The organism is Celeribacter sp. (genome assembly GCF_048270365.1).
GTDB lineage: Bacteria > Pseudomonadota > Alphaproteobacteria > Rhodobacterales > Rhodobacteraceae > Celeribacter.
In genome coordinates this window covers 1-57,671 of sequence record NZ_JBLWTA010000001.1, presented here as the reverse complement: position 1 = coordinate 57,671, position 57,671 = coordinate 1, and the positions used below count along the sequence as shown (strand labels likewise).

39 protein-coding genes and 4 pseudogenes (1 of these 43 running past the window's edge) are annotated in these 57,671 nt (G+C 56.0%); 25 read left to right on the top strand and 18 right to left on the bottom strand.

Annotated elements, in window-relative coordinates; all coding sequences use genetic code 11:
* The 3 genes from ACN0X0_RS00215 to ACN0X0_RS00205 form a co-directional block, all read left to right on the top strand.
* Nucleotides 1-736, top strand: the 3' portion of a protein-coding gene (locus tag ACN0X0_RS00215; RefSeq protein ID WP_417277517.1) for a hypothetical protein. Its footprint begins 86 nt before the window's first position; the window shows 736 of its 822 coding nt (coding positions 87-822); its start codon lies beyond the left edge, outside the window; it ends in the stop codon at nucleotides 734-736.
* 1,034 nt (nucleotides 737-1,770) lie between these two features.
* Nucleotides 1,771-2,163: a hypothetical protein gene (locus tag ACN0X0_RS00210; RefSeq protein WP_066701751.1), complete on the top strand. Its 393-nt coding sequence runs from the start codon at nucleotides 1,771-1,773 to the stop codon at nucleotides 2,161-2,163.
* Between the two features lie 112 nt (nucleotides 2,164-2,275).
* Nucleotides 2,276-3,010 carry a hypothetical protein gene (locus ACN0X0_RS00205; RefSeq protein WP_155846047.1) on the top strand — a complete coding sequence of 245 codons (735 nt, stop codon included), beginning with the start codon at nucleotides 2,276-2,278 and terminating at the stop codon, nucleotides 3,008-3,010.
* A 222-nt stretch (nucleotides 3,011-3,232) separates the two neighbouring features.
* Here ACN0X0_RS00205 and ACN0X0_RS00200 read toward each other — a convergent pair whose 3' ends face one another.
* On the bottom strand, nucleotides 3,233-4,219 hold the full coding sequence (locus tag ACN0X0_RS00200; RefSeq protein ID WP_417277516.1) for a LysR family transcriptional regulator: 987 nt from the start codon (nucleotides 4,217-4,219) through the stop codon (nucleotides 3,233-3,235).
* Between the two features lie 116 nt (nucleotides 4,220-4,335).
* Nucleotides 4,336-5,052 (bottom strand): response regulator transcription factor, encoded by a 717-nt coding sequence (locus tag ACN0X0_RS00195; protein ID WP_417277515.1) that lies wholly within the window; start codon nucleotides 5,050-5,052, stop codon nucleotides 4,336-4,338.
* Between the two features lie 1,114 nt (nucleotides 5,053-6,166).
* On the opposite strand from ACN0X0_RS00195, the gene ACN0X0_RS00190 reads away from it, so the two are divergent.
* From ACN0X0_RS00190 to ACN0X0_RS00170, 5 genes are read left to right on the top strand one after another with little or no spacing between them, the layout of a single operon-like run.
* Nucleotides 6,167-6,337, top strand: coding sequence for a hypothetical protein (locus ACN0X0_RS00190; RefSeq protein ID WP_417277514.1), 171 nt, complete (start codon nucleotides 6,167-6,169; stop codon nucleotides 6,335-6,337).
* A 34-nt stretch (nucleotides 6,338-6,371) separates the two neighbouring features.
* Nucleotides 6,372-8,393: a type I restriction-modification system subunit M gene (locus tag ACN0X0_RS00185; protein ID WP_417277513.1), complete on the top strand. Its 2,022-nt coding sequence runs from the start codon at nucleotides 6,372-6,374 to the stop codon at nucleotides 8,391-8,393.
* Complete coding sequence (locus tag ACN0X0_RS00180; RefSeq protein WP_417277512.1) at nucleotides 8,390-9,631, top strand: restriction endonuclease subunit S; 1,242 nt, start codon at nucleotides 8,390-8,392, stop codon at nucleotides 9,629-9,631. The genes ACN0X0_RS00185 and ACN0X0_RS00180 overlap by 4 nt, the downstream gene beginning before the upstream one ends.
* Complete coding sequence (locus ACN0X0_RS00175; protein ID WP_417277511.1) at nucleotides 9,628-12,867, top strand: type I restriction endonuclease subunit R; 3,240 nt, start codon at nucleotides 9,628-9,630, stop codon at nucleotides 12,865-12,867. The genes ACN0X0_RS00180 and ACN0X0_RS00175 overlap by 4 nt, the downstream gene beginning before the upstream one ends.
* A complete protein-coding gene (locus ACN0X0_RS00170) occupies nucleotides 12,864-13,682 on the top strand; it encodes a hypothetical protein (RefSeq protein WP_417277510.1) in 819 nt (272 codons plus the stop codon). The genes ACN0X0_RS00175 and ACN0X0_RS00170 overlap by 4 nt, the downstream gene beginning before the upstream one ends.
* A gap of 21 nt (nucleotides 13,683-13,703) precedes the next feature.
* Here the strand turns inward: ACN0X0_RS00170 and ACN0X0_RS00165 are convergent, their stop codons facing one another.
* The 6 genes and pseudogenes from ACN0X0_RS00165 to ACN0X0_RS00140 form a co-directional block, all read right to left on the bottom strand.
* On the bottom strand, nucleotides 13,704-14,087 hold the full coding sequence (locus ACN0X0_RS00165; protein ID WP_417277509.1) for a hypothetical protein: 384 nt from the start codon (nucleotides 14,085-14,087) through the stop codon (nucleotides 13,704-13,706).
* Between the two features lie 74 nt (nucleotides 14,088-14,161).
* Nucleotides 14,162-15,250, bottom strand: a pseudogene (locus tag ACN0X0_RS00160) (IS3 family transposase).
* Between the two features lie 175 nt (nucleotides 15,251-15,425).
* On the bottom strand, nucleotides 15,426-17,390 hold the full coding sequence (locus ACN0X0_RS00155; protein WP_417277508.1) for a hypothetical protein: 1,965 nt from the start codon (nucleotides 17,388-17,390) through the stop codon (nucleotides 15,426-15,428).
* The gene (locus ACN0X0_RS00150; protein WP_417277507.1) at nucleotides 17,377-18,858 is read right to left on the bottom strand and encodes a hypothetical protein; all 1,482 of its coding nucleotides are present in this window, start codon (nucleotides 18,856-18,858) and stop codon (nucleotides 17,377-17,379) included. Before ACN0X0_RS00150 ends, ACN0X0_RS00155 begins: the two co-directional genes overlap by 14 nt.
* A complete protein-coding gene (locus ACN0X0_RS00145) occupies nucleotides 18,855-20,756 on the bottom strand; it encodes a hypothetical protein (RefSeq protein WP_417277506.1) in 1,902 nt (633 codons plus the stop codon). Before ACN0X0_RS00145 ends, ACN0X0_RS00150 begins: the two co-directional genes overlap by 4 nt.
* A 106-nt stretch (nucleotides 20,757-20,862) precedes the next feature.
* Nucleotides 20,863-21,423, bottom strand: coding sequence for a hypothetical protein (locus ACN0X0_RS00140; RefSeq protein WP_417277505.1), 561 nt, complete (start codon nucleotides 21,421-21,423; stop codon nucleotides 20,863-20,865).
* Nucleotides 21,424-21,620: 197 nt separating this feature from the next.
* Between ACN0X0_RS00140 and ACN0X0_RS00135 the strand changes: the two genes are divergently transcribed.
* Entirely contained in the window at nucleotides 21,621-22,094 is a 474-nt protein-coding gene (locus ACN0X0_RS00135) for a MarR family winged helix-turn-helix transcriptional regulator (RefSeq protein WP_417277504.1), read from the top strand.
* Between the two features lie 403 nt (nucleotides 22,095-22,497).
* Nucleotides 22,498-23,649: an HPP family protein gene (locus ACN0X0_RS00130; RefSeq protein WP_417277503.1), complete on the top strand. Its 1,152-nt coding sequence runs from the start codon at nucleotides 22,498-22,500 to the stop codon at nucleotides 23,647-23,649.
* A 521-nt stretch (nucleotides 23,650-24,170) separates the two neighbouring features.
* Here the strand turns inward: ACN0X0_RS00130 and ACN0X0_RS00125 are convergent.
* Complete coding sequence (locus tag ACN0X0_RS00125) at nucleotides 24,171-25,652, bottom strand: hypothetical protein (RefSeq protein ID WP_417277502.1); 1,482 nt, start codon at nucleotides 25,650-25,652, stop codon at nucleotides 24,171-24,173.
* A 1,029-nt stretch (nucleotides 25,653-26,681) separates the two neighbouring features.
* On the opposite strand from ACN0X0_RS00125, the gene ACN0X0_RS00120 reads away from it, so the two are divergent.
* The 3 genes from ACN0X0_RS00120 (at nucleotide 26,682) to ACN0X0_RS00110 (ending at nucleotide 34,337) form a co-directional block, all read left to right on the top strand.
* Nucleotides 26,682-32,267, top strand: coding sequence for a RecQ family ATP-dependent DNA helicase (locus ACN0X0_RS00120; protein WP_417277501.1), 5,586 nt, complete (start codon nucleotides 26,682-26,684; stop codon nucleotides 32,265-32,267).
* A gap of 1,046 nt (nucleotides 32,268-33,313) precedes the next feature.
* Complete coding sequence (locus tag ACN0X0_RS00115) at nucleotides 33,314-33,457, top strand: hypothetical protein (protein WP_417277500.1); 144 nt, start codon at nucleotides 33,314-33,316, stop codon at nucleotides 33,455-33,457.
* Nucleotides 33,458-33,578: 121 nt separating this feature from the next.
* Nucleotides 33,579-34,337, top strand: coding sequence for a hypothetical protein (locus ACN0X0_RS00110; protein ID WP_417277499.1), 759 nt, complete (start codon nucleotides 33,579-33,581; stop codon nucleotides 34,335-34,337).
* 125 nt (nucleotides 34,338-34,462) lie between these two features.
* Here ACN0X0_RS00110 and ACN0X0_RS00105 read toward each other — a convergent pair.
* The 3 genes and pseudogenes from ACN0X0_RS00105 to ACN0X0_RS00095 all read right to left on the bottom strand — a co-directional run bounded on the left by ACN0X0_RS00105 (nucleotide 34,463) and on the right by ACN0X0_RS00095 (nucleotide 38,110).
* Nucleotides 34,463-35,847, bottom strand: a pseudogene (locus tag ACN0X0_RS00105) (IS1182 family transposase).
* Between the two features lie 219 nt (nucleotides 35,848-36,066).
* Nucleotides 36,067-37,227 carry a YbfB/YjiJ family MFS transporter gene (locus ACN0X0_RS00100; RefSeq protein ID WP_417277498.1) on the bottom strand — a complete coding sequence of 387 codons (1,161 nt, stop codon included), beginning with the start codon at nucleotides 37,225-37,227 and terminating at the stop codon, nucleotides 36,067-36,069.
* Nucleotides 37,217-38,110, bottom strand: coding sequence for a LysR family transcriptional regulator (locus ACN0X0_RS00095; protein ID WP_417277497.1), 894 nt, complete (start codon nucleotides 38,108-38,110; stop codon nucleotides 37,217-37,219). Before ACN0X0_RS00095 ends, ACN0X0_RS00100 begins: the two co-directional genes overlap by 11 nt.
* A gap of 118 nt (nucleotides 38,111-38,228) precedes the next feature.
* Here ACN0X0_RS00095 and ACN0X0_RS00090 point away from each other — a divergent pair, with 118 nt between their 5' ends.
* Together ACN0X0_RS00090 and ACN0X0_RS00085 are read left to right on the top strand one after the other, a co-directional pair.
* Complete coding sequence (locus tag ACN0X0_RS00090) at nucleotides 38,229-39,326, top strand: NAD(P)H-dependent flavin oxidoreductase (protein WP_417277496.1); 1,098 nt, start codon at nucleotides 38,229-38,231, stop codon at nucleotides 39,324-39,326.
* Between the two features lie 333 nt (nucleotides 39,327-39,659).
* On the top strand, nucleotides 39,660-39,860 hold the full coding sequence (locus tag ACN0X0_RS00085; protein WP_417277495.1) for a hypothetical protein: 201 nt from the start codon (nucleotides 39,660-39,662) through the stop codon (nucleotides 39,858-39,860).
* Between the two features lie 105 nt (nucleotides 39,861-39,965).
* On the opposite strand, the gene ACN0X0_RS00080 is transcribed toward ACN0X0_RS00085, so the two are convergent.
* The 3 genes from ACN0X0_RS00080 to ACN0X0_RS00070 are packed head-to-tail and all read right to left on the bottom strand — an operon-like array spanning nucleotide 39,966 to nucleotide 42,550.
* Nucleotides 39,966-40,703 carry a GntR family transcriptional regulator gene (locus ACN0X0_RS00080; RefSeq protein ID WP_417277494.1) on the bottom strand — a complete coding sequence of 246 codons (738 nt, stop codon included), beginning with the start codon at nucleotides 40,701-40,703 and terminating at the stop codon, nucleotides 39,966-39,968.
* Nucleotides 40,700-41,707 carry an asparaginase gene (locus ACN0X0_RS00075; RefSeq protein WP_417277493.1) on the bottom strand — a complete coding sequence of 336 codons (1,008 nt, stop codon included), beginning with the start codon at nucleotides 41,705-41,707 and terminating at the stop codon, nucleotides 40,700-40,702. Before ACN0X0_RS00075 ends, ACN0X0_RS00080 begins: the two co-directional genes overlap by 4 nt.
* A gap of 12 nt (nucleotides 41,708-41,719) precedes the next feature.
* On the bottom strand, nucleotides 41,720-42,550 hold the full coding sequence (locus ACN0X0_RS00070; protein WP_417277492.1) for a sugar phosphate isomerase/epimerase family protein: 831 nt from the start codon (nucleotides 42,548-42,550) through the stop codon (nucleotides 41,720-41,722).
* A gap of 200 nt (nucleotides 42,551-42,750) precedes the next feature.
* On the opposite strand from ACN0X0_RS00070, the gene ACN0X0_RS00065 reads away from it, so the two are divergent.
* The 8 genes from ACN0X0_RS00065 (at nucleotide 42,751) to ACN0X0_RS00030 (ending at nucleotide 50,837) form a co-directional block, all read left to right on the top strand.
* A complete protein-coding gene (locus tag ACN0X0_RS00065; RefSeq protein ID WP_417277491.1) occupies nucleotides 42,751-43,503 on the top strand; it encodes an amino acid ABC transporter ATP-binding protein in 753 nt (250 codons plus the stop codon).
* Nucleotides 43,504-43,585: 82 nt separating this feature from the next.
* Nucleotides 43,586-44,428: a transporter substrate-binding domain-containing protein gene (locus tag ACN0X0_RS00060; RefSeq protein ID WP_417277490.1), complete on the top strand. Its 843-nt coding sequence runs from the start codon at nucleotides 43,586-43,588 to the stop codon at nucleotides 44,426-44,428.
* 80 nt (nucleotides 44,429-44,508) lie between these two features.
* Nucleotides 44,509-45,171, top strand: a complete 663-nt coding sequence (locus ACN0X0_RS00055) for an amino acid ABC transporter permease (protein WP_417277489.1) — start codon at nucleotides 44,509-44,511, stop codon at nucleotides 45,169-45,171.
* A gap of 2 nt (nucleotides 45,172-45,173) precedes the next feature.
* On the top strand, nucleotides 45,174-45,905 hold the full coding sequence (locus ACN0X0_RS00050; protein WP_417277488.1) for an amino acid ABC transporter permease: 732 nt from the start codon (nucleotides 45,174-45,176) through the stop codon (nucleotides 45,903-45,905).
* Entirely contained in the window at nucleotides 45,902-47,383 is a 1,482-nt protein-coding gene (locus ACN0X0_RS00045; protein ID WP_417277487.1) for an MmgE/PrpD family protein, read from the top strand. The genes ACN0X0_RS00050 and ACN0X0_RS00045 overlap by 4 nt, the downstream gene beginning before the upstream one ends.
* Entirely contained in the window at nucleotides 47,368-48,867 is a 1,500-nt protein-coding gene (argH, locus tag ACN0X0_RS00040; RefSeq protein ID WP_417277486.1) for an argininosuccinate lyase, read from the top strand. Before ACN0X0_RS00045 ends, argH begins: the two co-directional genes overlap by 16 nt.
* A gap of 104 nt (nucleotides 48,868-48,971) precedes the next feature.
* Nucleotides 48,972-49,985, top strand: coding sequence for an SIS domain-containing protein (locus ACN0X0_RS00035; RefSeq protein ID WP_417277485.1), 1,014 nt, complete (start codon nucleotides 48,972-48,974; stop codon nucleotides 49,983-49,985).
* A 51-nt stretch (nucleotides 49,986-50,036) separates the two neighbouring features.
* Nucleotides 50,037-50,837, top strand: coding sequence for a PfkB family carbohydrate kinase (locus ACN0X0_RS00030; protein WP_417277484.1), 801 nt, complete (start codon nucleotides 50,037-50,039; stop codon nucleotides 50,835-50,837).
* Nucleotides 50,838-50,938: 101 nt separating this feature from the next.
* Here the strand turns inward: ACN0X0_RS00030 and ACN0X0_RS00025 are convergent.
* Nucleotides 50,939-51,463: pseudogene (locus ACN0X0_RS00025) on the bottom strand (integrase core domain-containing protein); the annotation flags it as partial.
* 373 nt (nucleotides 51,464-51,836) lie between these two features.
* Here ACN0X0_RS00025 and ACN0X0_RS00020 point away from each other — a divergent pair.
* Nucleotides 51,837-53,221: pseudogene (locus tag ACN0X0_RS00020) on the top strand (transposase).
* Nucleotides 53,222-53,479: 258 nt separating this feature from the next.
* Here the strand turns inward: ACN0X0_RS00020 and ACN0X0_RS00015 are convergent.
* The gene (locus ACN0X0_RS00015; protein WP_417277483.1) at nucleotides 53,480-55,669 is read right to left on the bottom strand and encodes an AAA family ATPase; all 2,190 of its coding nucleotides are present in this window, start codon (nucleotides 55,667-55,669) and stop codon (nucleotides 53,480-53,482) included.
* Between the two features lie 317 nt (nucleotides 55,670-55,986).
* A complete protein-coding gene (locus tag ACN0X0_RS00010; RefSeq protein ID WP_417277482.1) occupies nucleotides 55,987-56,490 on the bottom strand; it encodes a hypothetical protein in 504 nt (167 codons plus the stop codon).
* Between the two features lie 772 nt (nucleotides 56,491-57,262).
* Here ACN0X0_RS00010 and ACN0X0_RS00005 point away from each other — a divergent pair.
* On the top strand, nucleotides 57,263-57,671 hold a 409-nt coding region (locus tag ACN0X0_RS00005; protein ID WP_417277481.1), incomplete at its 3' end, for a DUF6634 family protein.

Here is a 57,671-nt window from a genome sequence, read left to right as displayed (position 1 = left end):
CACTTTGGACCCGTCCCTCGCAACCAACCTCGTGGGAGACACCCTGTCGTCCGTGACAGGCGCGCTGGATCTCGGAGTGTTGGATACGTCCATTCTGGATAGCACAGTCGATACGGTGACCGGTGTGCTCGATACGACCGCTCTCGAAGGCACCCTCGGCACCGTGACGGGCCTTCTGGACGCGTCTCTGCTCGAGGGCACAGTGGAAACTGTTACCGGCGCGCTGGATTTGGGTCTCGTCGATGATCTGACAGGTGGCCTCAACACCGGGCTCCTGGATGGTGTGCTCGGAACAGTGACAGATGCACTCGATACCTCCCTCGTGGACGATGTCCTCTCTCTCGTCACCGACAGTCTCGATACGGGTCTGTTGGACGGCGTTCTGGAAACTGCGACAGGTGCGCTCGACACGGGGCTGCTCGACGGTGTGCTGGACAGCGTCACCGGCGTGCTTGACCTCGGGCTTGCAGAAGACCTCACCGGCGGGCTGGACCTCGACATCGTGGACGGGCTGCTGGGCGGCGTGACGGACACACTCGATTTGTCCGCGCTGGACGGCGTGCTCGGCATTGCTGAAGGCCTGTTGGGTGACGTGGACACCGGCCTCGTTGGCGGGCTGCTCGGTACGGTCACCGAAGTGGTGGGCACAGTTCTCGAGACCGTGACCGATCTGACCGGCGACCTATTGGGCGGCCTTGGCGATCTCGGTGGTTTGGGCGACGACCTCGTGGTGTAATTGGACACCACCTCTGCAAACAGGCACCACTGCAACACTTTGTTGCGGTGGTGGACCAAGGTCACGGACGCTTCGCCGAAACCAACGTCCAACAAGATATCGATCTTCTTTTCGTCACCTTGCCATCGGCGCCGTTCGCCCCCAAAAAACTCGCACGGCATGGCAAAGTTCAATTGGGCAGATCAATATGCGAGTGCAGAGAAATGCCTATTTGGGCCTCTCTGGGGAGGCCACCGCGCATGAAGCGCCCTATAATCAGTGTTTTGTGGATCTAGTGTGAGACGCCAGTCAGGCGAATCTAAGTAAGAACTCGAAAGTGAGCGGAGCCACTTTCTTTTTCTTATCCATATCAACGGGTTAAGGTGGATATGGCTCCGGCGGTAGGGATCGGAGCTATTTTCCCGCGTAGGGTGTAAGTTATTGAATTTAAGTTGTTTTGTTGTGGGTTTGCGATGGCGGACTTCATGATTTGTGAGACATTTGTGAGACGGAGGTGAAACCTTTCTCACGATGTTCCTCTCAGACATTAGGAGCGTTTTCTTGTTTGGTCGAGTACAAAATATGCTGTGTTGCAGGCGGGCTGAGACCTGGGATTAGTCCGGTCGGTTACACCGGGGGCTCCTATGATTTTAAACAGGTCTAAGCATCTCAGGGGCCTATATCCACGGCCGCAAATTAAAACCAAAACTGCTGCGGACAAACTCGATCAGTTCAGAGACCGTAAGCTGGGGTGAAGCACCTAGCCAAAAGGTGTACGTCTTTAATTTAAAATAAGATATTGATTTTAATTTTGTTTTAAAGCGCCATCATCTGGGTCGATTGTGCTTTTGTATTTATCCTCCCCAGAAAAGCAAATCCAATGATCAGTTGATAGACCAATCCTATAATCCGTAGATGCCACATTTTCCGATAGATATGAGGCCAACTATTTAAGGCGATTTCTCCTTCCTAAAGTCAAATCCGAGGCAGCCATCCCGTTGGTTGTTTCAGTTTTAAGGGACTGCGGATCATTCCGCTCAAAGGAGGAAATCACTATGAAAATGTTTCTTGTTCTCGCGTCTGTTGCCGCTCTCGCCGGCGGTGCTGCCAATGCACAAACTATTCTTGGCACTGGCTCTTGGTCCAATTCCGCAAGTGGCGCTGACTTCTCTGGCTCGTCCGGTGCAGGCACCTTTGGCGGCTTTGCCGGTGCATCCAACACGACATCCATGAATATGTCCTCGACCGGCCAGGCCGGCGGTGTCACTGTGCTTGGCTTTGGTGGCGCAGGGTCCGGTTCTGGTTCGAGCACAACGGCGAGCGGAGGGGTGAACAACACATCCACAAGTGGCTCGCTCGGCTGGGGCGCCGCTGGCGCATCTGGCGGCTACGGCGGTTCCAACGGAAGCACTGCTGGTGCCTTCGGCGGATTTGGCACCTCGTTCTAACGGGGCGTCAAAGCTTGACCGTTTCAAAACGGTTCAAGCCGACCGGAGCAGCTATCCGAACGTACTGCTCCGGTCTCACAATCAACCTCTGCGTTCGGGGAGGAGTAACATCATGCATACGTTTAAAAAGGAAATGAATGTCCCAATTCTGGCCAAAGTAACTCTCGTCGCCACAGCTTTGTTCGCAACCGCTTTCTGCGGCTCCGTCGCGACCGCCCAATCCGCAACGAGCGGATCGAGTTCAAGTTCGTCCAGTTCCGCGACTGTCGACAGTTCGGCCGCGGCCTCTGCGTCCGGGGGCTATTCGAATGCGCAGATCTATCTCGATCAAAGCACACCCGGCACGATCTCGTCTAACCACAACTACAGCGGCTCATATGAAGTGCGTTCTGCACCTGCCGTACAACCCCCGTCTATGGGGTCCGGCCACCCCTGTGCGATCTCCGGCAGTATTGGCATTTCTCTGATCGGTGGTGGCGCTTCAGGCGGTCTGAGCCGTGTCGACGAAGCATGTTTGCTTGCACAAATGGGACAAGGCAATGCAGCGCTGATCATGATTGCCCGCAGGGATGCCGAAGCTTGTTTTGCTCTGCGGCAAGTTGGGTCTATTCCGTCCAACAGTCAGTGCTCTGCCTCTGATCGACGTGCAGCTGCGCAGGTAAGCCGCGCTCAATCGGCTCAAACCGTCCGCGCATCGTCTTCCTCGTCGTCACCGACTGTGGTTTCAATCGCGCGCTATGTGACGTGCTCGCGAGATTCCGATGGTGGTATCCGCGCCCGCAAACTGCGGGGAGCGCCGTTCAGCAACGATCAGGTTGCAACATACTGTCGCGCGCAGATGAAGTAACCTGTCGCGTCTCGCCTTCTTTTACCTGCCCCCCCAAAAAGGAAGAATGGCGAGGCGCACTTTCCCACAGGAATAAACGCCTGCGGGTGTTCCAGAACAGACCAGAATGAGCACATGAAGCTAGTCCTTCTCCAATTAGGACGAGTGGATTTTTATTTGTCCTGATGGTCAGCCCCCCAGCCGAGGGCGCATTCGAACCTGAGATCATAAAAGCATCAGGCTTCAGAACTGGATGATAGCGGGAGAAGAACTTTGGCATCGTTCGTAATGCTCGCGAACCGCAGTCGTAAGACGATTAAAATAGCTTACAAATGTCGGAACAGCCATCAGATGACGCGGCATAACAAGCACCATTTCCTGCATCTTACGCCCTATATCATAAAAGTTCACGGCATCATGGATGCGTTGCGGCAAGTTGCTATGATGGGTCATGCTGATGTGACATGTCGCAAGCTGTGCTACGACGACCTCGATCGCACTGACGTGCAAATCACAGGAAAAATATGGTCGCGCACTCGGAAGCATTGCGTGATACCAATCATCACTGGTCTCCCGCCATTCATGTTGAGCTTCGACCAAAACCCGCTTTCTCAACGGTTTGGGAAGAACCTCCGGCAATGCATCGGATTCGATAATCCGTTTAACCAGCGCTTGGTTTACACTTTTGGGAACAGCCCAAAGTATCCGGTCATCGTATAGAAATTCTCGTTTTAGCGACTGCGTTTCTCGCAGAGATCCCGTCATTCTCATAAGGCCAACACTTGCTTTTCGGACAGCCATAAAGTCCAGCATAGTCTTACTCGATGCGGAAAAATGAACAGAAAAATCCGCGATATTCGGATCTATTTCAGCCGCGTCAGCGGCCAACCCCAGCACAACGCCCGAATGAGACGGGATGGTGACAAACGTCATCTTGTAGGCGTTTTTTCCGAAATGTTCCGCGTGAATCTGCTGTCCGACTTCCAGTTCCGACAACACACGTCGCGCTGTCTCGGCCCAAAGCTCTCCGGCGCCGGTCAGAAGCGTATGGCGAGTTCGATCCCGATTGATCAACTCCGCCCCGAGAGTGCTTTCCATCTTGGCAAGCTGTGCTGATATGGTCGGCTGGGTCAGCCCCATAACCTGCGCAGCCTTTCGTATGGACCCAGCACAGATGATTCCGTGCAGCACCTCCAACTGTCGAATTGTGATTGTTGTGGAATAGCTCATCAAACGGCCCCCATCTTCGCAAACTATGCCTGAACGCATTTGCGGGCCGGTATCCTGGAAATCTTGCGAAAAAATGCACAGGATGTATGCCACGACCCACACTGAGCTAGGCGTATTCAATCCCCAGAGCGTTGCATTTCTCTGAGCGAGGTACTGTTTCCTTGCGCATTGGTGTTGTGAAAGCAGATCGCCGCTTCCGTCCGATTGGACACACCTAATTTGGTCATGATCCGATGGATGTGGAGTTTGATTGTATGCGCCGACACCGACAGGTCATTCGCGATAGCCTTATTGGGCCTACCTGCAGCCACGAGGCTGAGAACTTCGCGCTCTCGCGGTGTCAAAATTTCCATTCGGCACGCACTTGCTTCGCTTTCAGGGAGGCTCTGTGGCTGATGCGGATGTTTGACTATCTCTGCACGGATGTTCTGAATGTCGCTCTCATGCGCGATGCCGTTAAAAATGGACGCCGGAAGATAGTTTGCACCGCAATCAATCAGGCGTATCAGTTGAATCCAAGCCGTGAGGTTCAAATTCATGGGCAGCAAGCTCATCTCAGCCGATGCAATCTCATTGACCCAGCGCTCAGCAAGTCGCATGGCACCCGTCATATCGCGCACTCCAAATGCGATGCGAACTCCGTTTCTCAGGCGCAACTCGCTCATCGCACGGGACATGAATTCCTCTGCCTGACGCTCATCGACGATCAGGAGACGCGTGGCTTGTCGTTCTGGTGGTGTTTGGTTGGAATACACAAGTTGCCACGTCGCGACATCGTTAAAGAGTTTCGCTTCGACGCCCTGAAATTCATTCTCAATGGTGCGAAGGACCACCTCTGAAAACAGTCGTCGAGTGCCTATGAACGTAAATATAGCAGCGTGTGTTGCACTCGTTGCAATGTCTTCATTTGACGAGTGCCCCTCCGGTCCCCTCGGATGACGCATTGATTGTCTCCCCACTAAAGCTCACATAAAACACTATTTATCGACCTGTATTTTTTCCCCACCCTGGAAAATAACGCAAATCTGATAGATGTTAATCTATACTCGAAAATTGTTTTTTTGACCTACTGGCTAAAAAGACAAGTCCCTCGGAAGTAAGGGGATGAATTTGTTCTTTGTGCAATTCCGAAGGGAACTTCGCAAAATGCCTTTGGTTCTCAATGTAGAGGAGGGCTTGCCGAAATCACCCTATGCACGCGGCAGAGATCTGCAAAGGACACACTGCCTTCGGCTTGCTTCAGACTGCTCATGATTTGCGCGTCTCTGTATTTCGAATTTTTCATCAGAATCTCCTCTTTCATCATTCGAGAAAATTCTACTTTCACACCTGATGTTCGGGGGGATTGTGTGTAGTCAAAACACGAAATGTGCGAGGATTCTCCCAATTGTCTTAAAAAACATTCTCACACCATATCTACATGCTTTAATTGAAAATAGTTAATGCTTTTGCTTTATAGTCTGTGGGCGGTGTGGGGAAACGAACTAAAGACACAAAAGCTTATCCGCTCTACGAATTACCTTTTAAAAACTATTCGAGGGAAATTATGCTCTTTACTGCCTATGCTGTTGTTGGGGTGAGCATTGGAATTATAGTCTCTATTGCTGTGCTTGTTTTCGGTGGCGGGCTATGGGCCATGTTCGTAGGTTATGTCGCAGGTGGGGTGGGGGGGGCGTCTTTCTCCTCGCAGCTTGGATTTATCTCAAAGCACCTGAAGCAGAAGAAGTAATCGTAAAAGAAGAATATGATTCATGAGCACGCCCCTACGGTAAATGTTGACGGCAGTGGGGTTGCCATAAAAGAAAGGGCGGTAAGCTGTAGCTTTCCGCCCTTTTGTTTTGTTCTCAGGTTAGCTCATGCGAAAAGCCAAAGGATATGCATTCTTTCTTGCTTTCTTCCTTTGCATAAAGAAATCTAAAGGCCTACTTTGTTCGAAAGGATCGAAAATTGCCCGAAGAGCGTGAAAAGCTGGCGAACTTGAACCTGAAGATCACCGAAGATGAACGCTGGGACTTCAAGGAGTTCTGCGTTCGGAACCGGATGAGCCAGGTTGATGGGTTTCGATTGGCATTCAGGCTCATGAAAGAGCATTTCGACTCCAAAGACGAACAGGCTTGAGGCGCCAGGCGCTGATTTACGAAGGACGAAGACATTGATCGAGACGCAGGCAAAGAACACGTCCCTGGCTGATTTCATTTGGAAAAACGCGGATGATCTCTGGGGCAACTTCAAACACGTCGAGTTTGGCAAGATTATTCTGCCTTTCACCCTTCTGCGTCGTCTGGAATGCGTGCTCGATCCGACCCGTGAGCAGGTGCAGGAAACCGTAAAGTCCTTGAAGGACAGCGGGATCGACATGGACGTGATCCTTCGTCAGCAGACGGGTTTTCCCTTCTACAACACCTCAAACTACTCTCTGGCCAGCCTTGGCGCCACGCGCACCCGCCAGAACCTCGAGGATTACATCGCGCAGTTCTCGGAGAATGCACGCGTGATCTTCGAGCAGTTCGATTTCGCCAACACCCTTGCCCGCATGGACAAGGCCGGTGTGCTCTACAAGATCTGCCAGAACTTCGCGGCCATCGATTTGCATCCCAAGGCTGTCCCTGAGCGCGTGATGTCCAACGCCTATGAACACCTGATCCGCCGCTTCGGTGCCGAGGTGAACGAGGCCGCCGAGGACTTCATGACACCCCGCGATGTGGTTCATCTTGCGATCGAACTCCTCCTTGATCCCGATGATCAGCTCTTCATCGACAACCCTGGCCTGATCCGCACCCTTTACGACCCCACTTGTGGCACCGGTGGCTTTCTGTCTGATGGCATGGAGCATGTCCGCAGCTTGCAGGACCGTTATTCCATCGCACCAGTTATCGTGCCCTACGGTCAGGAGCTTGAGCCCGAAACCCATGCGGTCTGCCTTGCCGGTATGCTTCTGAAGACGTTGGAAACCGATCCGGGGCGCGATCTTTCCAAGAACATCAAGCTAGGCAGCACCCTTTCGGCCGATAAGCACCGCGACGAGAAGTTCCATTACTGTGTGTCGAACCCGCCCTTCGGCAAGAAGTGGGAGATGGATCAGGCCGACGTGACCCGCGAGCATGCAGAACAGGGTTTCGAGGGGCGCTTCGGCCCCAAGCTCCCACGCGTCTCGGACGGCTCAATGCTGTTCCTGCTCCATCTCCTCTCCAAGCTTGAAGACCCCTCCAAGGGGGGCGGTAGAGCCGCCATCGTCCTCTCCGGTTCTCCGCTCTTCAACGGCAATGCCGGCCAGGGTGAATCCGAGATCCGCCGCCACCTGCTGGAACAGGACGTGGTCGAGGCAATCATTGCCCTGCCGACCGAAATTTTCTTCCGCACAGGTATCGGCACCTACATCTGGATTCTGTCGAACAAGAAGCCTGAACATCGTAAGGGCAAGGTTCAGCTGATCAATGCGACCGAACTCTATGAACCCATGCGCAAGTCGGAGGGCAACAAGCGCCGCCGCGTAGGGGAGAACCAGACCTCCGATATCGTGCAGATGTATTCCGAATTCGAACCGACCAAGGAAAGCTTGATCTGTGAGAGCACCGATTTCGGGTATCGCCGCATCAAAGTTCTGCGCCCCCTGCGCAAGAAGATGGTTATCTCGGAAGAGGGCGTCGCAGCCCTTGCAGAAGAGAAGGCATGGGAGAAGCGTTCCAAGGACCAGCAGGCCGCATGGCTGGCGCTCTTCCGTGACAATATGGACCGGATGGAAGGCTGGAACTGGATGGAGAGCTTTGCCAAGAACTCGGCCAAGAAGGATGAAGGCTTGGGCAAGGTCGATGCGGCGCTGATCAAGGCATTCCGCAAGGCCTTTGGGGTTTACGATCCTGAGTATGATCCGGTCACCGACAAGAAGGGCCAAATCGTCGCTGACGATGACCTGACTGATTTCGAGAATGTGCCGCTGGGCACCGACATCCTCGATTACCTTGCCGCCGAGGTGCTGCCCCATGCCGAGGATGCCTATATCGACGAGACCTTCCGCGATGAGACGGACGGCGGCATTGGTGTGGTGGGCTATGAGATCAACTTCAACCGCTATTTCTATGAATACCAGCCGCCGCGGGATCTGGAAAATATCGACGCCGAGCTGAAGGCGGTGGAGGCCGAGATTGCGGGGATGCTGGCGGAGGTGACAGCATGAACGACATGGCTGTGATCTCCAGCGACAGATTGCCGGCAGGTTGGAAACGCGTCCCGCTCAAGCACAATCTCCGCCGGCTCTCAGATAAGTTTCCCAAAGGCGGCAAAGTTATGGCCCTTGAGAACATCGAAAGTTGGACGGGCCGTGAAATCAAGACGGCATCTACCTTCGAAGGTGATGGGGTTGCCTTCAAAAAAGGTGACATCTTATTTGGTAAACTTCGCCCCTACTTGGCTAAGGTTCACCTTACTGAAACGGATGGGGAAGCGGTTGGAGATCTTTGGGCACTTCGCCACCAAGAACATGTTGATCCATGCTTTGCGGCGTATCAATTGCTGGAACCGGGTTTCATTGATCGTGTGAATGGCTCTACGACAGGTGCAAAGATGCCAAGGGCGGAATGGGGCTTTGTCGGATCAATCAAAGTGCCAACTCCACCCCTCGAAGAACAAACCGCCATCGCGACCTTCCTTGACCGCGAGACCGCGCGGATTGATGGGCTGATCGAGAAGAAGGGCCGATTCATCGAGCTTCTGAAAGAAAAGCGCGCCGCCTTGATTACTCATGCGGTGACCAAGGGGATTGATGTCGATGTGCTGATGAAGGACTCGGGTGTCGAGTGGATTGGGCAGGTTCCGTCCCATTGGGATGTGAGGCGTATCGCTGCGCTCTTCCGCGAAGCTTTCCGCGCGCCCGATCCCAGCCTTCCTGTTCTTTCAGTCTCCATCCACGATGGCGTCACCGATGGAGAGCTTTCTGATGAAGAGCGTGACCGCAAGGTGGCACTGAGCGAAGACCGAACCAAATACCAGGGCGTGGCGCCTGGTGATCTGGTCTACAATATGATGCGTGCGTGGCAGGGTGCCTTTGGCGCAGTTCAGGTCGATGGCCTTGTCAGCCCCGCATATGTCGTGGCCCATCCAATCGCAGAGTTCCGCACGAAGTTCATTGAGCATATTCTGCACACAAAATCAGCATCTGAGGAAATCCGTCGGTTCTCGCGTGGTATCGCAGATTTCCGGATGAGGCTCTATTGGGATCACTTCCGGAACCTGCGTGTTTGCTTGCCCTCGCTGGAAGAGCAAGACGCAATCCTCGCCCACATCGACCGCGAGACCACCCGCATCGAGGGCCTGATCTCCACCACCAACCGCAGCATCGAGCTTCTCAAAGAGAAACGCTCGGCCCTGATCACTGCAGCCGTGACCGGCAAGATTGACGTAAGGAGCGCGGCATGAGCGACCTGCACCACGAAAAACACCTCGAAGCCTACATCATCGAGAAACTCGCCGCCCAAGGCTGGCTGGTGGGGGATAGCACGGGATACGATCCCGACTACGCGCTCTACCCCGAAGATCTCGAGGCATGGCTGAAGGCCACCCAAGGGCCGAAGTGGGACAAGCTTGCCGCCATGAATGGCGAGAAGACCCGCGAAGTGGTGATGAAACGCCTCGAGGCCGCGCTGGACAAGGACGGCATGATGCACGTCCTGCGCCGAGGCTTCAACATCGCCGGCTGCGGGCACCTGGATCTGTCTGAGGCCGCGCCCGAGGATCAGCGCAACGCCGATGTGCTCCACCGCTACGCCTCCAATCGCCTGCGCGTGGTGCCGCAACTGAAATACCATCCTGGCCGCGAACTGGCGATCGATCTGGGGTTCTTCCTCAATGGCCTGCCGTTGGCCACGGTGGAACTGAAGACCGACTTCACCCAGTCTGTCGAACATGCCAAGAACCAGTATCGCAATGACCGCCTGCCGGTCGATCCGATCTCGAAACGCAAGTACCCTCTGTTGACCTTCAAACGCGGCGCCGTGGTGCATTTCGCCATGTCGGACAGCGAAATCTGGATGACGACCAAGCTGGCCGGCGAGAACACCTTCTTCCTGCCCTTCAATCAGGGCTACGACGGCCACGGAGGTAACCCGCCCCGCGAAGATGGCGAATACCCCGTCGCCTATTTTTGGGAATACATGTGCCGTCCTGACAACTTCCTGCGGATCTTCCACAGCTTCGTCTATGTGGAGAAGAAGAACGTGGTCGACCTGAAGGGCAACTGGACCGTCAAGGAAACACTAATCTTCCCGCGGTATCACCAGTTTGACGCTGTGAACGAGATGATCTCGGACGCCAAGGATAAAGGACCCGGACAGGCTTACCTGTGTGAACACAGCGCAGGGTCGGGGAAGACTTCGACCATCGCCTGGACGGCGCATGATCTGGTCAGGCTGCGCAGGGATGACGGCACACCGATTTTCGATACGGCCATTATCGTGACGGACCGCAACGTGCTCGACGGGCAGCTACAGGATGCGGTGCAGCAGATCGATCACCAGAAGGGGCTGATTGCCGCCATCGACCGGGAGACCTCCTCGAAGTCGAAGAGTGATCAATTGACCGAGGCGATGACCAAGGGCACACCCATCATCGTTGTGACGATCCAGACCTTCCCTTTCGCGATGGAAGCGATCCTGACCGAGAAGTCGCTGAAGGATAAGAACTTCGCGGTGATCATCGACGAGGCGCATACCTCGCAGACCGGGAACACGGCCTCCAAACTTCAGGCGACGCTCGCACTGTCGTCGAAGAAAGACATGTCAAACATGACGATTGAGGAGATCCTTGCGGAAATCCAAAGCTCGCGGAAGCGCCCTGCCAACGTCTCGCATTTTGCGTTTACTGCCACGCCGAAGCATTCGACGATGATGCTCTTCGGCCGACCGGCAGACCCAACAAAGCCGGCATCCGATGACAACCTTCCTGTCTCTTTCCACAAATACGAGATGCGCCAGGCTATCGATGAGGGGTTCATCCTCGATGTGCTGAAGGGGTATATTCCCTACAAGACGGCCTTCAATCTCGGTCAGGAAATGGTCGAGGAGAGGCGCGTGGATGGCAAGGCAGCCAAACGCGCTCTCGCCGCCTGGATGGCGCTCCATCCGACGAACGTGACACAGAAGGTGCAGTTCATCATGGAGCATTTCTCGAAGAACGTGGCTCACCGTCTGGATGGCAAAGCCAAGGCCATGGTGGTGACAAGCTCTCGTGCTGCCGCTGTGCGCTACAAGAAGGCCTTTGACGTCTTTATCGAGGCCAACCCCGCCTATAAGGAGATCCGCGCCCTGGTGGCTTTTTCCGGCAAGCTGACGGGCAAGGAGGTCATGCACCCGAATGATGATCTGCTTCAGGACGATGTCTTCTCTGTCGATGAGGATGTGGAGTTCTCCGAGGGCAACATGAACCCGGGGACCGGCGGCCAGGATCTGCGCATCGCCTTCGATCGCCCGGAATACCGAGTGATGCTCGTGGCCAACAAATTCCAGACCGGTTTCGACCAACCAAAGCTGGTGGCGATGTATGTCGACAAGAAAATCGCGAACGCAGTTGAGATCGTTCAGACCCTTTCCCGACTGAACAGGACGTTCCCTGGCAAGGATCAGGTTTTCATCATCGACTTCGTGAATGATCCGGGTAGCATCCAGGCTGCCTTTGCCCAGTATGACAGCGGCGCCAGGATCGAGCAGGTTCAGGATCTGAATGTCATCTACGACATCAAGGACAAACTGGATGAACAGGGGGTCTACGATGATGGGCATGTGCTGAACTTCATGAGAGCACGATACGAAACGGCCGCATCCCTGAATGCGGGCGGGGACAATGAGCATAAAGCCATGTTCGCAGCGACCCAGGAGCCGACAGATACTTTCAACGACCGCCTGAAAAGCCTGCGCGGTGTGGCTCAGGACGCAGAGGACGCCTTTGAAAAAGCGCGTCTGGTCGGCGATGATGACCGCATGAAAAAGGCCGATCACGACCGGCGCCAAATCGCCGAGGCGATCGGTCAGATGATGGAGTTCAAGAAGGGGCTCGGCAGGTTCGCCAGAACCTATTCCTACATTGCCCAATTGATCGACCTCGGCGATCCGGATCTGGAGAATTTCGCATCCTTCGCCAAGCTTCTGGAAAACCGTCTCAACGGTATACCGCCAGAGAACGTTGATCTCCGGGGCATCACCCTAACGGGTTATGATATCAAAACCCGTCCGCCTGAAGAAGCCAACGGAGATGACAACGGTGAAATTGGGGATGACAAGACCACCCTGAAGCCTGAAAGCGCCGGTGGCTCCGCGTCACCGGGCTCCGTTCCGGTCTACATACAGGAAATCATCTCCAAGCTGAACAGCATCTTTGGAGAGGCGACTCCCCTCAGCGACCAGGTCAATTTCGTAAACCAGATCGCCACGATTGCGAGGGAGAATCCGGTGGTCATGGCCCAGGTTGAGCGAAACGACAAAACCGGCGCGATGAAGGGCCACCTTCCTGGTGCCGTCGAAACCGCTGTCGCGCGCGCCATGTCATCCCATGCCGCCCTCGCGACCTTGTTGCTCAAGTCTGATCGTCAGAGCCTCGAGCTTCTGACTCCTGTGATCTACGATCTCTTGAAGCAGGGTGGACGGATTGAGCTTGGACAATGACTAATATGGCTACAGGAACTGGTGACGCGACCTTAATGAGTGATCGTTCAAAGAGTTTGATCGAAATGTATTCGAAGTTTCGACAAGAGTTCGATGCGCTGCCTATGCGAGGGCGCTATATGCCGTATGATTGGTATACCTTGCCAGAGGCGATGAGCGCGACATTGATGCCATATACCCAGATGCTTCATGAGCAAGCTCGAGAAATTTCAAATATAATTAATGATCTGACGAATAATGTACTCCGACTTCGCGCTTGGCATGAAGTCACAAGAGAAATGGACAATCAGGAGAAAGTGAACGCGGTACATGAGTTCATTGGAAATCTGGGCACAGTTTCTCTTGGACAGCCCTATGCGATCAAGTCTCGATTTGCCTATTCCGTGGGACACCTGTCTCATCAAGCGAATAGGGTGAAGGATGGCTCGAACTGGATTGATGATCTCCCGGAGGAGAACCTTAATCTCAATGACATCGAATCCAGTGGAAAACCTTGGAAGAAGTACCGGAAGGCCAAGCTAAAAATCGAACGTATCGCCGATCGTCAATTTAAGAGTGACACTGACGATTTCCGTAATGCGTACAATAATCGGTTCTCTGTCCACCTCCTGATTGGGCAATCTGGGAGTGTGAAGCGGAACGTCGAGTTTGATGGCCGCATTTACGATTATGCTTACGGAGAGAGCGAACCACTTGAATTGGCCCATATCGCAGACCTCCTTCAAATCGAATGCGAGAAGTGCTATGACGCATTCGAAGCGTATCAAGCTCTAATTGATGAGCAGATCACGAGGATCACGGAGGCTTCTTCATAACATGAAATTCCGACCTCTTGGTCAAACCAGTGAAAAGAGGTCTCGTTCATAAACGAGACCTTTTGCCAGTCCCAGACGCATGGCGGGACTTTTCCCGTCGGCGCCGGTTACCATGTAGTTGTAGTAAAAGCGCAGGATGTTGATGATCTTCACGACCATGTTGGGATCGTAGAAAGCGTATGCATACCAGGTACGTCGCCGGTTCGAGCCTGTCTGCATCCCACGGTCAAACCCTGCGACGCGGCGTCGGACAACAGCAAAATAGGCATCAACTGGATGAATGGAGGCCCTGCATAGGATCTGTGCCAATTCGATACGCGTATGCTGTCCAAGATCGGTCCACAGCTTGATTTTCTTGTTGGGCTCGCCTTGGGTGTGAAAAGGCCAGGGCATTCCATCTTCCATGAGACGCTTTCCGCGTTCTTCTTGATCAAGGCTATCCTCCTGGGCTGCCTCATTTGACGGGTCCAAGTTGATTGTTAGTGCATTGTCGGCCTCTGGGCCAAGGGGATAACGGCCTCAGGTGCTGGCGGGCGATAGCCCAGGGCACTGTGAGGCCTCTTGGTATTGTAGTGCTTCCTCCATTCTTCGATGATGATTTGCGCTTCTCTTAGCGAGTAAAAGATTTCCCCGTTGAGCAGTTCATCTCTCATCCGCCCGTTGAAACTTTCACAGTATCCGTTCTCCCAAGGGCTGCCTGGCTCGATGTAGGCGGTCTGCGAACCGACAGCTCCGATCCAGTTTCTGACGGCCAGAGCGACGAACTCAGGCCCGTCGCCCATTGGGCTCGGACCAATGGCGCCATCAATGGGCAACTCCGAGCGAATGAAGGCCGGCGCGCCCCGCAAGATGAAGAGATCTGTCAGAACATCTATGACGTCTGTCGAGTTCAGCTTGCGTTTCACCTTGATCGCCAAACATTCGCGGCTGAATTCATCGATGACATTCAGCGTGCGGAAGGCCTTGCCGTCATCGGTTCGGCAATGCACGAAATCATAGCTCCAAACGTGATTGCGATGTTCAGGTCGCAAGCGGACGCACGACCCATCGTTCAGCCAGAGCCGCCCTTTCTTTGTTTGTTTTGGCGGCACCTTCAGCCCCTCCCGTCGCCACAGCCGCTCGACACGACCATCACTGACAGACCATCCAGCCTCTCGGAGAAGCACGGCAACCCTGAGGAACACGCCTCTGTGTCGAACGGTGTTGCCCCAGCACCCGGCACACACGCCGTTCCGAAACGTTATGCCGGGAACGAACATGGTCGATGCAAGCACGACGACGGGCGGGGCTTAGAAGTTTCCCCGTGCAGCCTCAGTCAAGATGAGCTTGTCGAGCGTCAGATCTGACACAACCCGTCTTAACCGTTCGTTCTCTTTTTGCAGACGCTTCAGCTCCTTCAGTTGATCCACGCCCATTCCGCTATACTGCCTGCGCCAGCGGTAATAGGTTTGTTCAACAACGCCAATCTGTCTGATCGCATCCAGACGGGGCATCCCTTGCCCCATCAATACTTCAACTTGCCGTAACTTCGAGATAATCTCTTCCCGCTTCGGTCGCTTGTTTGCCATAGCTGGTCCTCCATTTCCTAAACATAGGGGTGGACCCGTTCAAATGGGGAGGCTCAAAATGGCAAGATGCTTGCCATCAGAGTTAAGTTAGATCATTGATGTCCACTCACCCTCACCAGAAATCGTGACCAAGTCTTGACGACATATTTTGTGCGGAGCCATGAGGTGTTTTCACTCATTCCCGAACCAATCCAATCGGTAGAGGCATCAAGCCGGACGCATCAACCTCTGGAATGTCGCGCAGCTGATCGAATGCTGCAACATGCTTTGCCATGGTTTTTGCGAGATCCGCACGGCCATGTGGCGGATTGACGATCATAGAACGAAGATCACGATCCAATTTCTGAGCCCATTCCAGAGAAACCGACCGGGGGTATGGGCCAGGGTTCCATGACAGCAATTTCGGGATTGGGTTTGTTTTCAGTTTCATCCCTGTGCTGACAACGATCTCCTGAAGGGCACGCCACTCAGCAGTCCATGGCAAGGCCAGATAATTCTGAATCTGCATGATACTCTTGCCATAAGTTTGCCCTTTCGCGGCAGAGCAAGGCCACTCAAAAGAGGCAATATCTACAGCACGAACATCATCAAGGGTTGCGTTTTCATCGAGCGGTAAATGCTCGGTTAAGATACCAAGTGCCAGTTTAATACTGCGATATGTTGTTGGTGCCGCACCCATCGTGGCGATGACAGTTTCAAACTCCCGATTTAAATTTCTCGGCAACCCGCCATGCCGCTGTTTGCGATGCCGTAAAGGCTGCAGATGTTCAAATCCGGTAATTTTTCGGAGATCATGCACGCTTTTATACACATGAGACAAACGGTCATGAGGACAACTCTCCCGCAACTCCTCCAACCAGGTCTGTGTGATGTCTTCTGGCGCAATGTCCCTTGTGATCGCCTCTCTGCGAATAAACCAAAGATGCTTGTATTCGTCAGTGATCAGAGCTGTCTTGGTAATCTTGGTATAAAGATCATCCCAAGCATCGACGACAGGATCTTTTGTTCGCGCCGGTGACTTTGGAATGGGCAATGAGCGCCGAATGCCGGTCGGAACAGGCGGCAACAATTCATCCGGGAGTACCCCTCGCAGGGCGTCCAACTGTTCGCAGCCCAGACGACATTGCGTTGGTGTAGATCGGCACCCACGATTTTTGTGATACTTGATGACTCTTCTCACCCAGTCTGGAGAGATTTCGGAAGGCATCAAACCGGCCGCACTGGCCGGCTTAGAGATGTTGAATAACGCGTTTGTCGGAAAGCGGGCAGTTCTCGCCATTTTTCGGAGATCTGCCCACGCCTGCTCAACTTCCGTGAGCCGGTAATCGCGACCTCCAATGCAATGCATAACCTCATTGATATAGACGCGTAGCGTTTGGGGCTTGATTGGAGGAACGTCAACTTCCGTTGGATCTGGCAAATCCGGGACTGATTTGCGCATGTCTTCCAGGGAATCGCTCACGCCATTCAGAAGGCCCCCTTCGGCAGCAAGGCGATGTACATAATCAAATGCGTTGAGTTCATTCTTGCGTTTGATCAAAGTACGCGCCAAAGCGATTTCTGGTGCCATCGCCACAAAGCTGCAATGATCACGTAAAGCCAGTAGGGCTGCTGGCTTCCGTTCCGGCAAAAGTCCGGTCTTTGCGACCAATTCATTGTCATACAGCTGTCGGAATGCATTCAATGCCCCACGAAAACGAATTCTCTGTGCTCCTCTGAGAGGTGCATAAGCCTTTCTAATAATCTCATCATCCACGTGCCACGGCTCTGTTTTCGAGGGAAGAAACTTAGGCAGATCATGTAAACTCGCCATTGTCCTGTTGAAGCCAAGACGTGCAGCGCGTCTCAACGAAGCCCAGGGATCACTATCCGAGTTACCGGGATCAGCCATCATCTGCGCATCCAGAATAACTCTGCGCCAAGCCTGATAGTGTGTTGCGCCGTTCCAATGGCCGCGAAGATCGACCTTGTCAGGCGGATATGCCCTGGCGAAATCAGGTGCGGCGAGATTGAGCGCCTCTACAGGTACCCCTTCTTTCTTCGCCAGAAGTTCAATAGCGATAATTGTGGTGAAGCGCGTTTCGTCTCTGACTGATAACGCATTTTCGGTCAGATGAGCGTAGATTTCAGAGATCTGCATTGCGGCTATCCTGTTGGTCTGTGAGCGCACGGATCTGCCGGATGAGATCATCGGGCATGAGTGCTTCCCGCCGATCACTGGCAGCAGCCTGCACACGCTGCACCGCCACCTGACGCACGCGTTTCGCCTGATATTTTTTTGCGGTTTCTGGTGATGTTTGCTGCGCCATGACCATCGCGTCGCGTGTGCCCGTTTCGCCGCGCTGAATGGCCTGATCAGTGTGAAGCATGGTCCGCGTCGTCGTAAACGAAGTGCCGGCGAAGGTCTTGAATAGGCGAGGAATGTAGGTCGGGCTGGTGTATTTCCCTTCATTGCGCTTAATCAGGGGCTCATGTCTCTGCACGGCGAGAGTTCTCAGCTCAGGTAGATGGCGCGCATCGTGATCTCCCTGAACCACCGCGTCGATGTAACGGGCGAACTCAGGCTCTAGTGGGACCACGAGGTGGTCGGTGTTGCGCGATCTTGTCTTTTTGATCGCGGTGTCGATCACCCATGTGTCCGCCTCCCAAACCAGTGTCTCCCCAAAGGTCAGGCGGGCATCGGCATTGCGAAGGGGCACAATGCTGAAAAGACCGAGAACTGCGCCTGCATTCCGCAAAAGATATCGGCGAGTAGGACTGGCCTCAAATCTCGCACGCAGCAGGAGAGCATCCGCCTTTTCCAACAGGCCGAGAGTTGTGTTTCCGGTGTCGAGCAAAGCCTGAAACTTCAGCGCATCTTGCCCCTTTTCGTAGAGGGAGTATCGGGTCAAACGTTTGCTGAGATACTTTGTGTCTTCGTCAGAGACGAGCCCGCTGTACCGGGCAAAACGGTGCAGCTCTTCCACCGTGGCGCGCATGGTTGCCCAACGGATGCCGTGCGGCCTTTGACGCAGGCGCCCTTCAAGATCGGTGAGATACTGGGTCACGATGTCTTCCGAAATGGCCGGTTCAAATCCTGCTTCACGGGCCGACCATGTGAACTGACACAGCTTTTCACACATGCGGTGCAGGATGTCTGGGGCAGGCGCGGCCGTTTTCTTTCCGGGAAAGCCGTGTGCAGCACGGCGCAATACCTCTTGCCATACATAAGGAAGTTCCCACGGATGCACCGAGACTTTCCGAGATCGGGCGTCTGGTTTGTAGTGGCAGGGGGCCCAATCAACGGACTGGTCCTCAGTTACAGGGGCGGGCTCCAGAGCTGGCTTTGGAAGCAGTGCCGCCGCAGCAGCAATATTGTTCAGTTCCGATGGCAGAATGACTTCGAATGCCGCGCAGAGATGAGACAACCACAGGTGCGGTGCAGCCGGATGCGAAATCTGAGCCCATTGAGCATAGTCGCAGGCGGTTGGCTGTTCTGCTCCGTGAGCAATTGCCTGCTTCCAAACCTGATCTGCCGCCATCAATGCAGGCAAAGGGAGATCAAAAACGTCTTCGATGTGCAGAAAATGCTTCCACATCGGTTGTGAGAGGATTTGATGCCGCTTCATGCTTTTGCCCCTCGGGTTTGCAGGATTTCGGAACGGCGACGAGCCGTATCTTTCTGCACGTTCAACACTGACTGTTTCGCGTTGATCCAGGCATAGTTGCGCTGGACGACAGCGACTGAGTCTCCGAGGATTTTTGCAAGATCTTCCATCGACCTGCGGCCTTCGTTGATGTCGATCGAACAGTAACCGTGGCGATAATTATGGGAATTCATTGGCAGGCCGATTGCACCGGAAGCCTCTGCAAGCCAGATGTAAAAGGTACCTGCAACGAACCCATCGTTTGAGGTGACGGCCTTCTCAAGTGGTGGGAAAAGCGCGTGTGTTTTGTCCCCCTCGGGGAACAAGGGCCGGATTTCTCTCAAGTAGAATTTGATGATCTCGACAGCATGGTCTCCGGCGCCCCGTTTCTCGATCGTGATCGGCTCGAGTTCTTCGCCACGTTCAGAGAGAAACCGTCCGTTTTTGAGCTCCTCGTTCGGGAACTTGATAATCACGTTGGGAGTTCGCCCGCCGAGATGCAGATGCATTGTTTTGTTGGGGCCGGTGTGCCGGAGTGAGAGCATGTTTTGCCGCCGAAATGGCGCACCCTCCAGAGCAATCGCAGCGTATGCTGCCATCATACCGAACATTCGAACCTGCCGGATCACAGATTTGGCGAAGGAGCGCTCCTTGTCGGGCAGGGTGGCCAACACGGCCGGCTTTGAAATGGTCTTCAGGTCTAAGCCATGTTGTTTCGCGGCGGCGAGGATTTCGAGAGCACGACGATAGTATTCGAGATGCTGAATCTGAAAGAGGGCCGTTTTCCTAGGATCATGCAGGAGGGATTGACACCATTTCTTGACCTTCGGGCTCATCGTTTTGCCCGCTGATCGGCCCGCGACCAAATATGGAAGGACCTTCGTAAGTCCCCGGACATAGGCACCGGCATCGGGCAGTCCATTCCGGTGCAGAAGACTCCCAAGGTCTGCAGCATATCCAGCGAGTGTTCGCGTCTTAAGACCCGCATTTCTGCCCCACGCTGCCAAGACGCAGTCGACATTATTTTCGGAGAACAGATGCTTCAGATCGACCTCGTTCGAGAGGTTCGGGAACAACTCAAGGAGGGTCTGGATATAGAGTGAGGTCGCGGCACTATATGTTGCACGCGTCGAGGCAGAAAGCGCTACCGCCATATGTGCGTGGCGCGGATCATCAACTTGTTCTCGTGCGGCGATCTCAACCCAATTAGTGATGGCGTTTTGAAGTGGCTCTGGGAGTGTCGAGATGCGGCCAGCTGGTTTCACGACCGGGTTCACGGAGTAGGGGGGCAAGAGAGGGCGGAAATGTTCAATATCGCGTAGGCTGTCCAAAGCCTTCAGACCGTTTCTCAGGCTTTTACGCTGCGCGATAGAGGCAGACGACAGCCAAGTCTCGGCCCGGCTCAACGTCAAACTCGAAGGGGAGATATCGCCAGCTCGGCAGCGGTCGACCAAAGTCGTGAGTGCAATGCGATTTTGTTTTCGGAAAAATCCGGCGGCGACCAGAAGGTCCACATGCCGTAACAACTCAGCCCAATCATCGTTGCGTGCTTTCCGCTCAAGTTTAGTGACCTTCGCCCCGGTTACAGCTTCAATGAGGCGGCGGCCTGCACGGTGCTGTTGTTTGTAGGTCTCCTCTGAAATTCCTGCGGCGTGAATAAGAGCCTGAAGTGCAGGCATGCTGCCACGCAACTTCGGGACGGACTTTTCATACTCCGTTAATACCGCCGGAAAATGATCGAAATCCGGACCTTCGAAACCATGGATCGCAAAAGCGGACTTCGCTTTGCGGATATCTTGTTTCTGGCTTGTGCTGCCATGCGTTTCAACATGTACAACGGTCTCTTGCATCGTCGGAGTTTTCGAGGTTCTTTCAGTCATAGGTAGTTCCATAAGGTATTGGCGTTACGAGGACTTTCAGGCGTTATCGGGAAGGTCGTAACGAATAGTCCTAAATTTCCCCGCACCGGAAATTCAGGACCGTTCGTTACAAATGGCATTGGCGGGATACCTTGGCGTTATCGGAGCAAATCGCCGCAAATACGTTACGAGAGATGGGCTGTGATGCAGTTTTGGGCGCCGGACCGGTAGTTATTGTCGGTATGAACGGGATCGGTTCATTCCGCAGATATGCGTCGATTTGTGCTGGGACCCAGCGCCGGCCTCTGGCCGCCGCCTGTCTGTGATCCGTGTGAGTCAATTCGATAGGTGCGGGAAGAGTAAGCCGTTTTTCGCAAATCGCGGCATTGATCGCTGAAACGCTCAGTCCTGTGTACGCAGCTACCCAGGTGGATTTTTGCAGTGGGTAGAGCAAAGGTTCCAGATCCTCTGCATGACGCACTGTGACACCGAGGATTTGTCTCATCACGTCGTGAACTGAATAGCGATGGTTCTTTGCAGAACCGGACAGTTCGCGGATGCCAAAGCCTTCGATCAGACGAGGAATCGAGTTTTTGCCAAGCTGTGCCCAGGCGGCAAGTTCACCTGTTGACATGACAGAAGAGGTGCGCAGCACAATTGGATTAAGGGATGCGATAAAGGCGGTCATTTTGCTGGCCTCAAATTTAATAGGTTGCTACCTAAGTATCCGTGAGCTATCTGCCTTCAAGAAGTTTTTTCAATATGGAAGCGCAGAATTGTATGGATTTCGGTCCTTTTGTTGCTTGCTGTGCTGAGGAATGGTAGGTAGCAACCAAAGTATTTCCTGAGCGAATTTCTTGATTTCGGTGCAGTAGAGAAGCTCTAATGACGTCAAACACTGAAGCCCCCGAATTTAATCAGGTTCGCGTTCAACGCGGTCGGGATATTTACGATCTGTGTTCAGCAATCTCGAAAGAGAGCATGAAGCGGCGACAGGCCAAGCTTGGTTCGATTGGTTTGACGGCCGGAATGGCAGGTTTTATTCGAGTTGTTGGTGATCGAGAGGATCTGACACTGTCAGATGTTGCCAAGGCGCTCCGTGTTGAGACGGCCACTCTGAGTTCTCTGGCCGTTCGGATGGAGCGAGATGGCCTTCTCATCAGGCAGCCCTCTCCAAAAGACAAACGCGCAATGCTTCTGCGTCTCACGCCGCGTGCGCGAGAGCTTGGTCAGCAGGCAGAACAGATTGCAAACGTGGAGATGGCTGATGTGACGTATGGATTGTCCGAGATTGAACAAAAGCAACTCGTCAAGTCTCTTGAACAGGTCCTTCAGAATTTGGATGAATTCTCAATGTGAAGAAAGACAGGAATGCTTGGTTTGACATTTCTTAAAAATCGCAAACCTTCGGCCACGCACGTCTTATTTGATTAAGCACCCGATCTAAATAGAATTGCCGGACACGCTGTAACTTTGTGCCGATCTGATTTTCCGGGAAAGTCGGCAGTGCGGGACGGAGCTGCCGTTTGCCGCAAGTCCGCATAGCCGATTTCGGTTTCCATTTCGACTTGGAAGGGGAGATTATCGATCGACACACGGCGGAAATGTCAGAAGGCATAACGGGCGGGTGCAGTGCGTACGGTCGCGCCCGCTCATTGGCGCAATAGCCTGATCCTACCACCTTTCTCACTCAATGGCACTACAGGTTGATCTTTTTGCAAATCGGTGAAAATTTCAGCAAAAATTCCCGTAGAGGCATCGCATGCATATTCTGAGATCACTCGGCCCGGCTGTGGCCCGCGTACCAGCCAGAGAGGCGCTACGCGCGGGGCTTGGTGCGCTCATTGGGTTGGCGTTGACTGGTTTGTTCCTCTTGTCGCCCGCTGTTGATCTGGACCTTGGCCTCTATCTCGTCGCGCCCTTCGGTGCGTCCTCGGTCCTGCTTTTCGCCGTACCAAACAGTCCTCTGGCGCAGCCGTGGTCTGCCATTGTCGGCAACACAGTTGCGGCCCTCGTCGGGGTTGCAGTCTGCCTTCTCGTGACGGACCCCGCCTTGCGCATCGCCCTTGCCGTCGGGCTGGCCATCACGGCGACCATCCTGTGTCGTGCTATCCATCCGCCCGCCGGAGCCGTAGCCATGACCGCAGCCATGTCCCCTGACGCCATCGCGCACCTGGGGTTCTGGTTCGCCCTGACACCGATCGCGGTTGGGACAATATCGCTGGTCCTGCTGGCAACCGTCTATGCCCGACTGACAGGGCGCCACTACCCGTTCCGGCAGTTCGATGACCCAAGCAGCCACGGCACACGAGATCGCAATCCGATGGAACGTCTCGGGCTTTCGGAAGAGGAGCTAACAGGTATCCTTGAACGCTATCGGCAATCATTCAACCTCGGCGTCGAGGATCTTGCCCGACTGATCGGAGCCGCCGAGCTTCAGGCCGCAGCACAGTCTTCGGGGCCGTTGACCGCGCAGGATATCATGTCGCGCAACCTCGTCACCGTCTCCCCTGAAACCCCACTTGGCGAGATCGCCGATCTGTTCCGGCAGCATCGTTTCACATCTCTGCCGGTCGTCGGGACGGAACAGACCTTCCAGGGTGTCATCTTCCAGATGCACCTTATCAGCCAGGCCCGCGATGATGCCTTGCGCCTCGACCGAGGCTTTGGCGCAGCCTTCCGCCGATTGCTGGACAAGGGGCGGGAGAAACCCGTGACGGCCGCTGACATCATGAGCGTCGCCGGGCCGCGCGCCACCACCGGCACCCCGATCGGGGCGTTGCTGCCGATGATGGCGGAGGGAGATACAGACGCCGTTCCGGTGCTCGAGTACGGAAAGATCGTTGGCATTGTCACGCGGACCGACCTGGTTGTGGCACTGGCCCGGAGTGCGGCGCGCGCGAAGTCCGAATGACGGATCTGCTTACAGGGTCAATAAAGTAGCCTCTTCTTGATCCGCGGGCTCAATGTTGTAGGCCACTCGAGCGGTCCCACTGTGCCGGGGTGAGTTGACCTTGTCGCCGATATCGACATCATCTCCGCGACGACCATGTCCGACAGGCCCACCAATCAAGAGAACTACAGGGGAAGCATGAGCGACCGCCCTACCTTTGATGACATCCAGCGAGAGCAAGAGAAATTCATTGGTCCTCCTGAGCCAGCCCAGAGTCCAAAGATGGCACGCGCGCTGACTGAATCTGACGAAGTTAATGCGGATACTCTCGTCACTTTGTTGATCATCCTCTAAGCGCTCAGGACCGGACTACTTGTCGATCCAAAGCACCTGCCGGAGAGGATTGTCGAAATCCTTAAGGAGAACTGCGCGGGCCCGAACATGCCCGTTACTCTATACCCAACGACGTCACGAGGAGCCCAGGAAAAAAATTTCATTTCGGTGGCCCAGAGGGACCGCCGTTGAAAATATGAAGATTGGCATCAAGGCTCTTCGACGGTGTACCCGCTCGTCATCGGGGTCACATTCTGATCATAAAGGGTGAAGCTCTTCAGGCGCTCAAACTCAGGGTCGCTTGGGGTAAAGATCTGTGCGCGAGGCTGAAAGTTGCAGCCGTCAGTAACGGTCCCGGGGCCATGGTCCGGCGCGCCTTCAACGAAGCCCCAGGACTCCGGGTAATGTGCATCAAAATAGACTTCCGCATCCGTGGTCTCCGCAGGGAAGCTGGTGCCATAGAAGTAATGGACGTCGTCATATCCGATCTGATCACCCAAGGCGCAGCTGCCGGTAAGGCTAATACCCAGGTTGACGATTGTCTGGACATTCGTTTCCGCAAGTCGGAAGGCTGCACGAACAGGGCGCACTGGTGTTTTGATGACCATATCAGAACAGGTGCGGCTGCCGTCAGGATTCAGGGTTCTAGTTGCACAGCTGTAGTAATAATAGTCCTCGATGGGAGTATCTGCCCCATTCCATGTTACGGTGACAGATTCTCGAATATATGGCGCAACTGCAGTAATCCCGAATTCATCACGGAGCATATCAACGACGAGATCGACATATTCCTTCGAGGCAGCATGATCTCCGCGTGTCGGCAACTCGATCCCTGTGATCGCAACGCCATCCCCGACGGATGAAATCTCGCTCACAATATTTCCGCCGGCACTCAGGCCGACAAGGCTCATGGCCGTGCTTGGCGCCGAGACCATGAGCGGCAGACCATTCACGCTGAGGGTTTCCGCCAGGACGCCCGCGCCAGAGGCCCCCTCATTCATGCCTACGACACCATATCCGCCATAGATGCTTGAGGCGCGCCCGTAGAGTCCGACACCATCTTCAGCATGACTGCGCGAGTCCAGAGGGCGATTTGAGGTTGAGGACACATTGATCCGTGTCTGAAAGTTCTTCACGCCGCCGATGTTCTGATCACCAAAGGTCCTGACCACGGAGTTGTCCACCTCGAAGCTGTCACCGTTCCGGTCGATGCCGTCGCCGCCCGTCAGGTTGTCGAGACCTTCCTGTGTCTCGCCAACGCTGTCTTCGAGATCCTCGGCCGCCTTGGCAATCTCTTCATCGACATAGGCCTTGTTGGCCGCATCGAAGCCATTGATCGGATAATCGAGGTTCTCGATCACCAGAATGCCGTTCCCGACGATCCTCGAGACGCCGGTGATCTCGTTGACACCGGTCAGATTGTTGCCCTGCATCTCGACATCCTGGGTGGCCTGATGGCGGCCAAAACCGTCGCCCGCGGGACGGAGAGCGTTGGGGTTGTATCCGGGCATGGCCATATCACCGACCATACCGCCCGCATTCATTCCTAATGCGCGTTCTGTCGTCCTGTTGATGTCCCAGTTCGTCTCGTCGGAATAGTCACCTGTTCCCTGGGCAAAAGATGGAAAACCGACGAAGACCGCAAGCGCAGTGCTGGCAGTCAGCTTCAGAAAATGATGCGATCTGTTCATGGATGATCCTCTCGACGGGAAGTGGTGATTTCTTCCAATGTATCGTGGAGAGCAGAAAATGCGCAGGTATGAATACTTTCCTTGATCTCTTTTTTGTTTGAAATCAGGTAGATGGAATATCTAACAATACGGAGGGCTCTGAGATTTCGTGCTCCGTGCCTATATTAGGAAAACTAATTTGGCGGGAAATGTTGACTCAATGGAGCCAAATTTTGGCAGTTGATCGAATCCCTGACCCTGAGGGTGCATCCTTCGGATGCTACGCTCGACCGCACGCAATCGCGCAGATAGCTGGCAAGGCAGTTGTACGGAATGCTTAATTCCATCTCCTGCTGATCATTGATTGCATCGAAAGCCTTGCGGGGTGCCCTGGTTTCTCAGTGCCTGATGCTAAGGTCTTTAACTCACTCATTGAGGTGAGGCGCAGGAGGCCGGTCGAGCTGTCATGCTAGGTCGGAGCCGCGCTTTCACCCAAGAGGGCTGGAATAGGGGCACACTCGGTCCGAGAGGAGAGTTGTCACAAAAGCGTACTGTTTGCTGCTTTCTGATAAGTGACTGTTTTTAAACAATATTCAAAGATTGTGGAAGCCTAACTCACACGCCCTGTGACACGGAGATTGTTTAAAATCAATAGCTTAAGTGCTGTCACGTGTCACGCCAGGATATGTATTACATGCGTACATGCGCGTGCGTACATGTGTGCGCGTACGTAAATACATATATATCTGTGACATGTGACATATACCTATATATTGACGCTTACCTATTGATTTTAAACAAATAAATCGTGTCACAGATTTTGTCACAAGCTGTCACAGCTGACCTGGTGTTGCCATGATTTAAGATCAAGCAACTGATAATAAACATTTTTATTGTGTTCTGGATGTGTGACATCGCCAATTAGTATGCGCTGCAGCATAAAAAGGGACATGCATGCCCTCTACAGATCCTCGTGAGGTGCGAGGTGGATTGTGGCCCTGAACTCAAAACGGTCTTGTTCCGTCCAATCTGTCCGGTAATTACTTCTATATGGAATTGTGTCATAATCAGATTTTCTCCCGGTGTTTGTCGATTGATCTCGAGGTAGATCCGCGCGCCGCGAAGATTTTTGCGCTGGCGGCAGTTCGTCAGCAGGAGGAACGTCCAGTTCTCAAATCTACTGAGGGTGTCAGTGTAGCGTTACTTGATCGCCTGGAAGCGCTGATTGGAGATGTGGACTACTTAATCGGCCACAATATCCTGCAGCATGATCTGGAGCATCTCATTGCGGCATGCCCCCGGTTGTCGGGCATTATGCAGGCGCCGATCGACACCTTGTGGCTCAATCCGCTCGCATTCCCGCGGAATCCCTATCATCATCTGGTGAAGCATTACCATGATGGCCGCCTGGCGACGGGACATGTGAATGACCCCGAGTTGGATGCACGGCTTGTGTTTGAGGTTTTGGCAAACCAGTTCGATGCTTTTGTAAAACTGGAGGCTGAAGAGGCGGATGCTCTTACGGCCTACCACTATTTGACGACACGCATGGAACGGGCTGCTGGTTTCGATGCGGTCTTTCGCTATGTGCGTGGCAAGGACTGTCCGAGCTACGAGGAGGCCTGTGCCGCGATACGGCGGTTGCTGGAAGGCCGCGCCTGCGGGAAGCGCGTCGAACAGACATTGAGCCGATTGAGCAGCCCGCAGAATGGTTGGCCCATGGCCTATGCGCTGTCCTGGATCACGGTTGCAGGCGGAGATTCTGTCATGCCGCCTTGGGTGCGGGCGCAGTTTCGCGAAGCATCTCTGATCGTGAAGCATTTGCGAGACACGTCTTGCAAAGACCCTGCTTGCGCCTGGTGTGCCGAACAGAATGATCCTGTCCGTGCGTTGGAAAAATGGTTCGGTTTTCCGAGCTTCCGCCCTAAGCCGGTCGATCCGGATGGTCGCCCCTTGCAAGAACGCATCGTCGACGAGGCTATGTCAGGCAATAGTCTCCTTGGTATTCTGCCGACAGGCACGGGGAAGTCGCTGTGCTACCAAGTGCCCGCGCTGTCTCGGTTCGACAAGATCGGGGCGCTGACCGTTGTGATTTCGCCTCTGGTCGCATTGATGTCGGACCAAGTTCACGGTATGGAGCGGGCCGGTATTTCCTGCTCGGTCACCATCAACGGAATGATGTCCATGCCCGAACGCCAAGATGCCCTTGATAAGGTTCGTATGGGGGATGCCGGTATCCTCATCATTTCTCCCGAACAGTTGCGCAGTACATCGATCCGCCGTGTATTGGCGCAGCGCGAAGTCGGGCTTTGGGCAATCGACGAAGCACACTGCGTCTCGAAATGGGGGCACGATTTCCGGCCGGACTATCGCTACCTTGGACGCTTCATCAAGGAATTCTCTGGCGATCAGCCGCCCGCGCCAGTGATTTGTCTGACCGCGACAGCAAAGCCGGAGGTTGTGGCGGATATCATCGAACATTTTCAGACGAAAGCGGGTATCGCACTACTTCCTCTCGATGGCGGCGCTTCACGGTCGAACCTGGCATTCGATGTGCGTCCGACGACGAAGAACAGCAAGTTGTCGGATGTGCTGACCGTCATTGAGGAACTCCTGCCCAATGAAGGGCGCTCCGGCGCTGTGGTTTATTGCTCCTCTCGGAAAGAGACCGAGCGCGTGTCGGAGTTCCTGAAGTCACAGGGGCTCGATGCCGCTCATTTCCATGCCGGGATGACCGCTGACGACAAACAGGGCGTGCAGGAACGCTTCCGTGTGGGTGAATTGCGCGTCATCGCGGCGACCAACGCCTTTGGCATGGGGATCGACAAGCCCGACATCCGGCTGGTTGTCCATGCAGATATTCCTGGGTCTCTGGAAAACTACCTGCAGGAGGCCGGGCGGGCGGGGCGTGACAGAGAGGATGCTCATTGTGTCCTTCTGTTCGCCGCGGATGATGTCGAGCGCCAATTCCGTCTCACCGCCAGTTCACGGTTGGCGCGGCACGAAATCGGGGCGATCCTGAAGGCGTTGAGACGGATCGACGAGCGCACGAAAAGGACCGGCAAGGTTGTTGCAACCTCCGGCGAAATCGTGCGGTCTGAGAAAGATCAGGAGTTCGAACGCGACAGCGCCACTGACGATACTCGCGTCAAGACGGCGGTTTCCTGGTTGGAAGAAGCGCATCTTGTGTCCCGAGAGGAGAACCGGGTTCAGGTCTTTCCATCTTCCTTGCGGGTGCGGTCGGTTGAGGAGGCAAAGACACGTCTCGCCGATGCGGATCTGACCCAAGCACATCGCAAGCAGCTCCTATCCATCGTGGAACATCTAATGACGACGCCAGCAGATGAAGGCGTGTCGACCGATGAGCTTTGCGGCGTGTCGGGTATCTCGCCTGGGGCCTTGCCGAAGGCCATGGCGACATTGGAAAACCTCGGGATCGCACGCAATGATGTGGCGATGACGGTATTCGTCCATGTAGGGGTTGCCCATTCCTCGGTCCAGCGTCTGGCTCAGGCCTCTACACTGGAAGCCGACCTGATCACGCTGTTGCAGGAATTGGCTCCGGATTTGGACGACAAGGCACCGGTCCCGCTGAACCTCTCCGAGACGTGCCAGCGGCTACGCGACAAGGAGCATCCGGATGTCCGGCCCGACGCGATCGACAAGCTGGTGCGCGGTATTGCCCAAGATGGTCGAAGCCTGGAGGGCGGGCGCGGGAATATCTCTTTGCGCAAAGCCAGTCGCAATACGCTGATGGTCACTTTGGTGCGGTCCTGGAAAACGGTGCAGGAGACGGCGAAACTACGATGGTTGGCAGCAGAATTGCTGCTGACCTATCTGACAGGGCGTCTGGACAAAGGCGCACGGGGCAAAGACCTTCAGGTCGAGACAACGGTTGGCGACTTGCTGGCTCAGTTGACGCAGGATGCCTTCCTGAAGACCAGTGGCGTACGAGACATGACAAAGCTGCTGGAACGCGCTTTGATGTGGTTGCACGAACAGGGCGTTCTCACCCTTGGCAAGGGGCTCACGGTCTTCCGGTCGGCGATGACCGTCTATCTCGATCCCGCCGGTGGCCAGTTTACTCAGACCCATTTTGCACCGTTGGAAGATCACTACGGCGAGCAGACGTTGCAGACCCATGTCATGGCGACCTATGCGGAAACTGGCCTTAGGACGATGATCGACGCGGCGCGTTTGTCAGAGGATTACTTCCTGCTCAATAAAGAGCAGTTCATGAAGCGGTGGATGCCGGGCATGGGCCGGGAGGTCCGGCGTCAAACCACCAGCAAATCCTGGGATGCGATTGTCGAGAAACTTGGCAATAAAATCCAGCAGGAGATCGTGACAGATGATCGGGACCGAACGAACGTCCTCGTTCTGGCCGGACCGGGGTCAGGCAAAACGCGGGTGTTGGTCCATCGGATTGCCTATCTGCTCAGGATGAAACGTGAAGATCCACGCGGGATTCTTGTTCTCGCCTACAATAGGCATGCTGCTGCTGAAATTCGCGTGCGGCTGCGGACATTGGTGGGGGATGATGCCAATGGTGTTACGATTTCCACCTGCCATGCCCTTGCGATGAAGCTGGTGGGCGCAAGTTTTGTTGGTCAGCGTGCCGACACCGAAGACTTTGATGACATCGTTATGGAGGCCGTGCGTCAGCTCGAGGGAGATGGTCTGACGAGATCCGAGGCCGAGGCGCAGCGGGACACTTTGTTGCAAGGCTATCGTTGGATTTTGGTTGATGAGTATCAGGATATCGGACCGGAGGAGTATCAGCTTATCTCTGCTGTGGCGGGGCGGTCTCTGGAGGATGCCGACCTGAAGCTGAGTCTGTTCGCTGTCGGCGATGACGATCAGAATATCTATGCCTTCAACGGGGCCTCAATCGAGTTTATCCGCAAATTCGAAGAGGACTACAAGGCGCGGCCAGCTTTCTTGGTCGAAAACTATCGCTCGACAGGTCATATCATCACAGCTGCGAATTCGGTAATCTCCGTTGCACAGGAGCGGATGAAAGTTGATCATGAAATCAGGATCAACACGGACCGGAAGAGCAACCCGCAAGGCGGAATTCTTGAGCAAGAGGATAGTGTAGCACAGGGCAGGGTGCAGCTCTTAGACGTGCCCGGTGGAGATGTTGCGCAAGCTGTCGCGGCCGTCGACGAGTTGATGCGACTGTCACGGCTCGACCCGAACTGGTCCTGGTCGCGCACTGCCATCATTTCTCGTGATTGGAGAAAACTGGGGGCCGTCCGGTCCTATGCCGAACAACAAGGCCTTGATGTCGAGATGGCCAACGAGGACCTGCCAAATATTTGGCGGCTTCGGGAGACCCAGACGTTGATTGCAGGTCTCAGGAGGCGCCAAGGAGAGTTATTGGGGATACATGACATCCTCACAGTTTTGAATGAGCAGGAGGTCAACAAATGGGTCGAGATTCTTGCGGAAGGTGTAGCGGAACTGGCGCGCGAGTTGAAAGCAAAGACCATGCCCGTGCCGGATATCATTGAGTGGTTTGCCGAGTGGTCACGCGATACGCGTGGTGAACAGCGCGGATTGCTTTTGCTGACCGCACATCGGGCTAAGGGGCTTGAGTTTGACCACGTGGTTATTCTCAACGGCGGATGGGATAAACCTTCGAAGAATGAAGACCGCGATGCACCGCGACGCCTGTTCTATGTGGCGATGACACGGGCTCAGCAGAGCCTCGTTGTTATGACATCTGGGGAACACGCTCTGCTCAAGGCAGGCTCTTCTTCGGTCCTGCGGCGTCTGGTCAGGCCAGATCCTGGGCTTGGTGTGCCACGCCCAAGTGTCTACCAGTTGCCCGATTTGAAATTTTCCGATTTGTCTTTTGCAGGTCGCCAGACTGAACGCCATGAGGCCCATGCCGCGATCCGCGCGTGCAAGGTCGGAGATCCCTTAACGCTGGAATTCCGTGATCCTCACTGGGAACTGATTGATCGGTTCGGGCATGTCATGGGGCGGATGTCGAAATCTTGGCAACATCCTCACGGATTTGCTTTCACCTCCGGCGCAGTTGGCGCTATTGTCCATTGGCGCAAGTCGGATAGTGACGATAAATATGCGCACTACGCGCGTCGCGATGCCTGGGAGACCGTCCTGCCTGAATTGGTGTTCTCGCCTGAAGGCGGCCAGTTGGTTTCGGAGAACAACTCGGTGCGGCCTGAAACAAAGGTCGCTCCTGAGACAATGTCTCCGTCAGAGAAAGGTGCGATGTCGTCAGACACAACGGTTGCCCAAGCGGTGTGGGATTTGGAAGCGCTTGGCGAGTTCGCGAAGGACGCCTACGCGACATGTCGATCCTGGGACGAGTTGATCACCGCCTTCAGCGACCATGGGCTCGAAATCGAGCCCAAATCAGGTGGACTTATTCTGAAGGATCGATCCGACGGCAATCAGATCTGCAAGATGTCCGCAGTGGGGCTGAGATACAGGGCGATGATCCGACACTATGGAGTGGGGTTTCCCGATCACCCAAATCCTTCCTTAACTGAGATGGCGTTGGCAAAGAAGGGGCGCTCCATCTCTGGAACAAAGGGGCGATCGAGAAAGAGAAGGCGTGCGGTTTTGAGGGATGAAGGTGATTTTGATCTCATTGAGGAGTGAGTAAAGTTTCCCAAGGCGGAAAAGCACGTTCTGCATTTTCCCAGTTCTTTGCAACATGAAGTGCGATGAAAGTGCCTCCAAATCCCAGCAGGATTATGCGGCTCCGCCGCAAGGCCGGTTTGAGCCCATATTGCCAAGAGATCAGTTACAGTAATTCCAATCCGCGGCAAAACTTTGCGAGCAAAACGGCCCTCTCCGGACATTCGTCGGCCTTTAGAGTGCTGCACTGCAACTTTCCCAATTGGACATTGGTTTAAGGGGCACGTTACCGTTGGGAAGAAGTGAAGCACGCGGGGAAAGATGGCCTGCGGCACATATCTTGAAATGTGAGGGAAAGGTATCCAGTGTTCCAATTTCACGAATTTCTTGAACGATGCGGTTACGACCCTCGGAGCACGCGGCTCCTGCGGCACGATGCCAGGGGCGGCTTGGCTTGGACGCGCGGGCAAGATGCTTTCCTCTGCTTCGCGTCGTTCCAGACACGAGCAAACTCACCCTATAACGGGGCGCCATCTCACGCATGTCACTTCATTGCAGGACCCACGATTGCCGGAACAGCAACGGCACTTTTTGTCGGAACAACAGAAGTTGCGAACGGTCGCCCATGGGATCGAGAGGAATTGCCTCTTGTCCGAGATGACGACGTAATTGCCCAAGAACGCGCAAGCTTGCACCCACTGGACCTCTTTGACCTTTCTTGGTGTGGAGCATGCAGCACTTACGTTGAGCGGATACTAATTGATTGGGGGCCCGGAACGCGGTCATGGTCGCAGTGGGCAGATAGAAAACATAAACCGATCTTGGAACTGCGTCTCGATGCCAGAGAAACGCCTTTTCCTGGATTCGGTGGGTTTCGTGAGCGCGTTAGTTCATTGTCAGGATTGCCTCAAAGCTGGCGTGCGGCGCTTGAGAGCGTCCGGGGCGTCTACCTCTTGGTGACAGACCGTGGCCAACAATACGTCGGGTCGGCATATGGCGCCGACGGGTTCCTTGGACGATGGCGTCAGTATGCTGCGAATGGTCATGGTGGGAACCGAGAGTTGATGATGCTCGACCGCGAACTACGCGACTACCAAGTATCTATTCTTGAAGTCGCCTCCCCCGAGATGTCAGCCGCGGACATCATCGCAAGGGAAGGTGCGTGGAAAGAAAAGCTCGGTGCCCGCGCGCACGGGTTAAATGCCAACTGAGGCTCTCGGCCCTTTGCGGTCACTCGTCAGATGCCGAGGTGCTGCGATGCAGCCCGTCGAAGCCGCCGTTCGTTGCGGAAGCAATATCTCGGTGCAGCCGAATGATCATTGAGCAGACATCATGGAACTGCAGCGCCGTCTGTGGCAATGTCCAGAAATGATCGAATTTCGCACTCTCGCCGATGACCACACCGACCTCGCGCAATCTCCGCTGCTGCGGGGCGCTCTCCTGACCCTGAAATATGCGCGGGAGCACGGATCAATCGGTCTGACCAAAACCAAGGCGTTCAAGCGCGTCTTCGTCCATTGGGCCGTCGAGAATTTCGACTGGCCGGGTAAAACCGCAGAAGAGATGTTCCGCTACAACAAAGTGGTCAACGAATATGAGTTTCCGCCGCTCGAGGTTCTGCATTTCCTGCTGATTTCGCTGCGCCTGGGGCGTCACTTCAAGGGTGAATTTCGGCTCACCAAACGTGGCGCAGAACTGGCGGATGCCCCTGGACGCCTTTTTGCCGAACTGATCCCGTACTTCCTGTTTCAGATCGATCACGCTTCCTATGCGCGCTTCGACGGTCGTCCTTTCGGAAAATGGGACATCTGGATGAATGTGATCAACGTAGAAGCCGATCCAGGTACGACCGAGGCCGCCTTGTTCGAAACCTTCTACGGTGAACCACAGGACTGGCACACCGCGGGGTGGCGAGAGATGGCCGTCTTCTCATCTTGTGTGCTGCGACCGCTCAAATGGGCGGGACTGTTGACCGAGACCCGCGAAGACGCCGCCGGCAAGCACGTGTGTCATGTGTTCAAGACCTCGCTCTGGCACAGCGCGATGAACCTTGACACCGACGACATGCTGCGACCGATGTCAGTTCAGTGAGAGCATTTTTCCCTGCTCCCAAAATTCGACGTTGCTTGCGTTTGCGGCTTATTCCGTTGAAAAACTCGGCCCAGTAGGCGCTGTGGGTGTGCCCCGAGATTGAGCGCGCGTTGGTCCGCCTCTCTTCAGCAGGCGATTTTGGGTGGCGGCAGGAGCTTTGCGAGCTTCCGTAGGTTCTGGGCGGTGGCAGCGAGGTGGAATTCGTCGCGCACGCCGAGAGGGCCCCGCAATCGAAGACGGTTCAGCCCTAGGATCCGCTTCAGATGGGCGAACAGCATCTCAACCTTTTTCCTCAGCTTGCAGGAGATCGCATATTCCGTGGTCTGAGCGATCGCACGGGCCCGATCGCGGGATGGCTCGTAGATCGACCGGAGTACCTTGCGTGCAGGCGCCTTCGGGCAGCAGCGTGTTTTCAGTTCGCAGACATCGCAGTCGGCCTTGATAGCCCGGTAACGCAGCATCCCATTCTCGTCAGGTTTCTGCTCTCTGGCCGTCCTGAAGGCCCGGCGGTTTTGCTTCAACACTTTGCCGCCCGGACAGGTGTAGGTGTCCTGCTCGGCATCGTAGGTGAAGTCGGCGCGTTCGAACGTGCCGTCCCGGCGCGCCGACTTGTCGAACACTGGAATATGGGGCGCGATCCCGCGTTGACGATCCAGCCAGTCCAGCATCTCGCCCGTGCCATAGGCAGTATCGGCGATCAGGCGTTCTGGGTGTAGGGCGAAGATTTCGCTCACACGATCAATCATCGTCCGCACCGATCCAACCTCGGCTTGGCGGATAGAGCGCGTAGCCTCCACGTCGAGGATCACGCCGTTGTCGGTGTCGATTAAATAGTTGGTGGAATAGGCAAAATAGGCTGGACCACCCCGTGCCCCGGTCCATTGCGACGCGGGATCGGAATGCGAGGTGAACTTCGGCTCGACCGGGCTGGCCGCGCCGAACGCCGCATCATCGAGCGTGGCCAAGTATTCTCTGACCGCCCGCGGCGCCTCCTCGGGATCGATCTTTTCCGGCTGCCAATCCGCCTTGGGCGTCGATTTCTGCCGGTTCGCATCTGCTTGAATGATGCTGGCGTCTGCGGCAAATCGCTGGCCGCTGCCAATCCCTCAGCGATGCAGCGGGCAACCACCGTCTCAAACAGATGGCGCAGCAGATCGCTATCACGGAAGCGACCGTGCCGGTTCTTGGAGAAGGTCGAGTGGTCCGGCACCGGGTCGGTCAGATCGAGGCGGCAGAACCAGCGGTAGGCGAGGTTAAGATGGACCTCTTCGCACAGCCGACGTTCCGAACGGATACCCATGATGTAGCCAACTAGCAGAATCCGGATCATCAGCTCTGGGTCAACCGACGGTCGCCCGGTGGAGCTGTAAAACGGTGCCAGATGCTGCCGGATCTCGGTCAGTTCGACAAACCGGTCAACTGCTCGGAGCATGTGGTCAGCCGGAACATGTGTTTCGATCGAGAACTCGTAGAACAGAGCACTCTGCACTTGCTGCCGGGATCCCATCATCGCAGCTAACCTCCACCTGCCACATGGAAATTGAATCAGCGCTTAGGCCTTCACGCAAGCAGAGTTTTTCAACAAAATAAGCCCAAAGGCGACATTCATGGTCGTCGCAGAACACCACGATTGCACGCCCTTCGTGGACAGTCGCGGATAGGGTCGTAATGTGATTACGGTGGCCGCAACGCCAGCGTGAAGTTGGGTGCGGCACAAACAGGTCGGGCCTCAAGATGTTGCAGGCTGCTTGTCACGCCGCACTGCATAGGAAAGCCCTGCACCTGCGAAAAGGGCGAGGACGGCGAGGGTAAGCGAGGTATCGAATGAAGAGGTCAGTGAATAGGCCTCCACTGCGATGAGAGGGCCGATGATCTGCCCAAAGCCGTAGGCGGCTGTCATGATCGCGAGTATGTTGAAGCGGACCCGGTGCGCCAGCCGACGTCCGGCCGGCATTACGATGGTCACGACCCCCATGAAGGTGCCTCCCACGATAACGGCACTCGCGAGATAGGCGATCGGCCAGTGCATTAGTGGGAAACCGACCCCGACGCCCTGGCAAGTCAGGTTCAGGGCAAGACTGCGGGAGGTGCCCAAGCGCAAATGCAGTTTGTGCCACAGGAAACACGATGGCGCTGCGGCAAGTCCGAACAGTGCCCAGACCTGGACTGGGCCGAGGGACGGGAGCGCCGTTCGCACCAGCAGCGGCAGGTAGGTGGCTGTCATGATATACCCCAACCCGGCAAGACCGTAGATGGTGATCAACCGCCAAGGGCCAAGCTCCGCGCCTTCTGTTTCCGGCACGCGCGGCTCAGATCTCATCGCTTGCTTGTCGCGCCCATCCTGCTTCTGTCGGAGAAATATCGGTGCCAGCAAGGCGGCGCAGAGTCCGGCCAGGGCGATCCATATGGCGTGGTTGTCCGCCCCCGCCGCAGCTCTAAGTGCGATCGCCTCCGCCGAGACCAGAATGCCGAGCCCGACCCCGGCATACAGTGCGGGCGCGGAATGGTGCTGTTGCCGATCATGTATCAGCCAGTGGGACGCCGCCACCATGGCGATTGCGCTGAAGAGGCCGGCGATTCCCCGAACCGCGATGACGATCCCGGCAGGCAGGGAGAGCCCCAGGGCCGCAAGGGTCAGCACGGTCGCGCCCCCGGCCAGCTGGCAAAGGGCGCTGCTCGACAGAGGCAATCGCAAGGAGGCGAGGAGCGCCCCGGCGAGGTACCCTGCGTAATTGGCAGAGGCCGCGTAGGACCCTTGGGAGACCGAGAGTGAGCCCTCAGATATCATCAGCGGATAGAGGCCGGTGAAAGCAAAGCGCCCGGCTCCCATACCAACAATCAGGACAAGTGTGGCCGCGATCGTCGCATTGGTGTCGTGTCTACTGTGCATGGTTGGTCTGCTCCTGCAGGTTCGAACATTCGGTCAGGTAGGCTCGAAATGCCCGCAAAGCCGCGGTGTCGAAGCCTGTGCGCCAGGCAAGATGCGTCACCACCTGTTTCAGGGGCATGGCGCGAACCGCCCCCGATGATCCCATCAATTCCGCGACGCTCTTTGGCATGATGCTGAGGCAGGCACCGGCGGCGGTGCAGCCATACATCGCGTGGTAGGACGGCACCTCTTGCACCCTGAACACAGAGCTGCCGCCCGACATCAGCCAGTCTTCCGCCAGTTTGCGATAGGTGCAGCCGGGGGCGAAGGCCGCAAGCGTGCGCAGGCGAAGATCGGTTGGCACGCGGATCTCGGGATGGTCCGGTGGGAGCAGGAGGACAAGGTCTTCGCGGAAAAGAGGCATCGTCTCCAGATCGAGGGTCTCCCCCGGATCCTCTCCTGGCGGGAAAGCAACGAGGGCGCAGTCGATCCGGCAGGCCCTGAGCGCATCGAGGAGAGGGGCGCTCGGTGCCGATGTCAGCTCGAGCTGCGCTTCGGGCCACTCGCGGCTGAACCGGGCGAGTGGACCCGTCAAATGGCTCGCTATGGTGCTTTCCATCGAGCCCACCCGGAGCGTGCCGCGTGGGCTCGATGGATCGAGGCGTTGCTGCGCTTCGTCTGCCAAGTTTAGGATGCGATCGGCATAATCGACGAAGATCCGGCCTGCGTCCGACAAGATCATGCGCTTGCGATTCCGGTGAAAAAGTTGCGTGCCCAATTCGGCCTCGAGCTGCTGGATCCGGGTCGTGACGTTGGAGGGCGCACGCCCCAGAAGATCGGCCGCGCGGGTAACGCTTTCTTCCCGGACGACAGCACGAAAGACACTAAGCGTAGCAAGGTCCATGAGGCTCTCCGTTCAAGAATTTCTTGCGCCTCTAATTCTTTATTTGAGAACCATTGTCAAATGTGATTTCTTTTTGAGGAATGAATCAGGGTGTTGCCCAAAGTTGAAAGGACCTCCCATGCTGGACAAACTCGGTATCCCTCTCCCGATCCTGCAGGCACCGATGGCCGGGGTGTCCACGCCGAAGCTCGCTGCAGCGGTCTCGAACGCGGGCGGGCTGGGGGCACTCGGCATTGGCGCAACCGACGTGGCCGGCGCGGCCCGGATGATCGCAGAGACCCGTCAGGCCACGGATCGTCCCTTCAATGTCAACGTCTTCGCCCACGCGACGCCGAAAGCCGATCCTGACGCCGAACGCTCCTGGCTTTCGATACTCCGTCCGCTCTTCGCGGAATTCGACGCCGAGCCGCCGACGGAACTGCGCGCCATCTACCAAAGCTTCAACGACAGTCCCGAGCTGCTACGGCTGCTGTGTGAGACGCGCCCTTCTGTGGTCAGCTTCCACTTCGGTCTGCCCGAGCCGCAGGCGGTTGCAGCCTTGCGCGGTGCCGGAATCACGCTTCTGGCCACCGCCACAAATCTTGAGGAGGCGCGACTTATCAAGGACGCGGGCATTGATTGCATCGTGGCCCAGGGCATCGAAGCCGGTGGCCACCGCGGGGTGTTCGATTGTTGCGCGTTCGATCCGCAGCTCAGCACCTTGGCGCTGACACGTCTGCTGGCTACGGAAATGGACCTGCCGATCATTGCCGCGGGCGGTATCATGGACGGTGCGGGCATCGCGGCTGCAATAAATCTCGGGGCAAGTGCCGCGCAGCTCGGTACCGCCTTCATCGATTGCCCGGAATCGACTGCCGATGCGGCCTATAGGCAGGCGCTTCATGGACCGGCCAGCTACAGGACACGTCTCACATCTGTTATTTCAGGGCGTCCGGCCCGTACGTTGGAAAGCCGCTTCACCCAAGCCGAAGACGACGGCCTCGCGGACGGACCCCCAGCCTATCCCATTGCCTATGACGCCGGAAAGGCCTTGCACGCCGCAGCCACTGCGAAGGGGGAATACGGGTTTGGCGCTCACTGGGCCGGCCAGGGCGCACCACGCGCTCGGTCGCTTCCTGCCGCAGAACTGGTTGCCGCGCTGACGCGAGAATTAGGCGCCGAAAATCCCAGCCACGGGTTTGGTAAAAGCAGATGCGGGAATCTGATAAGTCGATAGCCATTTCTATAGATGAAAGGCAAGAAAGTCCCGCAAAGCAGTCATCCAGTATGCCAAATGCTGCACTCTGCCGCCGAGGTCCGCTTTCGGGAAGCTGCATTGCGGCACCGCGACCCTCGGCCAACGTCCGGTTTGGGCCGAACGTGCCTGCTCTCTGTCACGCAGAGAGGGCGGGAACCGAACTTTCGCTGCAGGAGCCCACAGGCCTCGGTCATAAATAGGAAGCTGACATTGAATTTGATAGACAGGGGAAGTGCGATCAAGAAACCTTAATGCTATTACAGGCCATATACTGGCTGCAAAGTTGCGTTTCACACTCCAGCGAGGATCTGGATGCCCAAAAGTACGTTGGACAAGCTTTTACCAATTGCGAGAATTCCGGACGAAAATCGCGGCGAATGGCTAGAAAGAGCAGACCACAGCGGCGAAATTCTCAAAGATATCCTGAAAACCGACGAAATCGTAATCTACGCATCCGGTCCTCACATGCTGATTCATTCGGTATTGACCCCCGATGAGCTGCTAGATCGGTAATCCGCCCATTTTTAGAGGGGCGTATCAGTAGAATCTAAGCTGCTGTCAGTTTCTGTATCGGGTGTAGATATGCCGTTACTCGCGGGGGATTACCCAGAACACTCATTATTTGCGCACGAAGCTAAAAGAGAACGCAGAGCCGCGATGATAATCCTTGGCAAAAATGACACGGGTCCCATCCTCGGCAAAACAGGTTTCCTCAATCAAAAGAGCGGGGCCAAAATTTTCTAGGCCATGCAGTTTTGTTGGCATATCAGGGAGCATCGTTGCGGTGATATGTGCCGTGGAGGCAACCGGGCGGCGATCAATTTCGGCCATCAGCGTCACGATGGAGCCGGCCCAATCGGCTTCGCGCTGTTCGCCATTTTTGAACAAATGGGTGGGGATCCAGTCGACCGAATAGACCAGAGGTTCGTCATTGGCGTGGCGTAGCCGTTCGACCCGCAGAACCGGAGAGTCCGGGTCAAGATCAAGCGCGGTTGCGACCTCTTCGCTCGCGGGGACAGTGGAAAAGCCCAGAATTCTGGTTTTTGCGCTGTAACCGTGGCTGCGCACCATCTCGGAAACGCTTTCAAACTTTGTAATCGGTCGCGCAATCGTCAACAACGCGCCTGCGGATACGAAGCGGCCTTTGCCTTGCTGGGCTTCGATCACCGAGTCGCGTTCGAGAAGTTTGAGGGCTTCGCGCAGCGTCGGGCGGGAAACGTGAAAGCGTTCGCTCATCACTTTTTCAGAGGGGAGCTTGTCGCCGAGAGACAAAGCGTCTTCCTGAATCATTTCCAAAATGCTGGTGCGAAGCCATTCGATCCCGCTCGGTTTCAGTTTTTCCATACTGTCGGTCATCCTGCACTCACCCTGTCAAACAACTCAGAAATTTCTTTGGAAGATTTTTGTTGTGATACGCACAATTGCAAGAGAATTCTCGCTTTTGCGGGCGATAGGCACGCAGCGGACATAAAGCCGTGGCTTTGATTTCGACTATTTTCCGGGACACGGCCAGAGGCGTGGGAGGTGGCGATCACGATGCCGCCCTTTGTCTTCGACCAATGCTCAAGGGCCTGCGCCTGTACGCTTGTCGCATATCCAGGGGCAAATCCGGCTATGACAATGCCTCGAGCGCCCGCGGCGAAAAAGGCCTCCAATGCGGTGGTGTCCCCGTCGCTGTGGCAAAACAGAATATCGACGCGAGGGAGGTCAGACAACTTTTGCCAGGCTTCGGAAGCAGTTGGAATTAGATGTGAAACAATGGGGCGGAACAGGTCCAGTGTATTCCCCGTAAACCGCCCAAGCGGCCCGCGCCAAGGCGAGCGAAAACTGTCGAGCGCGGCATTGTCGAATTTCGAAACGTCGCGCGGATCGTGCAGTTCGGCATTGATCGCGACAACGACTCCGGAGCCTGAAATGCGCGGGTCCGCTGCGGCCTTGAGGGCGTGGAACAGGTTCATTGGCCCGTCGCTGCCTTGGGCGGAGGCCGGGCGTTGGGCGCCGGTGACGACGAGGGGGACCCCAAGGTCCCAGACGAGCGAGAGAAAAAACGCGGTTTCCGCCACGGCGCCGGTGCCATGCGTCAGCACAAACCCTTCGATGTCAGGATTTTGAGCGAGCGTCACGCGGCACGATCTATAGATGTCGCGCCATTTCGCGAAACCCATGTCAAAGCTGGGCACGGGGTCGAAGGGCACTTCGGTGACGCGAAAGCGTTGGTCCAGATGGCCGAACTGACGCATCACCTCAGGAACGGTATAGCTGCCCGCCTGTCCGTAATCGCAGATTTCAAAAGGGTCGTCTGCCAAGGCGGTCAGCGTACCGCCGGAAATCACAAGGCCGATATGCGGAAGATCAGTCATGGGTGGCTCTTTCTATACACTTTGCAGAAGTTCAGTATGGGAGTGCGCAAGCGGCGTGCGAGGGTCGAGCCAGTAGTCGGGACTCACAAATTCAAAGCTATAAGTTCCAGTATATCCTGATTTTTCAAGGCTATGTATATAGTCCGCAAGAGGGAGTGTTCCGTCGCCCCATGCCAGATGGCCTTCGGGTGTGCCGTCGCAAATATGGACATGGCGCAGCCTTTCGCCAAAGCGGGTGAGATATGCTTCCGGCGTTTCTCCGGCGGCGGACATCGCATTCAGGTCCAGGATTGCCGCGATCTGATCCGAACCGATTTCCTCCATCATGCGGGCCAAATCTGCTGTCGACACGATCAGGTTGGATTCCGTGTGCGACAGTGGCTCAAGCAGTATTGTCACACCTTTCTTACGGGCCTCTTGGGCAAGCGTGCCCAACTGGTCGCAGGCGCGGTTCCAAGCGTCTGTGGGGGACTCGTTTGCATATCCCCATCCTGCGGTGACGAGCATCTGGGGGCACTCCAAGGCCTCCGCGACCTCAAGAGCGCGCAAGAAATAAGAAAGGCTTCTTTGCGCCGTTCCGGGGTGTTCGGAGGCGAGGTTGATGGGGTACAGGCATTGCTCCGGCGTTAGGCAGATGAGTGCCAGTTCGCGTTCCAGCAAGAGTTGCTTTGTGCGCTTGATGTCGGTGTCTGTCGCATCCTCCAGGCTGAGGTGCGGCATGCCTGCCCAAAGCTCGATCTTGGAAAATCCAAGTGCGGCAGCATCATCGAGAAAGTGAGCTAGGCTGTGACGAAAATAATGGATGTTCATGGCGGCCAGGCGCGTAGATAGGGGGTCAAACATGAGGTGTGATTCCTGATTTGTTTGACAACATTAAACCCTCCCGTGCCGTCGAGTTCAATTGAAACTTATAAAAATAAGGGAATTTTGGGATTTTTAAGAAAGTTCAAATCCAGCATTGACAGAAAGCAAGGCGTTGTGGTGATGTGTTGTCAAACAAGTTGAGGCAAAACACGGTCCTCACGAAAAACGAAAGGTCAGGGATGTCTGAAGCTTCGGGAGATCAGGGCGGGATTCAATTCCGAAAGGTCAATAAGTGGTTCGGATCAATGCACGTCCTGTGCGACATCGATCTGGACGTAGCGAGTGGTGAAAAGGTGGTCGTGTGTGGGCCCTCGGGGTCAGGCAAATCCACGATGATCCGCTGCATCAATCACCTCGAAGAGTATCAGTCGGGCTCTATCGTGGTGGATGGCATCGAGGTGAATAACCACAAAGCCAACATCGACAAGGTGCGCCGCCGGGTCGGGATGGTGTTCCAGAACTTCAACCTCTATCCCCATCTGACCATCCTCGACAATTGCACCCTTGCGCAGCGTTGGGTGCGGGGCAAATCCCGCGCCGAGGCCAATGAGCTTGCCATGCACTACCTCGAACGCGTTCGCATTCCCGATCAGGCACATAAATATCCAAGCCAGCTTTCCGGCGGGCAACAACAACGGGTGGCAATCGCGCGTTCACTCTGTATGTCGCCGGAGATCATGCTGTTCGACGAGCCGACATCTGCGCTCGATCCTGAACTGGTGCGCGAAGTTCTCGACACGATGGCGGAACTGGCGGGTGAGGGCATGACGATGGTCTGTGTCACCCATGAGATGGGGTTCGCGCGCCAGGTCGCGGATCGCGTCATTTTCATGGATCAGGGCTCAGTGATCGAAAGTGCGCCCCCGAATGAGTTTTTCGACAACCCGCGTGAGGAACGCACACAGCGCTTTCTCAGTCAAATCCTTCACTGAACCCACAAGAAGGTTCAGGCCAAAGGGCAAAACGCCCTACACCACAAACCAATCACTTAAAAACCAACCACAGGGAAATCCCATGACAACCAAATTTTCTTCTGTTGCTGCTCTTCTGCTGGCAACCAGCATCGTTGGCACCCTTGCGGCCCCGGTCGCGGCCCAAGACTTTCCGCCGCTTCCCGAAGCCATTCAAGAGCAAGGCGTCATTCGCATCGGCGTGAAATGCGACAGCCCGCCCTTCGGCGCGTCCGGTGTGGATGGCACGCCGATGGGGATCGAAGTCGAAATGGCCAAGAAAATCGGCGAATATGCCTTTGGTTCCGAGGATGGCGCTGAGCTGTCCTGTGTCACCAGCGAGGCACGCATCCCCTCTCTGAACTCCGGCAAACTTGATCTTATTCTCGCGACTCTCGGTCGTTTTCCGGCCCGCGAAGAGGTGATCGACTTCTCGAACATCTATTTCTGGGGCACGTCCAACGTGCTCGTGCCAAGCGACAGCCCGGTGGAAAAACTGGCCGATCTTGAGGACAAGACACTCTTGATCGTCAAAGGCGGCTCTCAAATCAAATGGCTCGAAGAAAACATTCCGGGCATCAAGATGATGCAGCTCAACACCACGGCAGATGGCGTTCAGGCTCTGCTGCAAGGGCGCGCGGACGGCTTTGTTGGCGATGGTGGTCTCGTTTACACGCTGGGTTCGAACTATGACGATCTGCGTGTGGTCGAAGAGGGGCTTGATCTTGGTCAGAACGGCATCGGTCTGCGTAAGAATGAGCCTGAACTGATGGCCTTCGTGAACGCAGCGCTCGACCAGCTTCGTGAAGAAGGGTTTTATGAGAAAGTTATCCCCGAATTCGTCGAAGAACCGGCCGTTGTCGAGGTCATGAAGCGCGGCTTCCTCGAAGAACCGCCGCATATGTGATCCTGAATCTGCTTTGGGGGCCGACATCATGGCCCCCAAACACCTCTTGAAGCCATGAACCGAAACGGATCTCTGCCATCATGATAGACTGGGCCTATATGTGGGAAGCGGTGCCGGACCTGATCAACGGTCTGGGCATGACGCTGCTCGTCAGTTTTCTCGCCATTATTTTCTCTCTGCTCGCGGGGGCTGTCGGCTGCGCATTGCGCGTGTCATCGGTCAAGGCTTTGAATTATCTCATCGCCGCCTATGTCGAATTCATCCGTGGAACGCCGTATCTGGTTCAGGTCTTTTTCGTTTTCTACGGTCTTCCGAGCCTCGGCTTGAAACTGTCGATTTTCTGGTCGGGCGTTGTCGCGCTTTCGATCTGGGCGAGCGCCTTTCACATCGAAAGTTTCCGCGCCGGGCTGACCTCTGTCAGCAAAGATATTCGCAATGCCTCCGCCTCCTTGGGGCTGCGCGCCTGGCACCACGGGCTCTTCGTGGTCTTTCCGATCGCGGCACGCTCAGCCTTGCCCTCGACGCTCAACACAGTCGTGAGCACGATCAAGAACTCGGCCTATCTTCAGGCCATCGGGTTGGTCGAATTGACCTTCGTGGCCGTCGACCGCATCGCCTATGAATTCCGTTCCATCGAGATGTTCCTGGCGATCTGCGTCATCTATCTCGCTGTTGTGCTCGTCGTTTCGGCGCTTGGGCATCGTCTCGAACGCCGCCTCGACCGGCCGTATGTGGGAAGGTAACCATGTCGCTTCTTTATGAATATCGCGTCTTCCTGTTCGCTGGCTTCATCGAAACCCTCCTGATGTCCCTGACAGTGGCCATCGGGGCCACCGGGATCGCCATCCTTCTCGTCGCCATGTTGCAGTCGAAAATCCGGGTGATCAAAACGGCAGGCTACACCTTGTGCGAGGTGCTGCGGGACATTCCGCTTATGGTCAACGTGCTGATGGTCTATTTCATCTTGCCGCTGATCGGTCTTGGCTTTGGCCCCTTCTGGTCGGCTTGTATCGCCATCTCGATCTGGGGCGGGGCCAATGGGGCGCATATCCTGCGCGCCGGGCTTCAGTCGGTCGGCTCCGGCCAGCGCGAAACCGCCGCCGCGTTCAATTTTGGCCCGATCAAGACCCTGTTCCTGATTGTTCTGCCGCAAGCCATGCCCGTGATCATTCCGCCCTACGTCAGCCTTTTGACCGCTGTTGTCCAGGCGACATCGCTGGGGGCTATCGTTGGCGCGCAGGAGTTGCTTCGGGCTGGTCAGATCCTGATTGAACAAACAACGATCATGCGCGGCGGTAGCCCGGCCTATCTGGTCTATGGCTCGATCCTGGTGGTTTATTTCGTCCTGTGCAGCCTGATCTCGCTCGTCGGCGCCCGGGTGGAAGCCTATTATCAACGTCCCTATCGTGGTGTGGGTGCTCAAAAGATCGACAAGAAAATCAAGGACATCGAAGCGTCGATGCAGACCAGCGCATGACTCTGTCGTCCACCATATCCCCGCGTTCCGGGGCTCCCCTCCCCGGGGCCTCACTGGCCGGAGGTTCGATCGAGATACGCCTGTCGCATCTTGTCGGGCTCCCGGTCGGGGAGAGTGAACGCCGGGCTGCCACGGATGCGATCTGTGACACGCTCGCCGTGGCGCTTGCTGGGAAGGCCGATCCTCGGTCGGATCAGCTGATGCGCACGCTTTCGACCTCGCATGAGGCTGCGCCGGGTCTGAGTTTTGCGCTGGGGACGGATCACTGGCTGTCCACCTCGGATGCCGCGCTGTATTTCGGGTTTTCCGCGCATCTTCTGGATTATGACGATGACGAAACGGAAGTGGCGATGGCGCATCTTTCGGTGCCAAGCCTGGCTGCGGCTTTGGCGGTGGTCAATCGGTTCGGACAGTCCGCCGATGAGGCCCTGCTGGTCGATGCTTATGTGACGGGCTGCAAAGCCATGTTGCTCTTGGGGGCCGTGTGGAACCCGGCGCTGCATGCTGCCGGGTGGCATCCGACCTCCGTTTTGGGCGTGTTCGGGGCCACGCTGGCCGCGGCACGATGCATGGGGCTGGATCAGGTACAGAGCCTTGCTGCGGTCCGTCTGGCGGCCTCGCTTGCATCGGGGGGACGCGGCGCATTCGGTGGCATGGGCAAACCGCTTCAGGTCGGTCAATCTGCAGCCTCGGGGGTGCGCTGCGCCGAGCTCGCACGCGCTGGCTGGCAGGGCAGTTCAAAGGCGCTGGATGGTCTCGCCTCCGCGCTGTTCTCTCAAGGCACCATGCCCACAGACGCGGGTGTCTCTGAGTTCCCGCCAGCGGGCTTTGTCACCAAGCTCTACCCAAGCTGTACCGCGACCCATGCGGCGATTTACGCCACCCTGACGCTCTGCGCCGAAGTGTCAGAGCATGATCTGCCGCAGCGGATCAGATGTGCGCTCGACCCGAGCGCGCTCGCGATTTTGCAAAGCACTCCGCCGAAAAGCGGAGACGAGGGGCGGTTTTCTCTGGCCTATTGTCTGGCCGCAGCGGCCGTGGCCGGGCGTGTCGGGCTGGACGCTTTTGAGGTACAGGCGTTCCAGGAGGACGCACCTGCCGACCCGCGTATCCGCGAGATGATGGGCCGGATCGACATTGCCGAGGCGCATGATCTGCCCTTTGGGCCCAGCGGCATTGCGACCGGGGCGCATGTGACGGTGTTCGTGGGAGATCACGAGACACATAGCCTGACCGCAGAGGCCGCGCCGGGCAGTCTGAGCCTTCCGGCGACGGAGGAGGATCTCTCGGACAAATGGTGCGATTGCCTCACGAAATACACGGGTAGGCGATATGGTACCCGCGCCACCGCCGATGTGGCATCGGACCTCCTTCCGATGCTGCGCAACGTGACAACCCCCGGAGGTCTTCAGACACTCCAGAGGCGGCTGACTGAAATGACATCAATTCAAGGCAAGCAAGAATGCAAAACTCCGTAAGTTCCCGTCTGGCCGAAGCGACTGCACCGGAAGTCGCTCAGACTATTTACGCCCCTCCGATGCGTGGGTTTGATGCCGTGGCGCTTGAGCGGATGTGTGCGCTCAACGAAGCCCATGCGCTCATGCTCGCGACACAGGGGCTGATCGCGAAAGAGACCGCAGAAGCGATCCTTAAAGGCATTGCGCAGGTGCGGGCCGAAGGGCCGGACGCGATTGACCTCGATCCGCAATTCGAGGACAGCTATTTCGCCTTCGAGAACCGTTTGGGTCAGATCATCGGCAAATCCGCCGCCGGTTGGCTTCATATCGGGCGCAGCCGCAACGACATCGGCTCGACGCTGGACCGGATGGCGGCGCGGGACTGGTGTCTGCATCTTCTGGAACAGATGAACGTCGCGCGTCAGGCCTGTCTTGCGGCGGCGGAGCGCCATGCCGAGACCGTGATGCCCGGCTACACCCATTTGCAACCCGCCCAGCCGATCACCTTCGGTTATTACCTCGCCAATGTGGCGCGCGGGATGGAGCGGGAATACGACCGTATCGCCGCCGTCTATCCGCGTGCCGACGCCTGTGCCCTTGGGTCGGCGGCCTTTGCCGGCACGTCCTTCCCGATTGATCGGAACATGACCGCCGAGCTTCTGGGCTTTGCCGCGATTGCGACTCCGGGTCTCGATGCCGTTGCCTCGCGCGATTATGTCACCGAACTTCTCTGGGCCGTCACCAGCTGTCAGGTGTTGCTGTCGCGTGTGGCGCAGGATCTTTACACCTTCACGACATGGGAATTCAGCACCTTGCGCTTCCCGGACAGTGTCGCGGGCACCTCCTCGATCATGCCGCAGAAAAAGAACATGCTGCCTCTGGAGTTCTTTCGTGCCGAAGCGGGACGTAGCATTGGCGCGCTGAGCGGATCGCTGTCGGCGGTCAAAGGGTCGAACTATTCCATCGGGCTCGACAGCGTCCGCGAAGGGTTGACCGATGCCTGGCCGGTTTTTGCGCGGTTCGCGGAGGCCTTGCCGCTGTTGCGTCTGATCTTTGAGACCGCAGAGCCGAATGCGGAGATGCTTTTGGCGCGTTGTTCGGCCAATTTCTCGACCGCGACCGATGTTGCAGACGGTCTGGTGCGCGAACATGGCATTTCCTTCCGCGATGCCCACCATGTTGTAGGGCGCGCGGTTCAGATGGTGATCTCTCGGGGGGAGGATGCCTCGGGTCTGGATGTCGCCACGCTGAATGCCGCCGCCGAGGCCGAGATTGGCCGGACATTCGACATCTCTGAAGAGACCCTGCGCAGCTGGACGGACCCGGCCTCTGCGGTCGCAAGCCGTGTTGTCACTGGCGGTCCCGCCCCCGTTTCCACCCGCGCGATGCTTTCCGAGATGACAGGTCATCTCGAAGGTGATCGCGCCGCCCTTGAAACCCGTTCCACTCACCTGCGCCACAGTGCGCAACAGCTCTCGGAGCGTATTGCCACCTATCTAGGCTGACCTCGCCCCGCTCTAACGCCCCGAAACGGGGCAAGCCGTCGCCCCATGCGGGGCGCCGGACAGATGAACGTTGCCCAAATCGGGCCACTTGCAAAGGAAAACCCATGTTCAACTTCGACGAAGCGCGCTTTTTGAAAATCCAAGGCGGGGCAGTCTCTCTGGCCCCTCGGATTGACGAGGTGATCTCTGACGCCATCGCGAATGGCGCAAGCAACCTCTATTTTCTCGGCACCGGCGGTGTCGCCTATCTGATGGAGCCTGCGGTGCAACTCCTCCATCGCCGGTCCGGCTTTCCGGTCTACAAAGACTACCCGGCCGAGCTTGTGCTCACCGGATCCGCGAACCTGACCGAGAACTCCATCGTGATCATGCCGTCTCTGTCCGGGACGACCAAGGAAAGCGTTGCGATGATGGACAAGCTCAAGGAAATCGGCTGCACGCTGATCACCCTGATCGGCCATGCGGAAACGCCGCTGGGCCTTGGTGGCAATCCCGCTTTGGTCAATTTCGCCGAAGACGATACCTCGTCCGAGTCCTTCTACATTCAGTCGCTTCTGGTCGCGCTCTCGGTGCTGAAAGCGCGCGGTGAGATCGACAATTACGACGACCTGATCGCGGAACTGCAAACCGTGCCGGAAGCGCTTTTGAAGGCCAAGCAGGCCTTTGAGCCGAAAGCCGAAGACTACGCCAAAATCATCGCTGGCGCAGATTACCATATGTTCGCCGGCGCCGGAAACATGTGGCCGGAGACGCTCTATTACGCGACCTGTATCCTTGAGGAAATGCAATGGATCCGCACCCGCCCGGTGCATGCGTCCGATTTCTTCCACGGTCCGCTTGAGCTGATCGAAAAAGGTGTGAGCCTGATCCTGTTCCGGGGTGAAGATGCCTATGACGCCTTGGCCGAGCGTGTGGCAAACTTTGCGCCGCAATATACCGATCGCTTCACGATCCTCGACATTCGTGAGTTTGCCCCCCGCGATCTGTCCGACGAGATGCGCGCCTTGCTTTCTCCGGCGATGATGGCAACGCTTTTGGAGCGTCTGAGCGCCCATCTCGAAGCGCTACGGGACCACCCGCTGGTGACACGTCGGTACTACAAACGCGTCGCCTACTGATCTAAAGCGTGGGCTCGATTGCGGGCCCACGCCCCCTTTATGGAGAGTTTCGTGACAGGACTTCGTCTTGCGGCCGTTGGCGACAATTGCATCGACCGTTTTCTCACCCAAAAGATTGCCCGCGTCGGTGGCAATGCCCTCAATGTCGCCGTTCATTTCGCCAAGGCGGGACATGACGCCGCGTATTTCGGGGCTGTGGGCGATGACGAGGATGGGCGCTGGACCCGGCAAGAGCTTGTGTTCAATGCGGTGAATGTGGATGGTCTCGACATTCGTCCGGAAATCACGGCCTATACCGACATCGCGCATAGCGCAGAGGGGGATCGACAGTTTCTCTTCGAAGAATTTGGCGCAAGTGCGACCTATTTTCCCGGACCTGACGCGATCAAGACATTGCGCGCGGCGGATCATGTGCATTTCGGGCTTTTGAATGAAAGCGATCTTTTGTGTGAGGAGCTGAAAGGAAGCGGTGCCACGGTATCAGTCGACTGTGCCGTGAACCCTTTGACAGCGCCTGTCGATCTCGCATTCGGCTCCGTCGGCGAGGATTTGCAAGCGGCTCAGGCCGAGATGGAGCGCCTTTTGGCGCTCGGGCATGGGCTTGTTGTCGTGACGCGCGGCGCTGAGGGGGCGATAGCCTCCGACGGCACAACCACTTGGAACATCGCCGGCAAACCAATCCGGGCTGTGGATACGACCGGGGCAGGAGACACATTCATCGCGCATTTCATCGCGACTTGGAAAATGTCAGGAGATGTCGAGACGGCCTTGAACTGGGCGACGATGGCCGCGGCGGACAATTGTCTCTACCTTGGAGGTTTCCCACAGGAGGGACGCGTGCTTTCCTCTTAGTGACGTGAAGCGAGAAGATGTGATCCACATAGGTGCTTAAGATTCTGCCGTATCAATGTCCGACGCTTTCTCCGAAGTATCAGTTGGTCGGGCGCTAAACCTCAAAGTTTTAGATGCGTGAAAAGCAAGGGTAATCCCCCATTTTTAGAGGGGCTTTTCAGTAGAATCAAAGCTGCTTTCAGTTTCTGTATCGGGGTCATCCCGCCGATGCACATGTTTGGTCTTTCGTTGTTGTAAGTCCAGAGCCATTTCGTTGCGTGATCCTGCACGTCTTCAATGCTTTCGAAGTGGTATCGCCCGAGCCATTCGGTGCGAACTGTCCGATTGTAGCGCTCGATATAAGCGTTCTGCTGGGGGGCACCCGGCTGGATGTAAAGCAGACAGATCCCCGCCTTCTCAGCCCAGGTCTGCAGGCGCCCACTGACATATTCGGGACCGTTATCTACGCGAGTGGCCAGAGGTTTGCCTCGCCAGGCGATGATCTGCTCGAGCGCCCGAACAACGCGCTCGGCGGGCAGTGAGAAGTCCACTTCGATGGCCCGCCCCTCGCAATTGAAGACATCAAGCACGTTCAATGTCCGCAACGATCTGCCATCGGCGAGTCTACCCGCCATGAAGTCCATCGACTACACCTCATTCGGCCTCAATGCATTCCGGGATAAACTGTAAGTCAGCGCGTTCGCGTTCCAACATCTTTCGAATGTCCGGATGGGAGAACGGGTCTCGTCGCCAGCCGGCCCCCATTTCCTCGCTTGGCGGAACTGACGGCCGATGTTGTTGAAAAAGTCAGGCGGCGCCAAAATCGCATACCAAATGCGCCACCAGGCATGCCTGATAATCAATATATAGTGCTGAAAATCCGCTGCATTGGAGCTTTTCAACGATATCGGCCGGTAGCACCCTTTAAGCGAAATGGGCGGATGCTGTTGAAAAAGTCTTTGTTGCGGCGCAGCAAGTCGTTTGATTCACTCAATTATGAGGGAATTGGAGGATTTTGCCATGATGGGCACCCAGGACGCACCGGCGCAGTTGTTTTATGATTTCGATCTGGAGCGGCACGTGCCTGCGGGCCACATGCTCCGCGAGATCGACCGCTTCCTCGACATGGATGGAATGCGAGAGGCTCTGCGCCCGTTCTACAGCTCCCTTGGGCGTCCCTCGATCGACCCGGAGCTGATCATCCGAATGTTAGTCATTGGCTATGTCATGGGGATCCGTTCCGAGCGCCGACTTTGCGATGAGGTCCATCTGAACCTGGCCTACCGCTGGTTCTGTCGTCTCGGCCTCGAAGGCAAGGTTCCGGATCACTCGACCTTTTCCCGCTATCGCCACGGCAAATTCCGCGACAGCGATCTGCTTCGGAAGGTGTTCGAAGCGACCGTTGAGCGCTGCCTGAAAGAGGACCTCGTGTCGGGCGAGGGCTTTGCCGTCGATGCCAGCCTGATCCCGGTGGACGCGAATAAGACCCGGTCGATTGCCGCAAGCGATTGGAACGCAGATGTCGCGCGCAAAGCAGGCAACAGGGCAGCGCAAGAATACCTCGAAACCCTCGATAACGCGGCCTTCGGAGCGGCCTCTCCTGTCCAGCCGAAGTTCGTCGCCAAGTCCGATCCTGTGGCGCAATGGACCCGCGCGATGAAAGTCGCCCGTATTTCGCCTATGCCACCAACTACCTGATCGACACCAAAAGCTCGGTGATCATGGATGTCGAAGCCACGCGCGCCATTCGGCAAGCCGAGGTGGGTGCATCGCGCACCATGCTTGATCGGACCGAGAAACGGTTCGGCATTCGGCCGGAGTGGTTGGCTGCTGACACAGCTTACGGCAATGCCGAAAACCTCGGCTGGCTGGTCGAAAGGCGCAGCATCATTCCGTTCATTCCTGTCATCGATAAGTCGGAGCGCACCGATGGCACCTTCTCCAGATCCGACTTCGAATGGGACGAAAAGAATGACCAGTACATCTGTCCCGAGGGCCAGGCGCTGAAACAATTCAGACGCAACTATTCCGATTCAAACCGAGGTAAGGCTACCGGCGGAAGAAAGAAATACCGCGCTCTGAAGGCCACCTGTCAGACCTGCCCATCCAAGGACATCTGCTGTCCGAAAGCCGAAGCGCGATACGTAACCCGTGAGCCGCACGAGGAAGCACGCGAGTTCGCCCGTGCATGCCGCAAGACCAAAGCCTACAAGATCTCACGGGACAAAAGGAAAAAGGTCGAGATGCTATTCGCTCACCTGAAGCGCATCCTGAACCTCACGCGGCTCAGGCTTCGAGGACCGAACGGCGCAAAGGACGAATTCCTTCTCGCCGCCATCGCCCAGAACCTCCGAAAACTCGCCAAGCTCCGCCCGCAGTGCGTCCAAAAGGAGGTCAGCGCATGACCTGAAAGGTCAAAATGGCCGGTCTTCGGCAAACCAACTGGCGAAAGCCGGGACCAAACGGCTGCTATGTCTCCAGCAGCGTGAAAATCCCACAAAACAAACCGAATTTTTCAACAGTATGGGCGGAAAGCGGTCCTTCGCTGCGCTTCCATTCCGATCAGTCCAAACAATGGAAGCGGGCTTTCAGAGTTGCCCCAAATCGAAGTTTTTAACGCTCCGCGGTTTTAACGAGTTCGCACGCTCTGAAGGCATTTCTACTTATAAATCAGGCACGATCAGATGGCTGGCACCGGACATCATCTCATAATGTGGACCCTGTCCGTGGAATTCAAATACGCGAAGGAAAACACTGCGAAGGCGTTCGCCCGCATCTGCATCAAAGTAGAATTCCTCCGCGCCAAGGTAGCCATGCGACCCGTCGTTGAGAGAGCGTCGAAGTGCGCCGAAGGCAAAGGCGTCCGCACCATCAAGGTTGTCGAGGCCTGACATCCAGTCTCTGTCGCCGATAAACTTGAAGTAGTGTTCCAAGATGCGCCGCATTGCATTGCATAGAGCCACCGGGACTGTCGCTGGATCATTCACCTCATCCCAAAGCGCACGATAGGCTGTCATGATCGGAGTATTCGTCCCATGACTCGTCACCGACGAAATTCCAGCGGGCTTTCGGAGGATCCAATGCTTTGGATCTGGGGCTTTACCCTTCCAATAGCTACTGATCTCGTGATGAAAATGTGCATTGTGTGTCAGGACAATGACTTGAGAGATCCGACCGCCCGGCGCACACGCGTCCTCGAACAGTTTTCGGACCATGGCTGCGACCGTATGCACTGCGGAAGCGTCTTGGCTTGTCATCGGATCGTCGATCACCACGACACGTCCTAAATTTTTTTCGGCTTCGTCGTGGTCGCCCGCCAAATGGTGGTAGAGATATACGAAGGCAAGGAAAGAACGCTCACCTTCCGAAAGCGTGTCGCCAGTCGGCGACCCATCGGCACGATGAACCGCGTAGGTGCCATCGCCCGATGTGGGGCGAAGGTGAAAGCCATTATGCCCCTGTAGTCGCAGCAACTCATTGATCGCGTCGGCGGTTGCCTCAATGCCCGTGATGCCGCGCCGAAGATCAGATATTTCTCCATTCAACTGTGCGACTTTGGCTTTGCGCTGCTCGATTTTATTACTGAGACCCTCGACCTTTTTCATAAGCGGCTTTCGGCGCGCATCGTGGCCTACGTATTCGGACCGCGTGTCTGCAAGGAAACGGCACCAAACCTCCTCCTGCCACGCAGAGCGTTCACGGGCGAAATTCTCGGATAGATTCGTTTGATGATCAGCCTTGGCGTTAGCCCCATCCATGAATGACAGGACCATCTCGAAAGCGTCATCATCCGCTTCCACATCGAGTTCGGACGATGGAGCCGACAGCTTGCGATCAATGGCTGCGAGATTACGATGGTGGAGTTCTATCCATGTGGTAAATGCCTTGCTGGCATCTGCATCCAAAAGTGGCGAGCCAGCCACCTCGGCGATCCATCCATCAATAGCCTCAATATCTTTAGCATAGATGGCTCTGTCCCGACGGATCGCCTCAATCCCACTTTCATAGGCGGCGTCGAAAATCGCAGCGATGCGGGTCGAAAGGGAGTGGTCGACAGGCTGTTGGCAGAATGGACACCGGCCGGAAGACTGCCGCAAGAGGGGGAGGCCCGCCTTCACCCAGTCAGCACTTCCGAGTTCTGCGACCAATTCAGAGATTGGTTGGTCGCTCGCCGGCACAAGAGGTCTGCGTAGGCGCTCTTGGACGGTTTCTTCGGCCGACGGCCTGGGTGGTAAAGGCAGGCGCTCGGCTACCGCTGGCGGATTGCCTGCAAAGGTCTGCGCCTGCTCGAGAAGGTCGGCGAGAGACTTCGGTTCTTCGCCAGACCACCTTTCCGCACGGTCATAGTATTCGGTTGCGAAGCGGGCCTCGGCGTTCCATGTGCCGACGAACGTCAGAGATTTGTGTGGCGTCCATACTTCCTTTCTCCTATTCCAGATTTTCTTACTAAAATCCGCATTTTCAGCTTTAAGTGCAGGTTCACCTTCTGGTCCCTCCAGGCGCCCCTTTGCAGATTTCAATTTTTCATATTCATCATCTCGCACGCCCTCCTTCTGCTCCACCTCCCGCGCCGCAACCGCATCATCACCGAGAGTGTAGATGCCGGGCATCGCCCGTGATGGATGGCAGTTGCGGGCGATATAGTCTCGCCCAAAAACTATCACTTCCTTTGGCCCTGAAGCCCATCCCGTGGCGCACGATGGATATGACATCAAGTCTGCGAGCACCCGACTGATGGTCGATTTACCCGAACCATTGGGTCCAAAGATGACGTTGCAAGGCCCAAGGTCGTCGAGACGGATACCAGTATCGGAAAAAGAAGCTTCAGAACGAATTTCAACAAAAGTCAGCATAGTTAAATGGTCTTCCTCAAAATTTGTCAGCCCTCAACGAGACGTTCCGCTCTAAAGACAGGCGCGCTATGACTTTTCGGCGATATCGTCTCGAATTGTCGCCACCGAAGACTGATGCAAGAAAAAACACCTCATCGCGGAGGGGTCCCTCCAATTAGGCCGATTATACCTGATTTCTTCGCCAACCGCGAAGCCGCACTTTATCTACCACTCCAAGTTAGCTTGCCGTATTTTATGCTGCAAGATGCGACGGGCGACCGGTTCGGGGAAGCTGTTCCGCAGCTTTGTTTAGAAATGCGAGCGGCAGCTATGGGCCGTCACCACTTGCGCCAACTCAAGCCCATGGTTGCGGCGACGGCTTCGGGACAGCCAGCTTGCACTCGGGCCCGATACGCGCGCACCGAAAGGCCGTTCTCAAGCGCCGTCTTCTCCCATTCATCGTCCGGATTGGGTGATATGTCTCGCGTGCCTTCCGTCGCCGCCCTCTCTCCTGACCAACCGCGCCTGAGGCGTGCTTTGAATGTGCTGAAAGCTATCCCGTTTTCCTCCGCAACTGGCCAAGCTGGTAGGCCGTTGTCCAATTCGGCCAGGCTGTCTCTTTTTCGATTCTCAAATGCGCCGCGATCGAATGGAAACTCGACGTGCTTGCATCGAACTGTCCAAAGCTTGGTGCCATCCTCGGCATCCGCCAACTCAACGACACTGGGATCCGCAAGCGCTAGTGGTGCGAGACCGTAGCGTCTGCATAGCCACCAGGCGTCTTCGTGACTGGCTGCTTTTCCGATCACCTTCCCACCCAGCGGCGCCACCAAATGAATCACGTCTTGCTTCCCTCTAACTATCTGCCTGGCTGGCATGTGGCGAGTATTGTTTCATCTCACCTAATCACCGCGATCAGTCGATAAAAGACGCCAATGGCAGCTTTTACGCTGCCGCGGCGCAGCAGCGAATGCGCTTAGCAATGGCGGCTTAGGGCCGATGATGTTGCCAAACAGACTTTGCAACCCCGCTTTCTGCGCATTGCTGACCTTGGTGCCGATTGCAGCATGTTGGGCGTTGAGCCTGGGCCTTGAATGGCCACTTTCGTGTTTTTGACAGGGTGCGTTTGCGGGTGCCGCGAATGACAGGAATCCGCCCTTCGAGCAAAACTTCTCGCGTATGTGGCACACTCGAGCGATTGCTGCGAACGGCAGATTCCTCCGCACAGCGGCTCTATCAGTCGTGCGTGAATCTATGGTCTGTAGGGCAAGCCTACCTCGATCGGGCGCTTAAGAAAAATGAGATGTGTGCGCCAGAAGCGTGGAGCCCGTTGTCACCAGTCAAGATGTTTCCGGCTATGTAGTTTCGATTTTTCATTAGGTGTTTTGAAATGTTTATTTTTCGCAATTTTCCTTTGGCTTGAATTGCTTGGATAAACGGCGCGTGTTCGAATTTTGTTCGTAATTTTTCGCAAAGATGTTTCGTGTTGCGCGTGCATACATGGTGAGACATATGGCGCTTCCTTTCTTCTTGCCATGTCGCACAGTTCAGATTTTACCTATTCCGTCCCGTGAAAATCTAATGATGCAACGGCCTGTGCCGTTCGGATGAATCATGGAGGGTGCTACTGTGGCACGAAGGTATACGACTGAGCTTGTTTCTCTGTACAATCAGGCTCTTGATGCAGTGGAGCAGCGCGATAAATTTGACTTGGGAGCAGCTCCGGTTCTGACCGGATATGTGCCTGTAAAGGTGCCAACGGGTCGGATCTTCATGTTTGGAAATGCCACCGACCACCCACTCTTAGGGGATACGTTGATCTCCACATCTGATCTCGTATGGCTCGACCATGATGTCAAAATCGCACGCACGGTGTCGCGTTTTTACCGGATTGAGGCAAAAGCCGATTTTCCCAAAGGAAGCCTCGTCGCGGCAGGATATCTTTTGGGGCGCGTTCTTGGTGACGAAGAATTGCAATGCATGCTGCGAGAAAACGCCGATCGATTTCGAAAACTTATGAATT

Excerpts from the sequence above, each read along its gene's own strand:
- ACN0X0_RS00055 (WP_417277489.1), top strand. The coding sequence starts at position 44,509 with ATGATAGACTGGGCCTATATGTGGGAAGCGGTGCCGGACCTGATCAAC.
- ACN0X0_RS00130 (WP_417277503.1), top strand. The coding sequence starts at position 22,498 with ATGCATATTCTGAGATCACTCGGCCCGGCTGTGGCCCGCGTACCAGCC.
- ACN0X0_RS00085 (WP_417277495.1), top strand. The coding sequence starts at position 39,660 with ATGCCCAAAAGTACGTTGGACAAGCTTTTACCAATTGCGAGAATTCCG.
- ACN0X0_RS00205 (WP_155846047.1), top strand. The coding sequence starts at position 2,276 with ATGCATACGTTTAAAAAGGAAATGAATGTCCCAATTCTGGCCAAAGTA.
- ACN0X0_RS00165 (WP_417277509.1), bottom strand. The coding sequence starts at position 14,087 with ATGGAAGATGGAATGCCCTGGCCTTTTCACACCCAAGGCGAGCCCAAC.
- ACN0X0_RS00015 (WP_417277483.1), bottom strand. The coding sequence starts at position 55,669 with ATGCTGACTTTTGTTGAAATTCGTTCTGAAGCTTCTTTTTCCGATACT.
- ACN0X0_RS00125 (WP_417277502.1), bottom strand. The coding sequence starts at position 25,652 with ATGAACAGATCGCATCATTTTCTGAAGCTGACTGCCAGCACTGCGCTT.
- ACN0X0_RS00090 (WP_417277496.1), top strand. The coding sequence starts at position 38,229 with ATGCTGGACAAACTCGGTATCCCTCTCCCGATCCTGCAGGCACCGATG.
- ACN0X0_RS00060 (WP_417277490.1), top strand. The coding sequence starts at position 43,586 with ATGACAACCAAATTTTCTTCTGTTGCTGCTCTTCTGCTGGCAACCAGC.
- ACN0X0_RS00175 (WP_417277511.1), top strand. The coding sequence starts at position 9,628 with ATGAGCGACCTGCACCACGAAAAACACCTCGAAGCCTACATCATCGAG.
- ACN0X0_RS00210 (WP_066701751.1), top strand. The coding sequence starts at position 1,771 with ATGAAAATGTTTCTTGTTCTCGCGTCTGTTGCCGCTCTCGCCGGCGGT.
- ACN0X0_RS00070 (WP_417277492.1), bottom strand. The coding sequence starts at position 42,550 with ATGTTTGACCCCCTATCTACGCGCCTGGCCGCCATGAACATCCATTAT.
- ACN0X0_RS00140 (WP_417277505.1), bottom strand. The coding sequence starts at position 21,423 with ATGACCGCCTTTATCGCATCCCTTAATCCAATTGTGCTGCGCACCTCT.
- ACN0X0_RS00135 (WP_417277504.1), top strand. The coding sequence starts at position 21,621 with ATGACGTCAAACACTGAAGCCCCCGAATTTAATCAGGTTCGCGTTCAA.
- ACN0X0_RS00050 (WP_417277488.1), top strand. The coding sequence starts at position 45,174 with ATGTCGCTTCTTTATGAATATCGCGTCTTCCTGTTCGCTGGCTTCATC.
- ACN0X0_RS00100 (WP_417277498.1), bottom strand. The coding sequence starts at position 37,227 with ATGCACAGTAGACACGACACCAATGCGACGATCGCGGCCACACTTGTC.
- argH (WP_417277486.1), top strand. The coding sequence starts at position 47,368 with ATGCAAAACTCCGTAAGTTCCCGTCTGGCCGAAGCGACTGCACCGGAA.
- ACN0X0_RS00045 (WP_417277487.1), top strand. The coding sequence starts at position 45,902 with ATGACTCTGTCGTCCACCATATCCCCGCGTTCCGGGGCTCCCCTCCCC.
- ACN0X0_RS00110 (WP_417277499.1), top strand. The coding sequence starts at position 33,579 with ATGGAACTGCAGCGCCGTCTGTGGCAATGTCCAGAAATGATCGAATTT.
- ACN0X0_RS00170 (WP_417277510.1), top strand. The coding sequence starts at position 12,864 with ATGACTAATATGGCTACAGGAACTGGTGACGCGACCTTAATGAGTGAT.
- ACN0X0_RS00200 (WP_417277516.1), bottom strand. The coding sequence starts at position 4,219 with ATGAGCTATTCCACAACAATCACAATTCGACAGTTGGAGGTGCTGCAC.
- ACN0X0_RS00095 (WP_417277497.1), bottom strand. The coding sequence starts at position 38,110 with ATGGACCTTGCTACGCTTAGTGTCTTTCGTGCTGTCGTCCGGGAAGAA.
- ACN0X0_RS00180 (WP_417277512.1), top strand. The coding sequence starts at position 8,390 with ATGAACGACATGGCTGTGATCTCCAGCGACAGATTGCCGGCAGGTTGG.
- ACN0X0_RS00155 (WP_417277508.1), bottom strand. The coding sequence starts at position 17,390 with ATGCAGATCTCTGAAATCTACGCTCATCTGACCGAAAATGCGTTATCA.
- ACN0X0_RS00065 (WP_417277491.1), top strand. The coding sequence starts at position 42,751 with ATGTCTGAAGCTTCGGGAGATCAGGGCGGGATTCAATTCCGAAAGGTC.
- ACN0X0_RS00150 (WP_417277507.1), bottom strand. The coding sequence starts at position 18,858 with ATGAAGCGGCATCAAATCCTCTCACAACCGATGTGGAAGCATTTTCTG.
- ACN0X0_RS00120 (WP_417277501.1), top strand. The coding sequence starts at position 26,682 with ATGGAATTGTGTCATAATCAGATTTTCTCCCGGTGTTTGTCGATTGAT.
- ACN0X0_RS00080 (WP_417277494.1), bottom strand. The coding sequence starts at position 40,703 with ATGACCGACAGTATGGAAAAACTGAAACCGAGCGGGATCGAATGGCTT.
- ACN0X0_RS00145 (WP_417277506.1), bottom strand. The coding sequence starts at position 20,756 with ATGACTGAAAGAACCTCGAAAACTCCGACGATGCAAGAGACCGTTGTA.
- ACN0X0_RS00115 (WP_417277500.1), top strand. The coding sequence starts at position 33,314 with ATGCTCGACCGCGAACTACGCGACTACCAAGTATCTATTCTTGAAGTC.
- ACN0X0_RS00075 (WP_417277493.1), bottom strand. The coding sequence starts at position 41,707 with ATGACTGATCTTCCGCATATCGGCCTTGTGATTTCCGGCGGTACGCTG.
- ACN0X0_RS00035 (WP_417277485.1), top strand. The coding sequence starts at position 48,972 with ATGTTCAACTTCGACGAAGCGCGCTTTTTGAAAATCCAAGGCGGGGCA.